The 57,671-nt window shown below is 34.2% G+C and carries 56 protein-coding genes and 5 pseudogenes (1 of these 61 running past the window's edge); 19 read left to right on the top strand and 42 right to left on the bottom strand.

The window, feature by feature from the left end; genetic code table 11:
* From KFD70_RS10140 to yeiL, 4 genes are all read right to left on the bottom strand, one after another.
* Positions 1-235: the 5' portion of a DUF4180 domain-containing protein gene (locus KFD70_RS10140; protein WP_336452401.1), read on the bottom strand. It extends 131 nt beyond the left edge of the window; 235 of the gene's 366 nt are visible here — the first part of the coding sequence; it begins with the start codon at positions 233-235; its stop codon lies beyond the left edge, outside the window.
* A 50-nt stretch (positions 236-285) separates the two neighbouring features.
* Complete coding sequence (locus tag KFD70_RS10135; RefSeq protein WP_000666954.1) at positions 286-534, bottom strand: hypothetical protein; 249 nt, start codon at positions 532-534, stop codon at positions 286-288.
* 297 nt (positions 535-831) lie between these two features.
* On the bottom strand, positions 832-1,884 hold the full coding sequence (locus tag KFD70_RS10130) for a flavin-containing monooxygenase (protein WP_336452402.1): 1,053 nt from the start codon (positions 1,882-1,884) through the stop codon (positions 832-834).
* A gap of 180 nt (positions 1,885-2,064) precedes the next feature.
* Positions 2,065-2,757 (bottom strand): transcriptional regulator YeiL, encoded by a 693-nt coding sequence (gene yeiL / locus KFD70_RS10125; RefSeq protein WP_336452403.1) that lies wholly within the window; start codon positions 2,755-2,757, stop codon positions 2,065-2,067.
* Between the two features lie 128 nt (positions 2,758-2,885).
* Here yeiL and KFD70_RS10120 point away from each other — a divergent pair, with 128 nt between their 5' ends.
* Positions 2,886-3,308, top strand: a complete 423-nt coding sequence (locus tag KFD70_RS10120; protein WP_336452404.1) for a DMT family transporter — start codon at positions 2,886-2,888, stop codon at positions 3,306-3,308.
* A 14-nt stretch (positions 3,309-3,322) separates the two neighbouring features.
* On the top strand, positions 3,323-3,787 hold the full coding sequence (locus tag KFD70_RS10115) for a DMT family transporter (RefSeq protein WP_336452405.1): 465 nt from the start codon (positions 3,323-3,325) through the stop codon (positions 3,785-3,787).
* A gap of 510 nt (positions 3,788-4,297) precedes the next feature.
* Here KFD70_RS10115 and KFD70_RS10110 read toward each other — a convergent pair.
* The 7 genes and pseudogenes from KFD70_RS10110 to pdxR form a co-directional block, all read right to left on the bottom strand.
* Positions 4,298-4,795 (bottom strand): DinB family protein, encoded by a 498-nt coding sequence (locus KFD70_RS10110; RefSeq protein WP_034642114.1) that lies wholly within the window; start codon positions 4,793-4,795, stop codon positions 4,298-4,300.
* A 451-nt stretch (positions 4,796-5,246) separates the two neighbouring features.
* Complete coding sequence (locus KFD70_RS10105; protein ID WP_336452406.1) at positions 5,247-5,663, bottom strand: VOC family protein; 417 nt, start codon at positions 5,661-5,663, stop codon at positions 5,247-5,249.
* Between the two features lie 114 nt (positions 5,664-5,777).
* Positions 5,778-6,189, bottom strand: a pseudogene (locus KFD70_RS10100) (site-specific integrase); the annotation flags it as partial.
* Between the two features lie 271 nt (positions 6,190-6,460).
* Positions 6,461-6,868, bottom strand: a complete 408-nt coding sequence (locus KFD70_RS10095; protein ID WP_431613171.1) for an NUDIX hydrolase — start codon at positions 6,866-6,868, stop codon at positions 6,461-6,463.
* 214 nt (positions 6,869-7,082) lie between these two features.
* On the bottom strand, positions 7,083-8,297 hold the full coding sequence (locus KFD70_RS10090; RefSeq protein ID WP_336452408.1) for an aspartate aminotransferase family protein: 1,215 nt from the start codon (positions 8,295-8,297) through the stop codon (positions 7,083-7,085).
* Between the two features lie 297 nt (positions 8,298-8,594).
* On the bottom strand, positions 8,595-9,527 hold the full coding sequence (locus tag KFD70_RS10085) for a D-alanine--D-alanine ligase (RefSeq protein WP_336452409.1): 933 nt from the start codon (positions 9,525-9,527) through the stop codon (positions 8,595-8,597).
* Positions 9,524-10,981, bottom strand: coding sequence for a MocR-like pyridoxine biosynthesis transcription factor PdxR (pdxR, locus tag KFD70_RS10080; RefSeq protein WP_336452410.1), 1,458 nt, complete (start codon positions 10,979-10,981; stop codon positions 9,524-9,526). The genes KFD70_RS10085 and pdxR overlap by 4 nt, the downstream gene beginning before the upstream one ends.
* Positions 10,982-11,438: 457 nt before the next feature.
* Between pdxR and KFD70_RS10075 the strand changes: the two genes are divergently transcribed.
* Positions 11,439-12,302 (top strand): alpha/beta fold hydrolase, encoded by an 864-nt coding sequence (locus tag KFD70_RS10075; protein WP_336452411.1) that lies wholly within the window; start codon positions 11,439-11,441, stop codon positions 12,300-12,302.
* A gap of 100 nt (positions 12,303-12,402) precedes the next feature.
* Here KFD70_RS10075 and KFD70_RS10070 read toward each other — a convergent pair.
* Positions 12,403-12,840 (bottom strand): annotated as a pseudogene (locus KFD70_RS10070) (MFS transporter); the annotation flags it as partial.
* Positions 12,841-13,170: 330 nt separating this feature from the next.
* Here KFD70_RS10070 and KFD70_RS10065 point away from each other — a divergent pair.
* The 4 genes from KFD70_RS10065 to rfbG all read left to right on the top strand — a co-directional run bounded on the left by KFD70_RS10065 (position 13,171) and on the right by rfbG (position 18,198).
* Positions 13,171-13,920 carry a sugar phosphate nucleotidyltransferase gene (locus KFD70_RS10065; protein WP_336452412.1) on the top strand — a complete coding sequence of 250 codons (750 nt, stop codon included), beginning with the start codon at positions 13,171-13,173 and terminating at the stop codon, positions 13,918-13,920.
* 16 nt (positions 13,921-13,936) lie between these two features.
* On the top strand, positions 13,937-16,003 hold the full coding sequence (locus tag KFD70_RS10060; protein WP_431613170.1) for a glycosyl transferase: 2,067 nt from the start codon (positions 13,937-13,939) through the stop codon (positions 16,001-16,003).
* 114 nt (positions 16,004-16,117) lie between these two features.
* The gene (locus KFD70_RS10055; protein ID WP_336452414.1) at positions 16,118-17,083 is read left to right on the top strand and encodes an NAD-dependent epimerase/dehydratase family protein; all 966 of its coding nucleotides are present in this window, start codon (positions 16,118-16,120) and stop codon (positions 17,081-17,083) included.
* Positions 17,084-17,109: 26 nt separating this feature from the next.
* Entirely contained in the window at positions 17,110-18,198 is a 1,089-nt protein-coding gene (gene rfbG, locus KFD70_RS10050; RefSeq protein ID WP_336452415.1) for a CDP-glucose 4,6-dehydratase, read from the top strand.
* A 615-nt stretch (positions 18,199-18,813) separates the two neighbouring features.
* Here the strand turns inward: rfbG and KFD70_RS10045 are convergent.
* From KFD70_RS10045 to KFD70_RS10025, 5 genes are all read right to left on the bottom strand, one after another.
* Entirely contained in the window at positions 18,814-19,890 is a 1,077-nt protein-coding gene (locus tag KFD70_RS10045) for a YkvI family membrane protein (RefSeq protein WP_336452416.1), read from the bottom strand.
* Positions 19,891-19,976: 86 nt separating this feature from the next.
* Positions 19,977-21,083, bottom strand: coding sequence for an o-succinylbenzoate synthase (gene menC / locus KFD70_RS10040; RefSeq protein WP_336452417.1), 1,107 nt, complete (start codon positions 21,081-21,083; stop codon positions 19,977-19,979).
* A gap of 47 nt (positions 21,084-21,130) precedes the next feature.
* The gene (locus tag KFD70_RS10035) at positions 21,131-21,937 is read right to left on the bottom strand and encodes a GNAT family N-acetyltransferase (protein WP_336452460.1); all 807 of its coding nucleotides are present in this window, start codon (positions 21,935-21,937) and stop codon (positions 21,131-21,133) included.
* 41 nt (positions 21,938-21,978) lie between these two features.
* Positions 21,979-23,118: a M20 peptidase aminoacylase family protein gene (locus tag KFD70_RS10030; protein ID WP_336452418.1), complete on the bottom strand. Its 1,140-nt coding sequence runs from the start codon at positions 23,116-23,118 to the stop codon at positions 21,979-21,981.
* Positions 23,119-23,135: 17 nt separating this feature from the next.
* Entirely contained in the window at positions 23,136-23,978 is an 843-nt protein-coding gene (locus KFD70_RS10025) for a MurR/RpiR family transcriptional regulator (protein WP_336452419.1), read from the bottom strand.
* Positions 23,979-24,466: 488 nt separating this feature from the next.
* Between KFD70_RS10025 and KFD70_RS10020 the strand changes: the two are divergent.
* Positions 24,467-24,859 (top strand): annotated as a pseudogene (locus KFD70_RS10020) (GrpB family protein); the annotation flags it as partial.
* A gap of 317 nt (positions 24,860-25,176) precedes the next feature.
* On the opposite strand, the gene KFD70_RS10015 reads toward KFD70_RS10020, so the two are convergent.
* From KFD70_RS10015 to KFD70_RS09995, 5 genes are all read right to left on the bottom strand, one after another.
* On the bottom strand, positions 25,177-25,899 hold the full coding sequence (locus tag KFD70_RS10015; protein ID WP_431613169.1) for an SDR family oxidoreductase: 723 nt from the start codon (positions 25,897-25,899) through the stop codon (positions 25,177-25,179).
* A 50-nt stretch (positions 25,900-25,949) separates the two neighbouring features.
* Positions 25,950-26,321 (bottom strand): hypothetical protein, encoded by a 372-nt coding sequence (locus KFD70_RS10010; RefSeq protein ID WP_336452422.1) that lies wholly within the window; start codon positions 26,319-26,321, stop codon positions 25,950-25,952.
* A gap of 104 nt (positions 26,322-26,425) precedes the next feature.
* Positions 26,426-27,178: a hypothetical protein gene (locus tag KFD70_RS10005; protein WP_431613168.1), complete on the bottom strand. Its 753-nt coding sequence runs from the start codon at positions 27,176-27,178 to the stop codon at positions 26,426-26,428.
* A gap of 11 nt (positions 27,179-27,189) precedes the next feature.
* Complete coding sequence (locus KFD70_RS10000; protein WP_336452424.1) at positions 27,190-28,287, bottom strand: DUF58 domain-containing protein; 1,098 nt, start codon at positions 28,285-28,287, stop codon at positions 27,190-27,192.
* Positions 28,284-29,213, bottom strand: coding sequence for an AAA family ATPase (locus KFD70_RS09995; protein ID WP_336452425.1), 930 nt, complete (start codon positions 29,211-29,213; stop codon positions 28,284-28,286). Before KFD70_RS09995 ends, KFD70_RS10000 begins: the two co-directional genes overlap by 4 nt.
* A 436-nt stretch (positions 29,214-29,649) precedes the next feature.
* On the opposite strand from KFD70_RS09995, the gene KFD70_RS09990 reads away from it, so the two are divergent.
* Entirely contained in the window at positions 29,650-30,216 is a 567-nt protein-coding gene (locus KFD70_RS09990; RefSeq protein ID WP_336452426.1) for a hypothetical protein, read from the top strand.
* Positions 30,217-30,468: 252 nt separating this feature from the next.
* Positions 30,469-31,530, top strand: coding sequence for an acyltransferase family protein (locus KFD70_RS09985; protein WP_431613167.1), 1,062 nt, complete (start codon positions 30,469-30,471; stop codon positions 31,528-31,530).
* A gap of 205 nt (positions 31,531-31,735) precedes the next feature.
* Here KFD70_RS09985 and KFD70_RS09980 read toward each other — a convergent pair whose 3' ends face one another.
* The gene (locus KFD70_RS09980) at positions 31,736-32,263 is read right to left on the bottom strand and encodes a hypothetical protein (RefSeq protein ID WP_431613166.1); all 528 of its coding nucleotides are present in this window, start codon (positions 32,261-32,263) and stop codon (positions 31,736-31,738) included.
* A gap of 260 nt (positions 32,264-32,523) precedes the next feature.
* Here KFD70_RS09980 and KFD70_RS09975 point away from each other — a divergent pair, with 260 nt between their 5' ends.
* From KFD70_RS09975 to KFD70_RS09965, 3 genes are all read left to right on the top strand, one after another.
* Complete coding sequence (locus KFD70_RS09975) at positions 32,524-32,697, top strand: hypothetical protein (protein ID WP_431613165.1); 174 nt, start codon at positions 32,524-32,526, stop codon at positions 32,695-32,697.
* A gap of 416 nt (positions 32,698-33,113) precedes the next feature.
* Positions 33,114-33,326: a hypothetical protein gene (locus KFD70_RS09970; protein WP_174102717.1), complete on the top strand. Its 213-nt coding sequence runs from the start codon at positions 33,114-33,116 to the stop codon at positions 33,324-33,326.
* A gap of 825 nt (positions 33,327-34,151) precedes the next feature.
* Complete coding sequence (locus KFD70_RS09965; protein WP_336452430.1) at positions 34,152-35,384, top strand: cytochrome P450 family protein; 1,233 nt, start codon at positions 34,152-34,154, stop codon at positions 35,382-35,384.
* A gap of 135 nt (positions 35,385-35,519) precedes the next feature.
* Here KFD70_RS09965 and cntE read toward each other — a convergent pair whose 3' ends face one another.
* From cntE to KFD70_RS09920, 9 genes are all read right to left on the bottom strand, one after another.
* On the bottom strand, positions 35,520-36,701 hold the full coding sequence (cntE, locus tag KFD70_RS09960; protein WP_431613164.1) for a staphylopine family metallophore export MFS transporter CntE: 1,182 nt from the start codon (positions 36,699-36,701) through the stop codon (positions 35,520-35,522).
* A gap of 131 nt (positions 36,702-36,832) precedes the next feature.
* On the bottom strand, positions 36,833-37,579 hold the full coding sequence (locus KFD70_RS09955) for an ABC transporter ATP-binding protein (RefSeq protein WP_336452432.1): 747 nt from the start codon (positions 37,577-37,579) through the stop codon (positions 36,833-36,835).
* The gene (cntD, locus tag KFD70_RS09950; protein ID WP_336452433.1) at positions 37,573-38,388 is read right to left on the bottom strand and encodes a staphylopine uptake ABC transporter ATP-binding protein CntD; all 816 of its coding nucleotides are present in this window, start codon (positions 38,386-38,388) and stop codon (positions 37,573-37,575) included. The genes KFD70_RS09955 and cntD overlap by 7 nt, the downstream gene beginning before the upstream one ends.
* Before the next feature lie 4 nt (positions 38,389-38,392).
* Positions 38,393-39,289 carry a staphylopine uptake ABC transporter permease subunit CntC gene (gene cntC / locus KFD70_RS09945; protein WP_431613163.1) on the bottom strand — a complete coding sequence of 299 codons (897 nt, stop codon included), beginning with the start codon at positions 39,287-39,289 and terminating at the stop codon, positions 38,393-38,395.
* Positions 39,290-40,222: a nickel/cobalt ABC transporter permease gene (opp1B, locus tag KFD70_RS09940; protein WP_336452435.1), complete on the bottom strand. Its 933-nt coding sequence runs from the start codon at positions 40,220-40,222 to the stop codon at positions 39,290-39,292.
* Positions 40,223-40,266: 44 nt separating this feature from the next.
* Positions 40,267-41,892: a staphylopine-dependent metal ABC transporter substrate-binding lipoprotein gene (cntA, locus tag KFD70_RS09935; protein ID WP_431613196.1), complete on the bottom strand. Its 1,626-nt coding sequence runs from the start codon at positions 41,890-41,892 to the stop codon at positions 40,267-40,269.
* Positions 41,893-42,043: 151 nt separating this feature from the next.
* Positions 42,044-43,360: an opine metallophore biosynthesis dehydrogenase gene (locus KFD70_RS09930; protein WP_431613162.1), complete on the bottom strand. Its 1,317-nt coding sequence runs from the start codon at positions 43,358-43,360 to the stop codon at positions 42,044-42,046.
* Positions 43,361-43,390: 30 nt separating this feature from the next.
* On the bottom strand, positions 43,391-44,185 hold the full coding sequence (locus KFD70_RS09925; RefSeq protein WP_336452437.1) for a methyltransferase domain-containing protein: 795 nt from the start codon (positions 44,183-44,185) through the stop codon (positions 43,391-43,393).
* Positions 44,186-44,213: 28 nt separating this feature from the next.
* Positions 44,214-45,047, bottom strand: a complete 834-nt coding sequence (locus tag KFD70_RS09920) for a histidine racemase CntK family protein (protein WP_336452438.1) — start codon at positions 45,045-45,047, stop codon at positions 44,214-44,216.
* Between the two features lie 390 nt (positions 45,048-45,437).
* On the opposite strand from KFD70_RS09920, the gene KFD70_RS09915 reads away from it, so the two are divergent.
* Complete coding sequence (locus KFD70_RS09915; protein WP_431613161.1) at positions 45,438-45,830, top strand: DUF2871 family protein; 393 nt, start codon at positions 45,438-45,440, stop codon at positions 45,828-45,830.
* A gap of 85 nt (positions 45,831-45,915) precedes the next feature.
* Here KFD70_RS09915 and arsC read toward each other — a convergent pair whose 3' ends face one another.
* The 8 genes from arsC to KFD70_RS09875 all read right to left on the bottom strand — a co-directional run bounded on the left by arsC (position 45,916) and on the right by KFD70_RS09875 (position 51,370).
* Positions 45,916-46,320, bottom strand: a complete 405-nt coding sequence (gene arsC, locus KFD70_RS09910) for an arsenate reductase (thioredoxin) (protein ID WP_431613160.1) — start codon at positions 46,318-46,320, stop codon at positions 45,916-45,918.
* 16 nt (positions 46,321-46,336) lie between these two features.
* Positions 46,337-47,374, bottom strand: a complete 1,038-nt coding sequence (gene arsB, locus KFD70_RS09905; RefSeq protein WP_431613159.1) for an ACR3 family arsenite efflux transporter — start codon at positions 47,372-47,374, stop codon at positions 46,337-46,339.
* 17 nt (positions 47,375-47,391) lie between these two features.
* A complete protein-coding gene (locus KFD70_RS09900) occupies positions 47,392-47,829 on the bottom strand; it encodes an ArsI/CadI family heavy metal resistance metalloenzyme (RefSeq protein ID WP_431613158.1) in 438 nt (145 codons plus the stop codon).
* 57 nt (positions 47,830-47,886) lie between these two features.
* The gene (gene arsR / locus KFD70_RS09895) at positions 47,887-48,192 is read right to left on the bottom strand and encodes an arsenical resistance operon transcriptional regulator ArsR (protein WP_420792354.1); all 306 of its coding nucleotides are present in this window, start codon (positions 48,190-48,192) and stop codon (positions 47,887-47,889) included.
* A 273-nt stretch (positions 48,193-48,465) separates the two neighbouring features.
* Positions 48,466-49,665: a multidrug effflux MFS transporter gene (locus KFD70_RS09890; RefSeq protein ID WP_336452444.1), complete on the bottom strand. Its 1,200-nt coding sequence runs from the start codon at positions 49,663-49,665 to the stop codon at positions 48,466-48,468.
* Positions 49,666-49,945: 280 nt separating this feature from the next.
* The gene (locus KFD70_RS09885; RefSeq protein ID WP_336452445.1) at positions 49,946-50,206 is read right to left on the bottom strand and encodes a YuzF family protein; all 261 of its coding nucleotides are present in this window, start codon (positions 50,204-50,206) and stop codon (positions 49,946-49,948) included.
* 135 nt (positions 50,207-50,341) lie between these two features.
* Complete coding sequence (gene bshB2 / locus KFD70_RS09880) at positions 50,342-51,004, bottom strand: bacillithiol biosynthesis deacetylase BshB2 (protein WP_336452446.1); 663 nt, start codon at positions 51,002-51,004, stop codon at positions 50,342-50,344.
* Positions 51,005-51,019: 15 nt separating this feature from the next.
* Entirely contained in the window at positions 51,020-51,370 is a 351-nt protein-coding gene (locus tag KFD70_RS09875; protein ID WP_336452447.1) for a YojF family protein, read from the bottom strand.
* A gap of 247 nt (positions 51,371-51,617) precedes the next feature.
* Between KFD70_RS09875 and KFD70_RS09870 the strand changes: the two genes are divergently transcribed.
* On the top strand, positions 51,618-52,943 hold the full coding sequence (locus KFD70_RS09870) for an ArsB/NhaD family transporter (protein ID WP_336452448.1): 1,326 nt from the start codon (positions 51,618-51,620) through the stop codon (positions 52,941-52,943).
* An 84-nt stretch (positions 52,944-53,027) separates the two neighbouring features.
* Here the strand turns inward: KFD70_RS09870 and KFD70_RS09865 are convergent, their stop codons facing one another.
* A complete protein-coding gene (locus tag KFD70_RS09865) occupies positions 53,028-53,255 on the bottom strand; it encodes a hypothetical protein (protein WP_336452449.1) in 228 nt (75 codons plus the stop codon).
* 296 nt (positions 53,256-53,551) lie between these two features.
* Here KFD70_RS09865 and KFD70_RS09860 point away from each other — a divergent pair.
* From KFD70_RS09860 to KFD70_RS09845, 4 genes and pseudogenes are all read left to right on the top strand, one after another.
* Positions 53,552-53,695: pseudogene (locus KFD70_RS09860) on the top strand (zinc ribbon domain-containing protein); the annotation flags it as partial.
* An 89-nt stretch (positions 53,696-53,784) separates the two neighbouring features.
* Complete coding sequence (locus KFD70_RS09855) at positions 53,785-54,357, top strand: YybS family protein (protein WP_431613195.1); 573 nt, start codon at positions 53,785-53,787, stop codon at positions 54,355-54,357.
* Positions 54,358-54,527: 170 nt separating this feature from the next.
* Entirely contained in the window at positions 54,528-55,943 is a 1,416-nt protein-coding gene (locus KFD70_RS09850; protein ID WP_336452450.1) for a PQQ-dependent sugar dehydrogenase, read from the top strand.
* Between the two features lie 161 nt (positions 55,944-56,104).
* Positions 56,105-56,218: pseudogene (locus tag KFD70_RS09845) on the top strand (IS6 family transposase); the annotation flags it as partial.
* A gap of 117 nt (positions 56,219-56,335) precedes the next feature.
* Here KFD70_RS09845 and KFD70_RS09840 read toward each other — a convergent pair.
* Positions 56,336-57,655: an aromatic amino acid transport family protein gene (locus tag KFD70_RS09840; protein ID WP_431613194.1), complete on the bottom strand. Its 1,320-nt coding sequence runs from the start codon at positions 57,653-57,655 to the stop codon at positions 56,336-56,338.
* Between the last annotated feature and the right edge of the window lie 16 nt (positions 57,656-57,671).

Below are 57,671 nucleotides of genomic sequence, written 5' to 3'. Positions count from 1 at the left end.
CCAATTTCACTCCATAGTTCATATATTTTTGCAATATTTCACCCGCTAGACGAGTTCTTAAGTTGAAAAATTCCTCTGTAATATTTATTTTGTGAATCAATATTTTTTGGCAATCATGCTCATAATTGATGGATGCCATTAAGTCTAATGCCCCTTGTACATCCTCTATTACGATATCAGTACTTTCTATAATAGCAACTTTAGAATTTTCTTTTTCATGAACACGTATTTTCATTCATATCCCCACCTAACATTTTCCATCAAATTACCATTCCGATTTTTTCTTTATATAATATTTTTAGCTACGATTTTCAAGTGCTCAGGCGCAATAATCTCTTTTATACTTTCTTGAAAGTCCTCATAAAGCATTTCCTCAAGGTGCTCAAGTGATACTTCAAGAGGTGTACACTCTAAACTGTCAATGTTTAATAAAGAATAATGTTCTTTTTTCTTTATTACTAAATATTGATTTTCTTCTGTTATAAGTAAGGAACCTAATCGAACTCCCAGTAAACGCCGATCATCAAATTTCACATTGTATCCCTCGCTTTATTCATAGATATACTACAGAAACCTTTTTACATAATTAACCAAATATATATTTGCTATAAATCTATCACATATCACTCCAAAAGAATACATCTTATTCTCTAAAGTACTCTTAACTCTCCATATATTTCGGTATAAAAAACTTTCTCAACATATAGAGATCAATTTTTTGTTTTTGGAATTGTCAGAATACGATATAATAAATGTAATCAAGTTTGACCTCTCCTAATTGATGTACATATATTTTGATCGGTACAATTTGTTACCGATCCTTTTTTTTGTTTATGAAAGTTCCTCCCCTTCCCTTTCAATTATTGAAAATACAAATTCTGCATCTCGTCCCACCCCGCAAAGAAGCGCGGACCCTCTTTGATGCTGCCAAGGTAATCCAATATAGTATAACCCTTGCACCCCACTTATCCCCCTAGTATGAATCGGTAGTCCTGCTTGATTCAATGCTCCTTTCACTTCAATCCACTCATAATTTGGTATGAACCCTGTGGACCATACTATATTCTGAATATGGCATGTACTACTATCTGAAAAAACTACTTTATCCTGTAATGTACTTATGACTTTTGGTTTTACTGTTATCCCCCCATTACGGATGAGCTCCTTGCATTCAAAACCAAATATAGGATCTTTCCGATTCTGAAACCACCTTCCCCGCCTTGTATCAGTTCCAGCATATAATAGGCCTATTTTTTCAATCCAAGCAAAAATACTTTTCCCCATTATTTGTAGCGGAAAAAATGTAAGAGGATGGCTCACTGCAATTGTAACGTCACGAGACTGTGCAATTTCTACTGCGATTTGTGTACCAGAATTCCCCCCTCCTACTACAAGAACTGATCCCTCTGGAATTTGCTTTGGTGATTGATATTGTGAAGAATGAATTTGAAAGATATCATTTGAAAGGTTTTGAGAAACGGAGGGAATGAAAGGTCTCTGAAAAGCACCTGATGCAATAATAACTCGTTTAGATTGTAAAATTTCTTTAGGGGTATATACTTCAAACCCTTTCCCCTGCTTTCTTATTTTTGAAACATTCATATTTAACCTCACTGGTATGGAAAACTGTTTCGTATACGCTTCTAAATAATTGGCAATTTCATCTTTAGTTGGAAATCCATCTTGCTTTCCAGCTAATTTCATACCCGGCAGTGCACTATATGCCCTTGGTGTAAACAATTGTAAAGAATCGTATCGCTTTCTCCACGAATCGCCAGTTCTCTCTTCTCCATCTAATAAAACAAAGTTATAGTTTCCTTTTTGCAAATAATACCCCATAGCTAAACCTGCTTGACCAGCTCCTACTATAATTACATCTAACATTTTTTTATTCCCTCATTTCATCTTACATAACATATGAATATTTGCTCATATGTTCATATGTTTAATTTCATCATATACTTTTTACAAATCAAGGGAAATAACACCATTTATAATTGAATTATACACAAAAAAGAGACACCTAATAATTAAGAAATTTCTTCATCATCAAGTGTCTCTTTTTTATTTATAAACATCCGCCCCAAGCTCTTTTAAAAAATCTAAATTTATCACTTCAAAATACCCCTTACTCTTTCTTATTACACTTTTATCACAAAGGGTATTTAATGTTCGCAATAAATGCCTATAACTTGTTCCTAGCAATTCCGACGTCTCCGTTAAATTCCCATTAAATATAATTTTTTGTTCATTATGAGAAAAGCTTTCTCCAGTTGCAAGAATGTAACTTGCTAGTCTATTCTCCAGAGGATATAGTAAATTAATTGTGCTATTTTTAGAAAGTCTATTTAACTTATGAGATAAGGAACCACAAATATACCGTAAAAAAGTTGCATCCTGAAGTAACCTTTCTCTCACCTTTTCTAAAGGGATTCCAATGCAATAAGAATCCACCATCACTTGTACATTTGAAGCTGTTTTTTGGGAGTGAATTAACTCTACATCCCCCAATACTTGCAAGCTATCATAAAAACATAACAATACAGACTTCCCGTTACTTAATGTATTATAAGCCTTTGCTTTTCCTTCAACAAAGAAATACAGATAGTGAATATCTTCATTCTCCTTGCAAATATGTTCATTCTTTTTAAAGAGTAATAATTCCATATATGATTTCATGTCATTGCTAAAAAACGATTCAATATTATTCTGCTTCACAAACTCATCTAACTTATATGAATTACATATTTTCTTCATACATCCCCCACCCTTATAACTCATTTTCATTATAAAGAAAATTTCTTCCTTTCACTATGACATATGTCATAGTAGCTCACGATTTAATCATGATACATTACATATAAATTTATAAGGGGGAAACATCATTGTATAACTTACTTTCCATTATTATAGGTGCTCTTATTGCCATTATGATTTCTTTAAATGGGATCTTATCTGAAATAACAGGTAACTATATGTCTAGTGTACTAATTCATATTGTCGGGTTATTTGCCATTGTCATTGTTTTACTCGCTAGTAAATCTAAGCTTCGTATGCAAAAAGGGATACCACTTTATCTTTATAGCGCAGGAGCCATTGGTGTATTTACTGTACTGTTTAGTAATATAAGCTTCACAGCGCTTGGCGTCTCTATCACAATTGCATTAAGTTCACTCGGGCAATCCGTTTCTTCTATTATTATCGATCATTTCGGCTTATTAGGTATGAAAGTCGTGAAATTTGAAAAGAAAAAAATATTTGGATTACTACTGATTTCTTCAGGAATCGTTGTAATGACTATTTTTTAACGGAGGATAGAATTATGTTATATATTTGCATCGCCATACTCGCTGGAATCTCTATTGTAGTTGCAAGAATTATTAATGCTAACTTAGCAGCAAAGATTGGAATTTTCCAAGGAACATTTTTTAATTATATTACGGGATTGTTTTTTTCTTTTTTATTTTTACTCTTTAGCAATGAATCTCTTTACGTATCAACTGTAACATTACAATCTATACCGTTTGTAGTGTATTTAGGAGGTTTAGTAGGTGTTATTGTAATTGTGTTATCAAACTATATTACTCCTAAAATCTCATCTTTCTATTTAACGTTATTGATTTTTGTAGGGCAATTATTTATGGGAGTTATAATTGATTTTTTCGACTCAGGTGATGTGTCTATCGGCAAAATAATCGAGGGCTTTTTAGTGTTACTTGGCCTAACTTATAATTTGCTACTGGATAGGACGTATGAACCTATGAAAAATAGTAGGATGCAGCTCTAACAACAGATAGAGTGATGCTTTAATCATTGGGGCATAATTACCTGTTAGTGCAAGATAAAAAACAGAGAGAGATGAGTTTATCAAGACCTAAATTAAAAAAAGATAAATAAATTAAAGGGGATTACATATTTTATATGACTAATATGTAATCTTCTTTCTTATTCAACAATCGCGCCCGATTGTTGAATATGCTTATTGAAGAAAAGCACCCCTTTACTTTAAGTACAGGACTTCACAATCTTTTTTTACGGCTCATTAAACTCAATTCCTATTGTGTTGTACATGCAAAAAGACGCCTTCTTATTTAAGAAAAGCGCCCGACTGTTAAACAATGAAATATGCGAAAAATCTCTCTGCAAATACGTTCTAATTTATTTGACTATCACACCCGTTTAGCCATCCATAAAGCAGGAAAATCACCCGCTTCACCATATAGAGAATGTAAAGGAGTCTCACACCTTCAATACTGCTTCTACGACTGGGCGAGGAATGTCGCTGAATTATGGTGCTTTAGGACCAATCAACGCCGCCCCAAGAGGATTGCAACTTTCGCAACAGAACAATTTGGCCGAGATGATATGTATCGTGCATCATGATATTGCTGAGTAAACGCTCAATAGAGTACCTGTTAGCTGCATACGGAGCTTTTAACTTTTCATCGTCAAGGTCCGCAATGACCGTTTTTAATTTATTCATGACTTCATTGAGGCGCTGCACTGTCTGGGCCCACCCAATTTCGTCTTCTGGATCCCCCGGATTTCCAAAGGTTTCTTCATTGTCTTCTGCCTTATGCGGATTCTCTGTTACCTTGATTCGATGGATTACATCTTCATTCCAAAATATCAAGTGGTTGACAATCTGCCAAATCGAATTGCTGATTCCCGAACTTGTCCATGCTGCCTCAGCTGCGCTGACTCCATGAAGCGCCTGATCCATAGATGCAAACCAATCATTCTCATGACAATGCATGTCGAGTTGTTCTAAAAACATTTTGGTTACAACTTGCATACAACCAATCTCCTCACTGTTTAGTGTAATCTTTCAAAGTTAAAAGACAAGAAAAAATCCGACTATAGTATAATTAATCGGTCCTAAAATAGAAAGAATAATCCCATCTATATCCCCACAGAAACATCGATAAAAAGTTGTTTATACTATACTAACCCTCGGTATTACTGCAACAACGAATGCCATTAATAATGTCACTTAAAATGTACAAAATACGGGTTCAAATGAGTAGCATTCAATGCCAAAGAAGAGGGGTTAACCTAATGAGTCTTCTTTATCCTTCTCTACTTACCTGCCCCGTTAGTTTAAGTAAAATACTTCACAAACTATTCACTATACCAATTACGTTTTATTCCGTAATCTGGCCCGATTTCGGAATAATGATTTAACTTAGTTGCCACCATATTAATTCCTGAAAATCCACCGTTTATTGAATGATCAAAATCTCTTATTACGATATTAGATATTTTTCTTTGAAGATGGGACTTAATTCACTCCAAACATCAAATTTATTACCATCTAAATCATAAAAAACAAAGTTCTTTCCAGTGTGTCCTCTGTTCTCGATTTCTCCAACTTTTATTTCTTTTTTAATAAAATCACTATGAATTGATTCAAGTGCATTTAAACCATTAACTTCAAATGTTAAAGAGAAGCGCTCTTCATCACAAAAATCATAAAAATTTAAGCTTTGATTTGCTTGGGATTTAACAAGAAAAAAACTTTGGTTTGCAAAGTTAAGAATAGCTTTGTCTTCTTCTTTATGGCTTAACTCTGCACCTAATTTGTTTACATACCATTTTGAAGAGAGTTCTATATTGGTAACAGGAATATAAATAGTTCCAACCCTCAATAATTTATCTTTCATTCTACTCTCTCCTTTCAGTAATTCAAATAGCATTAATAAATATATTCTCTTTTTATGTACCTATTGCCTTTAAAAATCCCACAATTTTCTTTATGATGTTTCTTTAGTTCCACAAACTTGCTTCATTAACTTTTCTATCATGTCATTTTGTACTTCTTCATTTTGGTAGAGGTAGTCATAAAAGTTCGCTATAACGGTAATTGTATGATTAATTGTTTTTTCCGTTCGCTTTGCTTTCTTTTGTTGAAGAGGAGTGACATTTGAACTCTGATTGGGGCTTCTTAACCACCCCACAAATTCAACTAAATCTTCGAATCTAATAAACTTGTAATCTTTGTTTATTTCTTCTAAGTAGGTATAAAAATGTTTTAAGGAATAACAATATGTTTTTTTGAGTATTAGGTCTTTTTCTTGTCTTATCTAAATACTTTATATATTTCATAACAGGCATTACAGGGAATCCTTCTTGATCCAGTAATATGTATATTTTGTTGTTATTCTCTATGAGAACCTCTTGTATCCTCATCGCACTTCACCCCTAAAAAATATTAACGCTCGGTCTAAAGACCTCACTACGCCTCCCGCTATGGGCTACGTCCCCCGTTTGAAGTGCACATTATTTTATGAATATTCTATACATACCGAACTATATTTTCAATGTCTGTATAACTAATCTAATATGTATAAGAAAAGAGGATATATGCTCATATATTGAACATAATATCCTCTTCTTAGTTTAGTCTATTTAACTATGCCTCTCTCTGTTTTTTATCAAACTATATCCTTACTACTATAGATTAAAACACCACAAAAAAAGGTTGCTCTTTTTCATCTAAACTTTTTACGATTCTCTCTTTAAAATTTGACCACGTCACCATCTGTAAAGCCTCTTCAACCGTAAAGAATCCGACTTCTAAACTCTCATTACTTGTTTCCAACTTACCACCTATCGGTTTTGCTAGCCAACAAGTCGCACAAACACCTGAACTTAGATTTTGATATATACCACAAAATCTTGTCACATGAATATCAATTCCTGTTTCTTCTTTCACTTCCCTAATAGCAGCGTCTTGAATGGATTCTCCTTCTTCAACCTGCCCTCCTGGTTGCTCCCAACCCCTACGCGGGCCACGAATTAACAGGATCTTTCCCTCGTCGTTTACAACAACTACCCCCGCTGAAACATAATGCTTTGGATTACTCATACGAACACCTTCCCTTCATTCATTCGTACTTTCCAGATTATTAAATAGTAAATTTACTGTTGGTTTAGAGTGTGTGAAAAAAGATGAACCAAAACACTCTATTCTTCTGTTCAATACCTTTCATCAAAATAAATACCCTTTAACTATAATAATAGCTAAAGGGATATAACAGTACGACTTTATTCAAACGCCACAATCGTAAATAGAAGAACCATTAGCCTATCAATGCAACTGATTTGGCGATACAAGAAATAAATTGCTGAATAAATTCATCGATTTCAGCTTTTGTAATAATATAAGGGGGAAGTAAACGAATAACATTCCCTTGTGTAACATCGACTAACATTCCTTTATCCAATAATTCTAATTGTAGTTTTTTTACATTTTCATTCGTATCATGAATACTAATTCCAAACATCATCCCACAATGACGTACTTCTTTTATGAGATAAGAGTTTTCCTTCTGAATTTCTTGAAGTTTAGTATTTAAATATAGTGACATTTCATAAGACTTTTCCATTAAACCATCGTCAATTAATGTTTTTAATACAGCTAAACCTAAAGCTGTACCAATCGGTGAATGTGCAAATGTCGTTCCATGATCGCCTGGTGAGAATATATCATAAAGTCGTGAACCTACTATTATCCCTCCTAACGGTGTACCGCCACCTGCTCCTTTACCAAATTGAATAATATCAGGTATAATATCAAAATGCTGATAAGCGAACAATTTTCCCGTTCTCCCTATCCCACTTTGCACCTCGTCAACAATAAATAACAAATTATACTGTCTGCAAAGCTCTTCCACACCCTTTAAATATTCACCCGACAAAGGATATACCCCGCCACTTCCTAATACTGGCTCTAGCATAATAGCAATTGGATTTTCCTTGCGTATCGTTCTTTCTAATTCCTCTAAATTTTCTCGTTCCACTTCATATATAGGAATAGACGTGCGTGGAAAATTTTGATATATACTTTCTTGTCTCGTAAAGTGAAGAGCACCTAATGTACGTCCGTGAAAGCTTTCTTTAAGTACAATCACACCATCACGTTCTTGATTTGTTATCTGTCTGTACTTGTGGATTAATTTTAAGGTTGCCTCAGTAGCCTCTGCACCAGAGGTTGTATAATAGACTTTCCCGTTCTTTAAAGAATGTTCCACTAATTTTTGTGCGTACTCAATAGCTGCTGGGTTTAAGAAATGAAAGGGAAGATGTAAACATCTCGTACTTTGTTCAAAGGTAGCTTTTATAAGATTAGGATGATTGTAGCCTAATATATTCACTCCTACACCAGAAAATAAATCCAAATATTCTTTACCATTCACATCATAAAGCTTACAACCTTCTCCCTTTTCTATAGCAACAGGCATGCGGTGATACGCCGATATTACATATTCTTTATCTAATTGAGACCAATCGGTCATGCATAATTCCCCCTAGGTGTAATCATAGTATCTTTACATTTTCTAACACAAAAATTCGGTACAACTTCTGAATTGACTACACCGTCATCCGATTTACATGTTAGAAAAAATATATGAGCATAGAATTTTTGTTTATTATCCTTTTCAATAATCTTATATATTTAGCGAATGATAGAAAAAACGAGATACTTTTTTGTTCATACAACTATCAGAAACTTTTTGTATTCACATGGACCTACATAAACTGAGTAACTAAAAACAATGATTTTATCGTAATTTTCAGTTTATAAATCGCGTTTAAACAGTATTAACGCGATTAAAACCTTCGCACCGTCTAACCCGTAAGGATGTTTCAATAATGGTATCCAATAGCTTGCTATAAGAGATTCCCGCCGCATGGGCACTTTTAGGCAGCAAGCTATTTTTTGTCATCCCCGGCAATGTATTCACTTCCATCACATACGGGATTCCGTCTTGTATCATCATATCTACTCTCGCATAAACACTACATTTTAGTGTTCGATAGCACGCCATTGCAGCTTCAGCGACACGTTCATATGTTGCAGGTGGAAGTTCTACAACCTCTTCAATCGTAGCGACATCATCGTATTTCGCATGATAATCAAAAAATTCAGCCGCATGTTGAATCGAAATAATCGGTAAAAGCTCTCCATCCAAAATAGAACATGTAATTTCTTCACCTTTTATATATTTTTCAATCACGATTTCAGCATCCCACTTGAATACCTCATCAAGGGAAGCAAGTAACGACTCCTTATCATATACAAGCTTTACTCCTACGCTAGAACCACCTGCGTTTGGTTTGACTACTAATGGGTATCCCATCTTGTCGATTTCATCAAGCTGAAGCTCTTCCCTATTTGAAAGATGAATCCAATCTGGTGTTTGAATCCCGTCATAACGAATTATCTTTTTCGAAAGATTTTTATCCATACAAATACCGCTTGCTAGCATGCCGCTTCCGGTATATAGAACACCTAGCGTTTCTAGTGTACCTTGAATCGTGCCGTCCTCCCCATATTCTCCATGAAGTGCTAACAATGCAATATCAAGATTACTTCCCTTTTCAACAAGCTCGTTTTTATTATTTAATGTAATAGGCACTATTTCATACTTACTCTTATCCAAATGCGCAATCATTTCTTCCCCCGTCATGAGAGACACTTGTTTTTCAGAGGACACGCCTCCCATAATAACGCCAACTTTCATTTTTCCAACTCCTCATATTCATTTTTCAACGTATCACCGATTATCTTAATTCCATTAAGAATATCTTCCTCTTTTAACCTGGAGAACCCTAACCGAAATGTATTGCTTCCCTTTCCATCTGTGTAAAAAACATCTCCAGGAGAAAAAACAACTCCTTTTTCATAACATTTTTTCAAAAGTGTACGTGCTTGTATTCCTTCTTCTAACTCTATAAAAAGATGAAGTCCTCCATCTCCAGTCATTCTTTTAAATGGAATGTACTGATTACAAGAACGAAGTGCTAGTTCATATTTTTTCTTATAAATGGCCTTAGCTTTTTTCAAATATTTTTCAAAATAACCATCTTGTAAATATTGATACAATACAGCCTGATCCAATGTGGATGTATGAATATTACGTGCCCTTTTCATACTTTCCAAGTAGTGGATTAATTTCTTATCCGCTAAAATCCAACCGACACGTAAGCCCGGAAAAAGAACTTTTGAAAAACTACTAATATAAATAACGTTGTTCCCGGATCCAGAAAAGGTCACTAACGGCGCTAAATGTGAACCTGAATAACGCAACTCCTCATTAAAGCCATCCTCTACAATTGGAATTTGATATTTTGAAAAAAGCTTCATCATTTCAGATCTTTTTTCGGAGGAGGTGACAATCCCAGTAGGATTATGGTAGGAGGGAATTAGATAGGCAAAATCAAAATCTGTTTCAGATAAACTTTTCTCAACTTTTTCAATATCAATCCCATCATCCTTCATCTCTATCCCATGGATTTCATATCCATGTAATCGAAACAGCTTTAATGCTGTATGATGGGTAGGATTTTCACAAATAATACGCCCTGATTTTTTAGCTAGGGAAGACAATAAAATATCAAGCCCCTCAGTGAAGCCGTTCGTAATGAGAATATCTTTATTGGAAATGTCTACTCCTTTCATTTCCATGTACTGAAGAAGATAATGAATTAAAGGTCTATACCCTTTGGCATATCCGTAGTTCAAAATGATATCTCCTTCATTGGATAACCTCGTCAAAAAAGCTCGTTTGAAATTTTCGACATCAAAAAGCTTTTCATCTGGGGCAATGCTATTAAACGAAATCATGCCTTTTTCCCAGCGAACACCGTGCTTCATTAAATCCAATTCATCAGCTTGAAAAGCTACTTCATTAAGCTTTTCTTCCCAATTTAGTTCGATAGACGGCGTTTTGGATGCATCGACTTTTCCTACAAAATTTCCTTTTCCCTTTATCGCATAAATTAGGCCTTCTTGCTCTAAATCTGCGTACGTGGTAAGGATGGTCGTTCTGCTAACCGATAATAATTTGCTTAATTCTCGGGTAGATGGGAGCTTCTGATGCTCCAATAGTTGGCCTTTCATAATCATTTTTTTCAAATGATCCTTTAATTGAATATAAACTGGGCGGTTGTCTCCAAACTCAAAATCATTAAACACTTCCTTGCCCTCCTTACCATCATTTTCACATAATTATATCTATCTCAAAAGGTCCACTACATATGTATTTTCTTTCACTAGTGGTATGGTTAAAAACACCATTTAGACAACTTTTTTTACAAACATCATGAGTTTATTTTACATCTAATTTATAATAGGAAACCCTATATCTCATTTTAAGAGCCGTTGAACATCCTAAGCAAGCCTTAGTTGAAGCGATTCGAGTAATGAAACAAATAGGGTTTCCCGAGAAACATTTTTGGGCGTACAAAGAAATATACGAGTTCATACAGAAATAAGGACAATTCTTAGAAAATACACTTACTACAATAAATATGTATTTATACTTACATAAAACCTGACACGAATACGATATAGAAGTCGTTTAAGATAGGTTTTTGAATGAGTAATCACGAACTATTAATAGTAAAAAGTTTATCTTAAGGAGGATTCATAAATGAAAAATGTAATGACAAGTGATGGTGTTACTTTACATATAAGTAAAAGTGGACAAGGAATACCTTGCATTTTCTTACATGGAGGACCTGGTTATTGGAGTTATCCTTTTGAACAAACAGGTGGTTCTCTTTTAGAAAACTTTATGGAAATGCATTATCTTGATCAGCGAGGTTGTGGTCGCTCTTCACTTGCTCCAGAGGGAGACTACTCATTAAAAAGGCTACTTTTAGATTTAGAGGAAATAAGACAAGAATTAAATATAGACAAATGGATTGTAATGGGGCACTCATTTGGCGGTATTTTAGCTAGTAACTACACGAAGCAATACCCTAACAGTGTCTTAAGTTTAATCTTGATAAACTGTACACTAAACAAGCGAGAATCAAACCTGCACCAAATGAACATAGGACGAAAATGGTTAGGGAAAGAAACTGTATTGGATACTTATGAGTCTATCGAGTCTTTCTATCAAGATTTCTTTGCGATTGTTGAAAAGTTACTAGAAATGAGAAAATATTACGATTTGCAGTTCATGGATAGAAAAAATCATAAAATCATTGAAGACTTAGATAAAGAACTGAAACATCGCCCTGATTTTCGTAACTATGTACACGCATCTCCTGAATTCTTTAAAGATTATACTCAAATCACGAGTGAAATTTCTGTACCCACTCTTGTAATGAACGGAAAATATGATGATGCTATCGGACCAGATCATTATAAGAAATTTAAGTTCCCTCATATGTCCATCGCTACCTTAGAAACTAAACACCATCCTTACTTAGAAAATCAAGAAGAATTTAAGAATGTAATTCGCGATTTCGTATTGAATATGCCTCTACTAAAAACAATGGAAAGTTAGTAAAAAGTGCTTTCATATACAGAAAGCACTTTGAGTCTACAACTATTTTTTAATAGTTTATTTTTCTATTTATATACAATAAATAATCATGTTAATGATTTTAATTATGTGATTCACCTTCGCCTTTTTGAATTGCTACTTTTTTAGGCATGAAACATGCAAAAATTAATGCCACAAAAGATAAGAATAACATAAATACATAGGCATCACTTGAACTAAAGATAGAAGACAGTTTCGCTAGTTGCATAGCTGAAATATTTCCATTTTCCATAGATAACTCCGAAGCATGAGAAGTTGCTTGAATTGTATACACCGTGATGACAACTGCGGTTCCGACAGCACCTGCTAATTGGCGAATGGTATTATTTACTGCTGAACCATGCGAACCCAATTCTCTTGGTAAAGCATTCAAACCTGCTGTATTTAAAGGCATCGAAATGAAACTTAATCCAATTCGTAACATAATGGTACGAACCATTATATACATATAAGTTGTCGATTCAGTCAAATCAATTACACCCCACATCGAAATAATGATAAATAATTCCTTCGACAACTGTTAATCCCCCAACTCCGGAGTCTAATACACCTATTGCGGAATTTTTATTAGCTAAATTCATATATTTTATCCTTTTTAATCTTTTCTCTTTTGTTGATACAGTTATTATAAAATCTTAAAAACCTTATAATATAATAACCTTATTGGGGATATTTTATCTGAACTCCCTATTAAATTCACAATAATTATAATGACTTGATTATTATTTTTTTTATTTTTTTATAAATGTCTGTACATTGGTGGATACAAGCTATAAATGGATTACATAATTTAAATTAGCAATGTAAACTGAAGGGCGGTAAAAATTTAATGAAAGTCATAATTTTGTGTGGTGGAAAGGGATTAAGGATGCAGGGAATTCTCAAAGATATTCCAAAGCCATTAGTTCAAGTTCAAGGAAAACCTCTTATTTGGCATATAATGGATTGGTATAGTAAGTTTGGACATCATGAATTCGTCCTACCATTGGGATATGGAGGTGAAAAAATTAAAGAATATTTCATGAACTATACATGGAAAGAACATGATTTTAATTTAGATTTAAAAAATAATCAGTACCAGTTGCTTGAAGAACCAAAACAGTGGAATATAAAATTTATAGATACAGGGATTGAAGCCATGACCGGAACCAGATTAAAAAAGCTTGAAAAGCATATACAGGATGAGATGTTTTTATTAACTTATGGTGACGGATTAGCAACAATAAATATTAACGAACTTATACAATTTCATAAAGACAAAGGAAAAGTCGCAACATTAACTGGTATTAAAAAAAGTAGTCAATATGGTCTTTTACAGATTGAAAACGGGATTGCTGTGGATTTCAAAGAAAAACCGCTATTGAATGCTGTAATAAATGGAGGTTTTTTTGTATTTAACAAAGAAATATTCAATTATTTGAATAATAACGATTGTATGCTTGAAGAAGAACCTCTACTAAATTTAATAAAAAACAAGGAACTTGCAGTTTATGAGCACAATGATTATTGGATTAGTATAGATACACCAAAAGATCTTAAAGATGCAAATGAAAGCTGGAACCCTAACAAAAATAGTTGAAAGGAGTGAATAAACATTGCGTTTTAACAAGAGAAATAAAAATTGGCCGCACCGCTATACTCCCTCTAAAGTAGAAAAAGATTTCCCATTATCTTCAGATGCTTCAGCTATTGATCGCTCCAAAAAATCTACAAGCGAACAAGTCTATCCTCAACCTCATAATAAACAGCCTCACTCCGAAAACCATTTTTGTGCCATAGTTGGAACAGAATACGCCTTGAAAATAATTGCTTTACAGCAATCCCTAATGAAAAATTCAAAAAGATTCACATTATGGATTTGTTGTATAGATGTGTTTGTGTATTCAATATTGAAAGAAATGAACTTGAATAATGTAAAGCTCTTACAGGTAGGTGATATAGAGGATACAACTTTGAAAGATATTAAAAAAAATAGGACAGTTAGTGAATACTGTTGGACTTTAAAGTCCGTACTTATTGAATATTTATTAGTAAATTATAATTTGCCATCTGTTCTTTATTGTGATAGTGATTTATATTTCTTCTCTGATCCTAACATGATATTTAAAGAATGGGATGACAATTCTATTTATCTTTGTCCACAGAGAGACCTTGACTGGGTAGAAGGAAAATATGGAAAATATCAAGCTGGATTAATTGGATTTAAAAACGATTTCTACGGATTAAAGAGCGTACGATGGTGGAAAGATAAATGCTTAGATTGGTGTAGTGCTAATCCTGATAACGGAAAATTTGGTGACCAAAAATATTTAGATTTTATCCCTATTTATTTCCCAAAAGTAAAAATCTCCAGAAATCTAGGTATAAATGCTGCACCTTGGAATTGTATTTATAATAACAATTATAAAATTGATGAAAACCAAAATGAGATATACATCGAAACAGATAAACTAATTGTATATCATTTTGCGTGCATTACCATTTTCAATGAACAAGATTTTGACCTTTGGTCTTTAGGTAAAATTTCAATACCAAATAATATATTGCATCTTATCTATACCCCTTATCTAGAAGAAATTCAGTTTATCCTCACAAAATTAGCAAAAAAATTAGGTGACAAAACACAGCGCCTGTTAAGTGTTAAAGACATAAGTGCAGCGCAAACTTTATATAAAGATTCACAATTAAGAAGAAACATGAATCAATCAAATCATTTTATGAATTATTCAATGATTATAAGTCAAAAACGTTTAATTCAAGGCCTAACTTGCTATTATTCCCTTGAAAGCCACGGTACCGATTTTATAATGTGGATCTGCTGTATGGACAATTTAACTTATCGAATTCTAACAAATCTAAAATTGAAGAATGCTATACTGATCCATGTGAAAGACATAGAAAATCAAGAACTCCTAAGTATAAAGAATGAAAGAAGTTTGCAGGAATACTGTTGGACATTAAAAGCTCCTCTATGCCTCCATATTCTTCAATATTATTCTGAAGTCGATCACATTATATATTGTGACGCAGATATGTTTTTCTTTACAAAGCCTACCATAATTCTTGATGACTGGTGGAAATATTCTGTATTTCTTTGTCCACAGAGAGGTACTGCTGAACTAGAAAATGTACATGGCATGTATCAGGCGGGTTTAATAGGATTTAAAAATGATCAAAACTGTAAAGATATTTTAACATGGTGGAAAGATAAGTGCCTAGAATATTGTAAAGATGTATATGATATTGAGATGAATAGATGGGGAGATCAAAAATATTTAAATCACATCCCTGATTTATTTTCGAATATCAAAATCATGACTCATAAGGGGATTAATGCTGCACCTTGGAATCTAATTTTAAATAATCATTCTTCTATAACAAAAACAGAAAGCAAGATTTTTATAGATCAAGATGAATTAATCGCTTTCCATTTTGGGAGTATGCAAATTATTAATAAAAACGAATTTGATTTATGGAAACAAGAACCTGTAGAAATTGATCAATCAATTTTAGAATATATCTATATCCCTTATATCGAAAAAATAAGAAATACATGTCGCATACTTAATACTGCTTTTTCTCTTACTCCTTTATTTGCTGGACAATTAGATAATTCCTCAGTAAAAAACTATTTCCAATACCCTACCTCACATTTCAGATAAAGTCCATTCTCTCTTTTATACAAATAGCATTATTTTCTAACCTTTACAAAACAACTAAGTAAAATTATTTATTCCCTTCACCTAAAAAATTTTTAAGGAGACGAATGAAATTCCATGAATAGAATTTATAATTTTGAAAATAAAACGTTTCTTATCACTGGCGGATACGGTTTTATTGGTTCTCATTTAGTACGAAGATTACTAAGATCACAAGCAAAAATCGTTATTTTGGCAAGACATTCATCTAACACGTGGCGCCTTAAAGACGTATTAAAAAATGTCAAACTGTATGAAGTAGATATACGCAATAAGATACAAGTTCAAAATATTATAAAACAAATTCGTCCAGATTATATTTTTCATCTCGCTGCATATGGGGTAAATTCAGCTCATACAGATTACATGAATGCCATTGAAACGAATGTTTTAGGTACAATTAATATTATTCAAGCAGCAAAGTCTATAGATTGCAAAAAGATTATTAATATTGGAAGCAGTTCTGAGTATGGAGATAAAGCAGAATCTATTCATGAAGATATGGCATTAACACCGGTAGATATTTATGGAAGTAGCAAAGCAGCAGCCACTATACTTGCCCATCAAATTGCTGCTGAAAATAATACTAACCTTATCACCTTAAGACCTTTTGGAATATTTGGAGAAGGTGAAGAACCACATAAAATTTTTTGTTATATTATTTTACAAGTATTGCGGAATAGAACTGTAGATTTAACCCTATGTAATCAATTAAGAGATTACTGCTATGTAGATAATATTATAGATGCTTGTATGCTAACAATTGAAAATAATTCTATACAAAATGAGATTTTTAATATTGGAAGTGGAGAAATTTACCCTTTAAAACATTATGTAGAATTACTCTTTAAACACTTACAAACCGATAAAAGACCCAATTATGGTGCATTATCCTATAGAACGAATGAAAGAAGAATTTCTAAACCTAATATTAATAAAATTAAAAGTATGCTCTCCTGGGAACCACGCATAAGTATTGAAGAAGGTATTATTAAAACTGTAAATTGGTATAAACATAATGCACATCTATATCCGAATGTATGAAAATCTATTTCTAAGGTGTGAATCAATTGTTAAATAATAGCTTTAATAATGTATTTGATGGAAAAAAGATTTTAATCACAGGACACACCGGCTTTAAAGGCTCTTGGCTATCCATATGGTTAAAAGAGTTAGGTGCAACTGTAATTGGATATTCTTTAGATCCTAAAAATAAAAAAGATAATTTTATGTTAACAAATCTCCAAAACGACATAATTGATATTCGTGGGGATATAAGAGACTTTAATAAGTTAAATAAGCTTTTCAAAGAATATAAGCCTGAGATTGTATTTCATTTAGCCGCACAACCACTTGTTAAATATTCCTATGAGAACCCTAAAGATACGTATGATATAAATGTTATGGGAACAATGAATGTATTAGAAGCAATTCGTTTACATGAATCAACTAAAGTGGGAATTATAGTTACAAGTGACAAATGTTACGAGAACAATGAATGGGTTTGGGGATATCGCGAAAATGACCCAATGGGTGGACATGACCTTTATAGCTCTAGCAAAGGATGCTGTGAACTTTTAATTTCTTCCTACCGTAACTCTTTTTTTCCAGAAAAAAAATATGAGCATCATAAAAAAATAATCGCAAGTGTTCGAGCAGGCAATGTAATTGGCGGAGGAGATTGGTCAATAGACAGAATTATTCCTGATTGTATACGAGCATTGGAATCAAATCGAGAAATCTTTATTAGAAATACTAATGCAATAAGACCTTGGCAACATGTACTAGAACCCTTAAGTGGATATTTACTTTTAACAGAAAAAATTTTAACAGATGGTATCCTTTTTTCTGGTGCATGGAATTTTGGTCCAAAACTAAATAATATTGTCTCAGTAAAAGAGCTTGTTACCGGTATAATAAAGTCCTGGGGATGTGGGAATTGGATATCTTCAAATGTAAATCCAGAAGAATTTCATGAGGCAACACTCCTAAACCTGGATATAAGTAAAGCAAAATTCAAGCTCAACTGGGAACCAAAATGGTCTCTTCAACAGACTTTAGACCATACGGTAGACTGGTATAAAAATTACAAGGCGTACTCCAGTACAGAAATGAGAAATTTATGTATTGATCAAATTAAACAATATGTGCAGTCTTAAGAAAAGAAAATAACAATTTTGGTAGACCAAGTTGTTATTTCAAGGTGAATATCAGTTTTCTCTTATACGTATTAACTTGAAACATTTTATTCCTGCCAACAGTATTTCCTTTTAAGAAGTTAGCAAAAAACGTTTTAATATTAGGGAAATTCAATATGAAATTTTCATTCCATTTTCTCCTTTAACTGATACACACATATATTAATAATCTAAATAATCATTTTAGCTCTCTCCAAAAAAGCACTATTCGAAAGTGCTTTTTTTGGTTGATCCAGTCTTCGAGCGTAATGTTATATGACTGTCTTATTCTCACAAAATGTCTTTTGCATAATTAGATATGTCATTATCAAACACTTTTCTGCGGTATTTAAAATGATCATGCAGAAGAAAGACTGAATATTTATTACTATCTAATTCCATTGTGTTCTCAACTTTCTATGTGTATAGATTTATTTTGACAAAATCATCAGATAACTATAAGCACTTTAACTTACGCCACCAAAAATTCATCTCCCACTTATCGTTGAGCTACGCCCTTCACACGATTGAAGTGAGAGGATTCTTTTCGGTAACCTAGTTAAAAGATCCCGCTCCTCTTATATGAAAACATGTCCATTAAGCGTCTATTTTAGTAATAGGATTCTTCACCTGCTGTTTCCCTCTAAACCATGCAAAGATGATTGAGGCTATGAGAATAAATCCAAGATAGCCCGTTAGAGGGTATACAGTTCCTACTAGTTTAGTAAACCCGATGAAGCTCGCACTAAACGCTGCAATTCCAAATAGAACAACAAACATTTTGAATTTAGGTAATTCTGGTTTTATAATCCTTGCTGTGAAAGCATATAACATTCCTACGGCAGTATTGTAGATCATACCTAATAATACAATAGACATAAATATGCCGAATATTGGGGAAATCTCATTCGCCAAAAAGAGTATAGGCATATCTACGTCTGTTATTTTGTTTAGTTTTGTAAGCATACCAAGATTAATAAGTAAAATAAGAATGCCTAACCCTATACCACCGAGTATCCCTCCTAGCCCCGCCGTTTTCTCATCTTTTATTGTTCCTCCCATCACGATAAGCATAGCAGCACCTGCGGCAATGTTATATGAAACATATAATAACGCTCCTAATCCCCAATTCGATGCAGCTGCGTTTTGCTTATCTGCAATTTGTTGTAATTCATAGAAACTTACATCCATTGTAAAAAAAGAATGAATAGCAATGATGATGACAAGTATAAGTAAGAACGGTGTAACAAGTCCAATTATCGAAATAACTCTTTGAATGTTAAAACAAACTGTTACAATAGTTAATACAGTCATAATGATATTTCCGGCAATACCAGGAATACCAAACTGTTGTTCAAAAATCGAACCAGCTCCAGCCATCATCACAGCTGTAACACCAAATAAGAAAAATATAATGATTACATCAACAACAATACCCAGGTAAGAACCGCAAATATAGTAAATCACATTTTTGTGAGAAGTTGTCTGCAAACGGCTTCCCAGTTGAGTTAGATTCATTCCTAAAAATGCAAAAAGAATAGTTGCGACGCATGCGCCTATAACACTCATCCATCCAAAGCTTGTGAAAAATTGTAAAACTTCCTGTCCTGAAGCAAATCCCGCTCCGACAATTAAACCAATAAATGCTCCAGCAATCCGAATACTTCTCTTCATACTTACCTCCTTGTAAATCTGAATTTTCCGATAAATTTAAGCGAATTAAGAAAAGGAGGAGCCTATCTCCCTCCTCTTTGGCCCTATTAAAAATAGTTTTTTTCGTAATCTGTAAATCGTTGAATCATTTCTCGATTTGGTTCATAGCCAATTCCTGGTTTATCAGGGACGCTAATCATTCCGTTTTCAACAACTACTTCAGGTTCAATAATATCTCGCTCCCAATAGCGAGAAGACCCCGCAGTATCACCAGGCATAACAAAGTTTGATAATGTTGTTAAAGCAATATTATGTGCTCTCCCTATACCCGATTCAAGCATGCCACCGCACCAAACTGGAATGCCTTGTTCCTGGCATAGATCATGTATTTGTTTTGACTCTGTTAGCCCCCCAACACGTCCAATTTTTATATTGATAATCTTACAGCTTCCCAGTTCAATTGCTTTTCTGGCATCTTCATACGAGTGAATACTCTCATCCAGGCAAATTGGAGTTGAAAGCTCCTTTTGTAACCGTGCGTGATCGATAATGTCATCTGGGGCTAAAGGTTGCTCAATCATCATTAAATCAAATTCATCAAGCGCCTTTAATCGCTCTATATCTTTTAGTCGATAGGCAGAATTGGCATCAGCCATCAGCGGAACATGAGGAAAATGTTTACGGACTTCCCTGATGACTTCGACATCCCAACCCGGTTTTATTTTTATTTTCATTCTTTTATATCCATCATTGACGTACTCATCAACCAATTGAAGTAAATCGTCAACCTTATCTTGGATGCCAATACTAATCCCGACCTCTATTTCTTTCTTTTCCCCACCAAGAGCGGCCGCGAGTGGAATTCCTTTTTGCTTTGCATATAAGTCCCACACAGCACCCTCAATCGCGGACTTTGCCATATTGTTCTTACGGATATATGATAGACGCTCAAATACTTCCTGCGGATGTTCAATTTCTTTATTAAGTATACTAGGGATAATAAAATCCTCTAATATATGCCAATTTGTCTTTAATGTTTCCTCATTATACCAAGGGGAATGAAATGCAACTGATTCTCCCCATCCACTAATACCGCTTTCATCTTTAGCTTCAAGTAAGAGAAATTCCTTGTCTTGAAATGTTCCAAAACTTGTCGTAAACGGCGCTTTCAATTGCATTTTTATATGTCGTAAAATAATCTCTTTTACTATCATTTTTCGTTTCCCCCTCTATATTTATATAAGTATAAATGCATCTTCTGTTATTGAATTTTTCTTATTATTCCATTTCCCTCCAAATTTTGCTGCTTAACTAAAACATAATAGTGAACAAGCTCACCAGCATTTTTTATTAACGAAACAGCAACGTACTGCTGCGAAAATAGAGTTTGGAAGATTTCTCTCGTTTTAAAACGCCAATCAATTGCAAGATCATAATCTGTATTTTTCATCTGTTGAAAGTTGGATGGTACCGGTACTAATAAAGGTGTATCCATAGCAGCAATATTATGTAAATCTTTTTCAAGATTTATGAGTTTTGGTAAATGATCCTTCGATTGTACCCATTGAATAACATGTTGTGCTTGATTCATGTAATCCTCTTGTTGCTTAGAAACATGCGAACTATCAATCCACCATTCAACTTTAAAACGATCAGAAGGGAGTCCCCGATTCAAGTTATCTTCCATTTCCCCATAGCAATTTTCCATATATGTAGAGCAAATAGCACGTAGCTTCGATAAGTTTAAATAAGCGTTTCGCGTTTCAAGTGGATCATACGTCCATGTGATTAAGTTATATCCCTTTTCATAAGCAAGTTTCTTTTGAGCTTGTTTCAGTCCAGCTCCAACTCCTTTTCCTTGATGACTTGGATGAATACCAAGCATGTGGGAACATAAATAGCTTTGTCCTTCAAAAAAGCCAGGAAAACTGTAGCTAAATCCAATCATTTCTCCATTTAAAAAGGCTCCTAGTAAAAGACCCCCATTTTGAGAAGCTGTAATCGTTTGATGAAGTGGAATTGGCTCCATATCCCATACATCTTTTTCAAGATTTTGCACGAACTTCATATCGGTATAATTGTTTAGTTCACGTATTTCAATTGTTGAATTCACGTTAACTCCCCCGTTTTATATGCTTCTATTGTATTCAATACTGTCTTTGCAAGAATTTCGATACCAGCATATATAGCCTTTCGATTAAAGTTCATTTGTGGATGATGAAGCCCAGGCTGCAAATCGCACCCTAATCCCAACATTGTTGCTTTAACGTCTGGATTTTCTAACGTATAAAAATGAAAATCTTCTCCCCCTGAAGTAATAATGGGTTCTTGAAGCTGACGTTCACCTAAAGACTCCACAATCGCTTTTCTCATAAAATGCTGCGCCTCTTTACTCACCTCAGCTGCAGCTACACTCGCTTTTGTTTCTAACATGATTTCAACCCCGTAAATCTTCTCCATACCTTTAACAATGTTCTCGATTTTTTCAGTAAGTTCATGCATGACTCTATTTGTTTGCGCTCGTAAATCAATACTAAATAAGGCTTTACCCGGAATAATATTTCCTGACTCACTCCCGGCATGGAACTTTGTCATTTTGGCTGTGTAAGGTACCATCGGATCTAAATGAATACTTTTCATTTCATTAATTATAGATGCCCCAATTTCAATGGAATTTTGCCCCAGATGTGGTCGTGCCCCATGTGCATCCTCACCATGGATTTCACCTGTCAAAAATTTGGCTGCCCCATGATAAATCGCAGGTGCAGCTTGACCATCTTGTAATTCTTGAATTGGTCTAAGATGAACACCGTATAAAAAATGTACATCGTCTAACACGTGCTTTTCGATCATCTTTAAAGCTCCGGTTCCCTTTTCTTCAGCAGGTTGAAAGATGAATTTAAGTTTAGTAGTAGAAACATTTAAGCTTTGAAGCAGAAGCATTGTTCCAAGAACCATTGTCATATGTGCATCATGTCCGCAAGAATGGTTCGCTTGGAATTGACCATCAACTTCTTGCCAAAGCGCATCCATATCTGTTCGTAAAGCAATACAAAATTCTCCTGTTCCTACCTCACTGACGAGACCTGGACAATCGTCAAAAGTTTGCACCATAAAGCCCCGTTCCTGTAAAAAATGTTGAATATATTCCGTTGTTTTATACTCCTGCCAGCTAATTTCTGGATGATTATGTAAATGTTCGTAGACTGAGTCAATCTTCGGTTTAAGTTGTTTTATATATTCCTTCAATCTTTTCTTCCCCCGCTTTATACAAAAAAGTAATCTCCATTCAGCCTTTCGTACTGTTCCTTGCGCTTTTCAAATCGATCTTTATCCTTGATAGAAACACCAGCAACAATAGCATTCAAAAACGAAAACAGTACTGGAGTAGCATCAATCGTTGATTTCTCAGATGAATACATTTGGAAAATAGCATCTGCATATTCCCTAATTGGAGCAAGAGGAGAGTCCGTAATTCCAATCACAAAAGCTCCTTGTTCCTTAGCCATTTCGGCCACTTTAATTGTTTCCTTCAAATAACGATGAAACGAAATAGCGATTAGGGTTGATCGATGATCTATCTCACTTAAAGTACATAACAAATCGTTTGTTTCAGGATGAAGAATCTGGACGTTTCCCCTCACGAGACCGAGAGTCATTGTGAGCCAATTAGCTGCAGAAAATGAAGACTTTAACCCTAAAACATAGATTTTATCCGTCTTTACTAATTGATCGACAACCCGTTCAAATTCATTTTCATCAATATTATTGATGGTTTCTTGTATATGTTGACAATCTCGTTCCATTACTTTCGCATAAAAATGAGGTTGTTCGGCTAATTCAAGTTTGTTGGAAAAATATTGTCCAAGACTGCTCTTCATAAAAAGAAGTTGCTCACGAACCATTTTTTGAAGTTCGGAAAATCCTGATAATTTTATAGAGTAACAAAATCGAATCACAGTTGTTTCACTTACTCCAACCTGCTCTCCAATCTCACTTGCTGATTTAACAGCAAAATCGCTAGGCTTTTCTAATAAATATTTAGCAACTTTTTGTTGCCCTTTAGAGAGTTGATTGTATTCCTCTTGAATAATTTCTTTTAGATCCAAACATTTCATCCTTCCGAATTGAATTTAAAACTTCTACCAATCGCAATTATGAAGTTTAAACTTCATAATTGCGATTGATAGAAGAGTAACACATACCAAAACATAAATCAATAAAATTCTAAAAATTCAAACATAATAAATTTTAATACATTTTTTCTTATTTTGCTGATCGTAACACTTCGAAAACGCCCTTTAGGAAATTGAATGAACCGATACGATAGCTTAATTCTAGATTTAGAGTGAAGTAAGATACCCATCACGATAAACAAATAATGTTGACAATACACTATCCTTTGTAATACTTTTCATTACATATGCAAATTGACTCTATCAAAATACATTTCAAAGAAAGGGGCTATCAAATGATTATAAAAGTTGTAGATTATGATCAGAATTGGAACAACGAATATCGACAAGAAGAGCAATTGATAAGAAATATCCTTCAAAAAGAATTGGTGAATAGTTTTCATATTTGAAGTAAATCAGTTCCAAATTTAAAGGCAAAACCTATTATTGATATTTTACTTGTAGTCAATGATGTGAATAAATTGGATTCATTTTCTAACCAATTTCAAAATATTGGTTATGAAATTATGGTGGAATTCGGGATTCCTGAAAGAAGGTATTTCCGTAAAGGTGGAGATCATCGTACTCACCAAATTCACGCTTTTCAATATAACAACATAGAAGAAATTGAAAGACACTTAGCATTTAGAGATTACCACCGCGAACATCCAGCAATCTGCGAGCAGTATGGAGAATTAAAAAGCAAACTTGCGGGGCAGTATCCAAATGATATTGACGGATATTGCGATGGGAAGGACGAGTTTGTCAAATGTGTTGAAAAAGAAGCGATAAAATGTTATTGGACTGTACGTTAATATTCATTTTCAAATTACATTTATAACTATATTATGGTTTTGCAACTTTCTTCTTCAGCTCTCCTTATTTTTCTTAATTAAAAATACTCCATTAGTACAATAAGAAAAATAAAATATAATAATATTATTGTTACTTTAATATAAATTTGATTAAAAACATCCCATGAATCCCCATTTTACTCACATAAAAAGAATCCATTTTGAAAATATTAATCAAAATAGATTCTTTTCATGTGAACGATTATATAGAGGTTATAAGAATTTGATTCTTTTATTTTTTAATCATCATTGATGAATATAATCTTAGATTTTAAGATTCATGCATTTAAATCTGTTATGGCAGGAATAATAATTTCCTTTACACATGAAACAGGTGATAAATTTATCACGCATTGGACAATGGCTACAATATCTTGTACGGGAATACGTGTACCTTCATACAACATAATTGCCTTTTCTGCACCTTCTTCATAAGGGACTTCAGCAGCAAGCTCTCCTGGATTTATACACGTTACAGAGATCTTGTCTTTTCTCACATGCTCGCGTAAAGCATTTGTAATACCACGTAAGCCAAATTTAGATGTGACAAATGAAACTTGTGCATTATTCGTATGACCTAACCCTGCTGTTGAGCCAATTAAAATAATTTTTCCGTTTTTCGCCTGTCTTATATTAGGTAAAAGCGCCTGAATATAAGTAATAGTAGAGGTTAAATAAATATTGATTAAGTTCGAAATATCTTCAATTTCATCCTTATCGAACGTATAATCATCTTCAAAACCATGCTTTTCCCATACGCCGACATTATAGATTAATACATCAATAGGAACATCTTTTAACGTTTCTTTTAAAGAAGAAATTTGTTGTTGACTAGATAAATCAATTGCGAGCCATTTACGATTTACACCATCATTTATATCTAAACTACTTGGCCTAGTGCGTGACACCACCCATACTGTATCTCCCTTGGTGGGTAAACCTTTTACAAATGCATCACCTAGCCCTTGGTTTGCTCCAAATATAATAAAGTTCTTACTCATCCCATCACTCCTTCTTAACAACTAAAGTAATCCTATATAGGGGCACTCAACTACTTGTATGCCATTTCAAAAGTCTCTTTCTTTCCATCCCATTCAATTGTAACAAGAAACGCTTCTTCCTTATCATGCACTGCACAACCTGAACATGATGATTTTAATTGAATCGTTCCTCTATCAATGAATCCTGTTCCTTCTTGATTGCCACTATTACTTCCAACTTTCCATTTTACTTCATTAACTTTTTCTTTATTTTTTCCTTTGTAAGTAATCGTACCTTCTCCAGACTCATTCGTATCTGTTTGTGAAATGATATATTTTCCTTTCCAATGCTTACTTTCTCCAACATATGAATAGGTGCGATCACAACCACTTAACAGAAAAAAACATATCATTATACTGAGCACACTAATGAATTTCTTCATAACTTCCCCCTTTTCAAGATTTCATTAAGATATTGCATCTCCATAAATCAATAAAAAAGGTGTGGTTATATTATTTGCTCTCTCCTACTTATTTCGCATTGGTATTATAAGGACTTTTTTACATTTTCATTGATCCATCCCCGCATCATCAGCAATTCCTCATTTGAAGCAGTTCCTTCCCCATATCTCACTTTCTCATAAATTGGAATAATATCATTACTTTTGCGAATACGAGAAAACCATTGTTGAACCGTCTCTTGTAATCTTCTCTTTTCAAACTTCGGTAATGTCATTTCCCATTTGATTAGCATTGCTCTTACTTCTTCTGCTGGAAATATGAAACTATCTTGATTTTCTTGTTCTGCATTTCCCTCAGCTTTTCGTATTTCTTTTTGTTTCAAATGTATATGATGAATCGGCTGCTTCTTATTCCGTTTACGGCGAAAGATAAAAAGTACAATTAAAACCACTAAAAAAAGGATGCCAATCTGTATAAATACATTTCCATTGTTAAATCCTAAAAACTCTTCGCCACCAATTGGCACCTTTTTATCTCGAGGGATTCCTTTGAAATCCCCTTTCTGATAATATCCATCTTTATTAAAATCTGGTGAATCTTCAATTTCATATAATACTCCTGAATCCTCCCCTGGTTCCATCGGCGTTCCTTCTCCTATGAATTTCCATTTTCTTTGTGTTAGCGGTTCACCACCCTCTCCTATCTTTGATTGAGAAGAATCTATTACCTGTTCCTTTGCAAAAAAAGCGCCTTTCGTTATTCCAATCGCTAATATAAAGCAAAGACCAATAGCTAGGAAACAAAATATAACACGTGATCCCCATTTCAATTTACTCACCGTTCCTCCCTTTACTTCACGATTTGCACCCACCCTTTTTGCTTCTCAGGTGGATATCCAATAATTAATGGAATACAGCCCGCTTCTTGTCTTCGGAATCCTGTTTGATAAAAGAAATGCGCATTAAGCGGTGTATCTTTTTCTGTTAACGAAGACAATAGATCCATTGCTTTATAAAGTTGTTTTCGGTGCTTTCCGCCATTTAAGTGAATCACACCTTGTTCCCGTATTCCATTTATCCATAGTTCAAACGAGCAGTCTTGTGAAATTAACTCCCGACATACCCCAGCAGCGACTTGAATTAAATATTCCATATCCGTACGAAGCGTATATCCTGTTTTCCCCAATAGATTTACATACAGCGCATACCGATCGCCTTGTGTATATTCATACTTTTTCGCACTAATCACTCCAGTTTTTGCGGTTGCACCCCAATGAATCGAACGAAAAGATTCTCCTTCATATGCTTTCACACCTACTATTTTCGTTTCATCATATAACGGAGAAACAGCCGCTCTGCGAAACCCATGCTTCCAAGTTGTCATTTCTGGTATTGTTACTTTCGACATTTGCGGAAGAATATGAAATACAGGAAGTTTCTTTTGTTCGATAGGTAAGTAATATGTTAAAAGACCGAACGGATCTGATATTTTCACTTCCGCTGCTTGCCACCCTTGTCTTCCTCTTTCATTTGCATTCCCCTCTAACGTAATTGTTATCATATCTCTCCCTTCTATCTGGAAAGGGATTTGATAGGAGTGATTCGAACGCTTCATCTTCTGATCCGATTCCCACTCCACTTGTTCGTCAGAGCGAAACTGCAGAGCTGCTTTAAAAATTGGGAAACGGGCCTCATTTATAATTTGTACGACACATTCTCCTCTTTCGTTCATAAATAGTCTCTGTTGATTTTGAGAGATATCCCATCTCACTCTCATGATTGCTTTCATATATAAATACAAAAATCCGACTAATAACAAATAAAACAAAAAGATAGCCACAATGAAAAATTGATTGGTAAATACGACGAGAATAAGACAAATAGCACCAATTCCCCCTATAAAAAGAGACTCTAACAACGGATGTTTCTTTTTTATAGTCTCATTCATACGCTTTCCACTGGAACTGCAAGTTTTTCTAAAATCCCTTGCAGTACATCTACTTTAGTTGTTTTCATATCCCCTTCAATTGTTAACGTTAAGCGGTGTGCACAAACCGGAGCTGCTAAAGCTTTCAAATCATCAGGAGTTACATATTCCCGCCCCTTTAATAAAGCCCTTGCTTGAACAGCTCTCATAAAAGCTAAAGATCCACGCGGACTCACCCCAATTTCTACTAAATCATGATTTCGCGTCGCTTCTACAATATCAAGCAAATATTCTTCCACCTCATCATGTATGTGAATCTTTTTAGATTGCTCTTGCAACTCCAATATGTCAGAAAGAGTTACAACGCCTTGTAAGTCATTAAATGGATTGTTTTCTTTAAAGCGTTTCAACATTTCCTTTTCATATTTACGATTTGGATATCCTTGGCGAATCGTTAATAGAAAACGATCTAACTGCGCATCTGGAAGCGTAAATGTCCCTGCCGACTCTAACGGATTCTGCGTCGCCAATACAATAAATGGGCTTGGTAATACATGTGTTATCCCTGCAATTGTTACTGTTCGTTCTTCCATTACTTCCAATAACGCTGATTGTGTCCGTGGAACGGCCCTGTTAATTTCATCTACTAAAACAAGATTTGCAAAAATAGGTCCTTTCCTTGTTTTAAAATCACTCTCTTTCATATCAAAATATTCTAAGCCTACTACATCACCAGGTAACGTATCAGAGGTAAACTGGATACGTTGAAAGGCTCCATCAATACTTTTCGCAAGTGTCTTCGCCAGTGTTGTTTTTCCTGTTCCTGGTACGTCTTCTAATAAAACATGTCCGTTTGCGACTAGCGCAATCATTGCCAAATCAATTACTTCTTCCTTTCCTACAATGACTTTCGAAACATTTTCTTTAATTTTCTCTAATATAGACATATTTTGTATCCACCTCTATTATTTTACTTTTCTGATATTTTAACATGATAACCTTTTTCTATAAACTGGAAAATCTTTTTCTTCAGCCATACTTCACATATTCTTTTTTTCATGTAAAAAACTACTTGTACAAAAGAAATAAACCGTGAAATCTAGCGAATAAATGATAGGTTTCATCTATATAATCAAAGACTAAAATTTTGTAATGTTTATACCTTTCATCTCAATGGTATAAAGTGAAACTTCTATTAGTGGGGGTTTCTTCATCCCCCACTAATTGTTAGCCCTCACCAATCAGGCTTTTACGGGCAGTCATCTCCCACCTATCTTCCTCGTTTCACTTTGAATATTAAGATGGGGGACTTATGGCCCATAGATCAGGATATTTAGCTGAACGTCGGGAAAGATACACCTAAAAATGATTAGGGTGGTGTCGATGAATAGAATTTTTTACCTTTTCTTGTTATTTATTTTTTTCCAAATAGTTACTGTAAATAACGTATTTGCAAATTCAAATGATAAACCCCAACCTTTTGAACAAATCTATTCTGAAATTGGATATACAACTGTCGAAGAAGCTGTACGTGAAGTTGAAAAACATTTCAAACAAGACTTAAAACTGCCACTTAGAGTTCCTCCTATCGAATTCACACACTATTTTGGAAGATTTAGTGATTTAGAAGGTGAAATGAACGACTCATTTGAAATGGAATTTATTAGTGATAAATCTCCTGAAAACCATTACAAAATTGATGTGCGACCTGTTAAGCATAAAATCCCAATAAAAGATAAGTATGTTTTGGGTGTTTATAAGCTGAAAAATGACATTCAAGCCACATATATGAATATTTCTAGTTTTAATGTATTAGTTTTTGATAGAGATAATTGGCAATATATGCTTAGTTTTGATAAAAGGGGTTCTGACAAGGTGACACCCAAAGTATTAGTTAAAATAGCTAATTCAATTGATTACTCTTCCGAACAGAAAAACAAATATGATTGAAGGTATCGGGAACTTTGTATGAAGTTCCCTAATTTAGTTTAAAAATCTACATTAAAATTTAACAGATCCATTTCTTTAAATGTACAACACGATACATATACATTTTTCTCTTTCTATTACATTACAAAATTATTATTTCATTACCAGTGTTTCTATTTCCTTACTAACGTTTTAAAGCCTAATAACATATTGGAAAAGTCACTTTCATTCCTTTTAAAATAGGTGTTGGTATTACAGCCAGGAGGTGAAAGCATGATAAATAAACAACGTGAATTGTGGCTTGATTCAGCAAAAGGATTTGCAATGATTCTTGTTGTTGCAGGGCATGCTTACAATCATAACAGCCTTATAACCTACATCTATTGGTTTCATATGCCTGCCTTTTTTTTGTTTAGCGGTTATGTATCTAAACCGGTAGAACGATGGTCACAAATCGGACCTTATCTAAAAAGAAGAGCACATAGCCTTCTCATTCCTTATATAACGTACTTAGGTCTCTTCACAATCATTCGCTATGTAGAAGAATTAATACAAGGGAATGTTTCTTTAAATTGGTATATAGAAGATATTGGAAATGTACTGTTTGGTGGAAGGTTTATTACAAGCTATTACGGAGTATTTTGGTTTGTAACTTGTCTGTTCTTTACACAAGTATTATTCCTTGTTATCTTTCTTATTTTTAAAAGAACAAAAACCCGCTTGTTGTTTATTATACTCTTATATATAGTGTCTCATATTGAAGGAAGTTATATCGGTACATTGGGCGGCTTAGAGCCTTCCCTACATGTATGGATCCCTTGGAATATAGATGTGTCTATGCTTGCCCTTGTATATTATAGTATAGGGTATTATATAAAACCGTATATACAACAAATCCCTTCTGTACTTACAGGGGTCTGTATCTTATTGATAATTGGATTTATTACAATTCAGGAACTGAATATGATGGATTATCATTTAAGTATGAAGTATGTATCATATGAACACTATGGTTTGGATGTAGTGATTCCGTTAATAATGACCATAGCATATTGCGGGATATTCCAGCTCATGAAATCCGGAACAATCCTATCGCTTTTTTCTCTTATTAACAAAAAAGGCATGGCTATCATGTATATGCACATAGGGGTTAATAAAATCCTCCTTCAATTTACAGATTACGGAAATATAATTTATACAATTGTAGGAGTAACAATCCCCCTATTCATTACTATATTTATTGTAGAGAAAAAAGATAAAGTTAGGAATCTCTTCTTATTCATAATACAAAGGCGTAGTGAATTAAGACGCTCTAGAAGGATGAGAACAGGATAAAGTGAAACTTCCATCAGTGGGGTTTTTCTTCATCCCCCACTGATAGTTAGCCCTCACCAATCGTGCTTTTACGAACAGTTGATTCCCCACTTACTTTCTTTACTCCTGCTGAATTTTGAGATGGGAGTCTTACTGCCCGTTAATGCGGGATAAATAGTGTATACAACTCTCTATACAAAAAAAGATGTCTAAATTAGACATCTTTTCATTTAGATACTAGATTAGCAAGTTTCCAATGGATATCTCCAAATGGATCAAGCTTGCTATCCATATATAGATACATACTATTGAAATCTTTTGGTAGATTTTCCATCTTAAATGAAACGTCAAAAGTTAAAGAGTAGCCAGCTGGAACACTTTTGAATTTCTCTTCGTACATAGGCATAACTTGACCTTCATATTTTTCTCCCGACTTTTCATCTTTAACAAAATACTGTATTTCTGAAAGATCAATTGCTTTTTCATCAGCCCGAGCATTATTAATCGTAACACGAGCTACAATGCGCTCTATTCCATCTACTTGCTCATATTTTGCATTTTCAACTGTTGCTCTGTAGTACCCACCTTTTGCAATTTCTCCATATAGTAGTGCATCCTTCTCCATTTTGTTCTCTTCAGACACTTCTTTTGATTGAGTAGTTACTTCTTGCTTTGTTGTCGTTTGTTCACTACAAGCTACCGTTAAACTTGTAAGTAAAAATGCTGTACATGTTACTTTTAGTAAAGATTTCATAGAACTCCCTTTCCCTATCCAAAAAATTAAAACACAGGAATAATTTTACTCCAAAAGATAGATAGAAAGGAAGATTTTTTAGGGAATTTGTTTTTATTCCTAGAACGCTGATTATGTCAATGAAAAGTTCCTTAAGTATTTCTAATGTACTCTTTGTAAATGATTAGCCAAGCGTTCAGAAACAAGAATGGTATAAACCTTCACAACAGAGAAATAATACCAGTATAAAGTAACTATCTATTTAAGGAGGAACAATGCATATGTCTACTCATAAGCCAAATCGTTCAAAAAAAGAATTAACAACCCAAAAAAACCAACACACAAATGAGTTGAACGCCACGGAAGATGTAAGCATGCAGGATGGCGATAACATCTCAATTTACTGGGGCGATGAATGGAATGTAGAAGAGGGAGAAAAGAAACAAGAAAAATAAGGATAAACCTTAGAGATATTATATAAAGTGAAACTTTAATCAGTGGGTTTTTCCCCATCCTCCACTGATTCTCATTCCAATTATCTCGTAAAAAATATGTTCTGTTTAATAAGTAACGATACAGTTTTCAATAAACCTCAATATTCCATCAGTAATGTAGATACAATAATCTTTCTCCTCCCCCTGGAAGATGAGCAGTTAGCTATTTCTAGCTGCTCTTTTTAATTCATGTAATTTCTTTTCAAGTTCCTCCATTCGTTCATCTCTAATTTAAACATTATCTCTTAAAAACTCATTTTCTTCTTTTTAAGAAAATTCTTTCTAAATATTTAGCAACACTAACATCTGGAGGTATTTGTAAAATAAAAACGAATTCCTATATTTGCAAGATATAAAAATTTTAGGAGGATGTTAAAATGGAAAAAACAATGATGGTAGGAACAACAAACATGATGATGTCTATGGAAAAAATGATGTGCGAAATGAAATGTATGAAAATGATGATGAACAATATGATGCAAATGGATGTAGAAATGGATAAAGCTATGGTGAATAAAATGCAAGAATGTGATGAAATGATGAATTCTACTATGTCTATGATGAAAGCAATGAAAGAGAAATGTTGTTAATAAACAAAATTGTTTAAATACGTATATAAGGAAAGCTAGGTTTTTATCAGTCTTTCTTTAATTCATTTTTGATACGATTATATTTTAACACCTTTTTTTCAAAATGTTTGCCACTAAAAGGATATAACAAAATGTTTGAATCAAGAAACTTTTTGAGATTTTCAATGTCGTAATATATTTACATTAGCACTAACAATTGTATACATGTATCTTCTTACATTAGATTAGTTTTGCTTATCAACAAAAAAGGAAAAGAATTATTATAATTCTTTTCCTTTTCTAGTAGGGAAACTTCATATTCATTAGTTTTCCAATGAAAAATGTTGTAGAATTTATATCCCCTATTATAACAATATAAAGCATACATTAATATGAAATATTGCATATTAAAATGTATTTATGCCTAATACTTAGATTTTTTCTGGCTTGATAAATTGAAGGAGCTGTCCAATTTTTGTTTACTCGCTTGATAGTGATGTGAAGCAATCCATTTAAGATTGAATAAAAAAGAAGGAATTCCTACCTTTTCTCTTGAAAAGAAATATCGTCATATAATTGCTTCTAAGCAATAAGGCGCCCAAGCAGTTAATTGAAAAAATCCACTTCAAGAAGGTGTTGACCGTAAAAGAATTGTAAGCTGATCTAGATTAAATTGGCGCATTTCAAAAGAAACTTGTAGAGAAAAGGACACGATTGATGACGAGTATGCTCAAAATTTTTTCAATTAGATGAATCGTTTTCGTAGCATAATCCATCATTAATTTTTCTAGTAAAGAGGATATATAAGCCTTTTCACTCACCAATTAAACTGAAAGGAGTAAACAAATGAAAAAAATTACTCTTAGTGATTTAAACTCACCTGAAACTATGCGTGATCCTATTATGTTCTATAAGCCTCTCTTCGAAAAACAAGAACCCCTCTTTCGTCTGGATGACTTTTACGGTATGGGGGGAGCTTGGATCGCATTGCGCTATGACGATGTTTTTTCCATCCTGAAAGATCCTCGTTTTCTCAAAGATTTGCGAAAATTCGAACCACCCAAAGATAAACAGAAATTTATTGAAGAGAATACATCTGTGAGCAAGCTGTTTGAATGGATGATGAATATGCCAAATATGCTGACAGTCGATCCACCTGATCATACTCGCTTACGCCGGTTGGTCTCTAAAGCCTTTACCCCGCGTATGGTTGAGAACCTTCGTCCCCGTATTCAGGAGATTGCCGACGAATTGTTGGATGCGGTAAAGGAAAAAGGAAAGATGGATATTATTGCGGATTTTGCCTATCCTCTGCCCATTATTGTTATTTCAGAAATGCTTGGAATTCCCACTGCTGATCGAAATCGATTTCGTGCCTGGACACATGAACTCATGAACGCTGCTATGGATCCTCGTCAGGGTGCTACAGTTACTGCAACGCTCGAAAAGTTTATTCATTACATTGAAACATTACTAGCACAAAAGCGCGTAAATCCTAACGATGATCTGATGAGCGCTCTAGTCCAAGTACAAGAAAAGGAAGACAAGCTAAGTAAGAACGAGCTTCTTTCGACGATTTGGCTTCTCATTATAGCTGGGCATGAGACAACCGTCAATCTAATTGGTAATGGCATACTCGCGTTACTGCAACATCCCGAACAAATGGACCTGCTACGAGCCAACCCTTCGATGCTTCCCTCCGCTGTCGATGAGCTGTTGCGATATGCTGGTCCAATTATGGTAGGTAACCGTTTTGCCGGTGAAGACATCACGATGCATGACAAAACGATTCACAAAGGTGAAATGGTGCTGTTCTCTCTGGCAGCTGCCAACATTGATCCGAAGAAATTCTCTAATCCTGAAGCATTAGATATTACACGCGAAGAAAATGATCATCTAGCTTTCGGCAATGGTATCCATCACTGTTTAGGTGCTCCGCTGGCACGCCTAGAAGGACAAATTGCATTTGGCACATTGCTGCAACGTCTACCTAATCTGCGTCTAGCAACTAAACCCGAGCAACTCGTTTATAATTATAGCAAATTCCGTTCTCTTGCAACTCTACCAGTAGTTTTCTAGCTCTTGCTGCCCGTGATTACCAAAATCATTAAAAAAATTGGCTTTGCCTAACAAAAACTCATCCCCCACTTTCATTGATGTTTTCACACCTTCATGTTTAGACGTGGGGGATGAATTTCGAGATAGTATTAAATTTTACCCAGCAAATATTCTTCTTCGATCATAAGCAAAAATAGTCATCATTACACCTAAGATAGCACAAACCATATACATAAATGAGTATGAGGTAAAGTCAGCTATCGGCCCCATAATGACACTGCCTAGCGAAACACCTAAATCAGCCATGGCAATAAATAAACCAATTAACACATTACGATTCTTTTGTGGCAAGACAAAAGTCAAATACGTTGTTAATGCTGGATAAAGAAGAGCCTGAGGTATTCCCATTAAAATTGCACCTATGTAGAAAAAAACTGCTCCGCCTATTATAGAAAAACTTACACACTGTGCAGCTACTGCTAAAAGAATCATAGTCCCCATAACAAAAGACGAGTGCCATTTACCGTCTGAAGGAATTTTTTTTCTTAAAGCAAAACGAACGAAGACAACAGTCCCCGCCTGAAGCATTAAATAAACTCCAGCATTTCCACTTTTCAACTGTATAGCGTATAGTGGTATAAATGTTGTAATAGCTCCAAATACGATCGAAGCAACTAACATTAATATACTGCATTTGAACAAAAGTGGATTTTTTACTAACTGCCTGAAAGATTCAAGTATACTTTCTTCTTGCTCAGTACTATCTGAAACAGGTTGCTTCTTTCTTTTTTCTATTTTAACACTATAGCCAAACATCCCTGTAAAGATGGCAATTGTTATCAGCACCACTGTAAAATAATCCATACCTCCTGCCTTCCAAATGTTATATGCTACTACAGGCCCAATAATACCTGGCATATTAGCAAATAAAGAGTAAAGTGAAATTCCCTGAGAGCGATCCTTCTCTGACAGTGCATCAATTATCCCCAGCTGTAATGCCATTGAGAAGAAAGCTGTCGAAACTCCTTGTAAAATACGTGCAACGAAAAAGCCCCCTAACCCAGAAATAGTATATAATATTAAAGCAAAACCATTGAGAATGAGAATAATACGTAATACGTTTATCGGACCGTACTTTTGAATAATATGACCTGCCCACGGGCGAAAGAACATAGTTGTAAATAGATACCCTCCCATAATTAAACCAATTGTTGTATTGTTCGCCCCTAATATTCCCCCTTGCAAAGGAATAATAACGTTTAATATGGCATTAGCACTAAAATAAAGAAAAACTAATATATATAAACGTAGAAAAGGCCAAGACATAGCTCCATTCACAATTTCTCCTCCTAATTCTATACCTCTTTGCAACGAACTCTTTTTCTGAAATCGTTTCATTATTTACCTAAAAAGACCTACTCTTTTCATACCTACACTATAATAATGATGCATACTCAACATGGATCATATCAAAACGTTACTACCATCCCCAGTAATTTCCTTGCATATTCTGACCGAACATCCTTTAATTGCTCAATCTGGGCTATTTCTTCAATCTGACCATCTTTAAAGATTATAATTCTATCACAGATATAGGCAGCAGCTTGAATATCATGTGTTATAAAAATATAACTCATATCATAAATCTTTCTTAATTCCTTTAATAATTCAAGTACTTGTTTTTGAACAGATACATCTAAAGAGCTGATTGCTTCATCTAATAAAATGCATTTGGGCTCCGTTGAGATAGCTCTTGCGATACATACTCTTTGAATTTCCCCTCCCGATAACTCATGAGGGTATTTCTTTCTATAGGACGGATTTAATCCAACTTGACTTAGTAAATTATTAATCTTGTTGTTAAATTCTTTTCTATCCTTTTTCTGAGCTTTTAAGGGCTCCATAATCGCTTCTTCAACAGTAAAAAATGGATTGATTGAGGAAGCATAGTCTTGAAAGACAGCGCTAATGTTACCTAACCTCACTTTTCTGTCCTCTACACGATTTCCCTCAAATAAAACTGTTCCACGGTCAGACTTTTCAATTCCTAATATCAAGCGTCCTAATGTTGACTTTCCACTGCCACTTTCTCCGATAATGCCGAGACATTCGCCATTCCTACATTCAAAACTAACTTTCTTCACGATTTTCTGCTTTTTTCTAGAAAATAATCCGCCTTTATTATAAGATTTCTCAACACGATCAACTATCAACAATTAGAACTCCTCCCCACTATTCTCTTAAAATGATTGCTTAGTGCTAATCTAGTGGATACTAAATATCTTGTATATTCATGTTGTGCTTCTGAAAAGATGGTTTGGGTATTGCCCCTTTCAATAACTCTCCCATCCTTCATTACCAAAATGTTATCGGCAATTTTTTTTACAATACCTAAGTCGTGGGAAACAAAAATCATCGAACACCCCATTCTTTCCCTTAATTTAACAAATTGCTCAACGACCTCAAATTGTGAAATTGTATCTAGTGCTGTGGTCGGCTCATCAGCAATTATAATGTCAGGCTTCAATACTAATGCCAATGCAATCATAATTCGTTGTAACATTCCACCCGATAGCTGGTATGGATATTTATGCATTATCTCTATCGGATTTTTCAACATGACACTTTCCATAGCATGTTTCATTTCACCCACTATTTTGCTATTATTCCAACCAAAATGTTGGGCAAGCGTTTCCCTTAAATGAACACCAATCACACAGGAAGGATCAAATGCACTCATGCCATTTTGTAGAATCATACAAAGTTTTTTTCCTCTTTTCTTTCTCATCTCTTTCTCAGAAAGACTATTCAAGTTTTCTCCTTTAAATAGAATATCTCCCGATTGATGAATACAAGGTTTATTCAATCTAATAATTGACCTACACGTTACAGACTTCCCACTGCCACTTTCTCCCACGATTGCTAGACAGCTTCCATGCTCTAAATGAAATGAGCTATTATAAATAATCACTTTATTAGTGTTGCTATTCCAGATTCTTAAGTTTTTGACTTCTAATATATTCATAAATTTATTTTGCCACCTCTTTTTCTTTTAACTTATCTTTAGGGGTGATCCAATTTTCTCGAGCATTATTTTTAGAAGTTCTTAATTTAGGATCTAAAGCAATCTGAAATGCATCAGATAAAAAATTAAACGCCGATACCACAATAATAGTAGCTAGTCCAGGTGCTAACATTAACTCTGGTTTTGAAAACATAACTTTTCTCGCCTCATTTAACATCATTCCCCATTCGGCATCTGGGGCTTGAACTCCTAAACCTAGAAATGAAAATCCAGATATTTGTAAAATCATTGAACCAATAGAGCTACTTGAGATCACCGCTATATCAGGCAATGCAACAGGAACAATATGCTTACATATAATTTGCATATTACTAATACCAGATGCTTTAGAAAATTTCACATAGTTTAACTCAGAATACTGCATAACAGATGTTCTGATTACTCGAGCAAACCATGCCCATTTGATGAAAATAAATGCAATTAATATATTCTTAAAACCCACGCCTAGAATACCCACAACTGCTAATGCCATAACGTACCCTGGAAAAGAAAGCATAATATCACAAATCCTCATGATAAAAGCATCTACTCTTCCTCTAAAATAACCGGCTATGAGCCCTAAAATAGTTCCAATTGAAACAATTATCAATAGCGTAACTAAAACCCATAGAATACTAGGACGAATTCCATAAATCAGTCTAGATAAGACACATCTCCCTAAGTGATCATTACCTAATAGGTATTCCCACGATGGGGCTTCATACCGAAGTCTCATATTTACTTCCTCGGGATCATGTGGCGCAAGTAAAGGAGCAAATATACCGGCAACAATTATCACAACAATGACTACCAAAGATATAATGGCTAACCTATCTTTCCCTAAAGCTTTTAATATTTTCATTTAGAGATCATTCCTTAATTTAGGATTCATTACAGCATTTATAATGTCGGAAATCATATTAAACAACACAAATGCTACCGCTAGTATAAGGACATACGCTTGGATAACCGGTAAATCTCTACTTAGAATAGATTTAACACTCAGACTTCCTAACCCCGGCCATGCAAACACATTTTCTATTACTACTGTGCTTCCCAATATTATAGGTATAGACATACTAAATATTGAAACGGCAACTTGCAGTGAATTTCTTAAAACATGTATAGTAATTTTCCCCTCTGTTAAGCCACATGCTCTTCCATACAGTACATAGTCTTCATTTAAGTTACTTAACATCGAACTTCTAACAGTTCGAAAGTAAACACCTGCATAACTTATCGTGATGACAATAACCGGTAGAATATAACTTTTATACGAATTCATCCCGCTTGTTGGTAATAGATCGAATTTAACAGAAAAATACCAAATCATAACGGAAGCAAGCCAGTATGATGGCATTGCTGTTAGAAGAAATAAAATCCCTCTTACTGATTTATCAATTATCCTTCCTTCTTTCATTGCACAGATAACACCTAATAATATCGATAAAATAATAATGGAAACAGATGACACTATGGTTAGTTTTAATGTATTTAGAAAAGCTGGTCCTATTAATGACCAAACTGGTTTCCCTGTAACATATGAATTCCCAAAATCTAATTGCAAGCAGGCAATGGTCCAATGTAAATATTGTTCTATAAATGGTTTATCCAGCCCTAACTTCTCTTTCGTTTGTGCAATTAATTCACCTGTTATTTCTGGAGTATCTTGTGCACGTAATACCACTTCTGCCGGATCTAAAGGAGAAAGATTGATTAAAACAAACGTTGCCAATGAAATAACGAAAAGTAAAGGAATAGATATTAATAACCTTTTAATAATATAGCTTCCCATAGAAAATCTCCTTTTAATAAAAGGGGGAACCCCCCTCTATATCTTTATTTAAAGTTCATTCTCTCAAATGGTAACTCATATTGTGTTTGCTTAAATGAAATGTCTTTTAAGTTTTTGGGAGCAACTACAGTGACACGACCATATGAAATTGGAATAAAGACTGCTTCATCATGAACAGTTTTTAAAATATCAGCATACAATTGTTTTCGTTCTGCCTCATTCGTAGATACCATAACCTCAGCAATTTTATTGTAAAGCTCATCTGCCTTTGCAATACCACTAGTAGTCTGCAAATAAGAAGCATTGGAAGTAAAACCAGCTATTGTGCTTTGTGGATCATACGCTAGTCCCCATGTTTGATTGAATAGTAAGTCATAGTCTCCTGTTGACCTTCTATTAGCGATTGAAGTTGATTCTTCACCAATAATTTTTAATTGAATACCTATACTTTTTAACGAACTTTGAATAAATTCAGCCTCTGCTTTTTGGGAAGGAGAATTACTATCATAATAAAGATTCATTGCTAGTTTATTGCCGTCTTTAGTTCTAACAACAGCATCACCTTCCAATACCCAGCCTGCTTTTTTTAAAATTTCTTTTGCTTTTTCTAAATCATAGCCTCGTTTCTTCAATGGAACATCTGCATAATTAACATTAGAAGAGAACAGTGTATTAGCTACTGTTTCGGTATTATTTAAAATATCCTTGGTAATTGTTTCTCTATCAATAGCGTACCAAATAGCCTCGCGAACAGCTTTTTCACTTACTGGATTATGAGATTTACTACTATTAGCCACGATCATTTTCGTATTCATTGCTTCACTTCTAGTAATTTTATAGTTGCCTGAATCAATCAATTGCTTCATTGCCTCAACATCAATACTGTCTGCACCTCTATCATCTGTGAAAGCAAAATTAACTTCTCCTTTTTGTAATGCTAAAAATGTTGTTTCCCCTGCTGGTAGAACTTTAGAAGTTATCTTCTTAATTTTAGGTAAGCCACCCCAATAGTTTTCATTTGCTTTAAAGGTTGCGGATTCATTGATTTTATGTTCATCGAGAATATATGGACCTGTACCGTTATATCCATTTACACCATCTTTTGTTTTCCCATTTACAAAATTTTCAGGTGATATAAATACATAAGGTCTAGTCATAGACAATTCAACTAGAGTTGGATAATATGCCTCTGATAGCACCAATTCAACTGTATATTCATCCACCACATTACAAGCTACTATTTTTGTTGATAGTTTAATCCATGAATGCTTTTCTGCATTATTTTGTATAGCATCAATATTTTTTTTCACTGCTTCTGCATTAAATGGTTCCCCATCATGAAATTTCACGTCTTTCCTTAGATGAAAAGTATATATTTTTCCATCTTTTGATATCTCCCATGATTTAGCAAGTAAAGGCTTAATCCCTTCTTTTGTATTTTCAACTAATGATTCATATACCATTCCTTGAGCGGACATTGAACCTGTATACAAATGCGGATTCATATCATTAATATCTTTAGATACTGCATAAGTTAATTCTTTTTTGTTACTTATTGAATGATCACCTTCCTTTTTCTTGCTATCTGAGCTTTTCAAAATTATAATGCAGGCAGCTAGAAGGCATAAGACCGAAAAAACTAGAATCGCTACCTTAAATCTTTTAATCAACAAAGTATTCCTCTCCCTTTCGTCTTCTTAATTTAGATGTAATTTATTTTTGCTATTTAACTATGATTGACGTTCCAAACATATTAATCAAAATATGAAAATAGTAATCATTACGATTTAAATAGTGTAGTGATTTACTTTAAGTGAAAGCTTATTCCACCATCTTATCTTCAATATTTTTTCCTATTTCACTACAAATCATATTCAAATCTTCATCGAAACTTTGAATACAATATGCATTAGATAATAATTCTCCTTTATAGAATTGAGCAACTTTTTCAATTTTACTCTCGTATGTCTTAATAAATTTATCTATTGTTGGACAATTTAAACCTAAATATTTTGCAATTCCTTGTATTATTTTAATACGATAATAGTCTTCCTTAGGCATTCTCGGGATATCCCAATACCCTTCTCTATTGACAAACATTTTTCTAATTGGAACAGCTGAAAAATCAAAATATTTTCCATCCTTATCTGGTTCTGAAAAAGGATCAATTAATAATGAGGAATAACGAATATACAATAAATATTCTTGATGGATATCTTCTAAATGATTAAAGTTTTCTATATCTTGTCGAGATAGACTTTCCAATCTTACTGGATAATTATCATCTGTCATGAATTTCAACAAATTAAGTTTTTTAATCTTCATTTTCTCTACAATATTCATAATTTCCTTCCATTGGGCCAGCATATCACGTATTAAATATTGTGTAATTGGACCTTCAGGGTAAATTTTATACACAAATTTTTGGGTATCTAAACCTCCGAATATTGCACTTAACGAAAAATCATTCATAAATAATGGTGGGTGAACATACAAAGAAATATTTCTTGTTTCTGCCTCAATTGGAGATTTCATGATTTCTAGAATAATTCCTAATTGTTCATATGCCTTACAGAGCATGTCGACATTTTTAGATGGATAATCCGTCGATCCTATAGCAATTCTTTTCTTAATCGCTGTTGTCAAAACATGATTAGAAGGGCTATCGTCCATCCATCGTGTATCCCCATAATATGTAGAAAAGCTAATAATTTCTGCTCGCGAATTAATACGATTCATATAATTACTTATTAAGCTATTTGAACCAAAAGTCGGAGAAATTAGAACAATACACCTTACTTGTTTCAAAATCTCTTTATTAATTTGCTTTATTACTTCAATATATGCATCCGTTGTTACAGAGAAAATAATGGTATCCCAATTACCTTTAATAGTTTCATACCCTTTAAAAACTTGATCAACGAAGCATTCACCTTCCATATTTCGATGTTGTTCATTTTGAATACTTACACGAATTAGATGATTACTTTGTTTAAGAGCCGAAAAAAAGTTCTCTGAACGAACTGATTCTCTTCCAGCAATCCCTACGTCACTTTTCAATTTCTTTTTTAAATTTACAGCAAGTTGAATAGATGTAGGACCAGTTCCTAATACTAAGACACGCTTAAAAGCACTCATAAAATCTTTCCTTTCTCATAAGTAAGCAATTTAAACCTTTTGATACAACTCAATATCAAACACATTATCTGGACGCAATATATCATCAACTTTATTCCATTTTTGTTTATCAACTTCCCTCGAAGGGTAATTAAATAGAGACTTTAACTGATTACCATATCTCATAGCTACCACTACATTATCATTTGTTAATGTATGTAATTGTTCTAGTATGTCATATTTATCTTTAACGGTTGAACTAAAAATGATATGAGTCGCATCTCTTGTAAAATCAAGATTTTCTACTGGTACTCTTTCTAATCTAATATTTAATCCTGCACCTATTCTTTCTACAACGTTTAATCCAAGTTTGATAGCCTCATCATCAATATCTATGCCAATAACCTCTGCTCCCGTTCGCTTAGCAATTAATATTGGTGTCATTGGAAATGAGCCAGCCCCTACTAGTAATACTTTTGAATCAGAAGTAATTTGAAAACTACCAAATTCCTTTTCAATACATGATTCTATATTCTTAAAGTAATCTGTTATTTCAGCAACTCCACTAAGAAGCTTTAATGCACGATATTTTTCCATAATAGCTACACAAAGCGCTGATTTTTCTCTTAAAGACACCGCAAGTTGGTTCAAATCACAGTATCCTTGTTGCTGTAATTTCTCCCACATTTCTTTGTTCCTCGTGTTTATAATGAAGTGTGAGTATTCATCTATTAAGGTCTCTAACTCCAAACAATCATTGATAGTGTGATCATATCTTCCTATCAAGGCATTAAATTTCTCTAGGTACTTACTCAAATATTTTAGAAAATCCCCTAAGTCATTCATTTATCTTCGCTCCAATACAATGTAATAGTTAAACATTTATAAACGCTTTTCCTTGCGCTACTATCTCAACACCCCCTTCAATTTTAAGACTTGAAAGCTCTTCTTTATGAAAGTTGGCAACAACAGTAATAGTTCCACCAGGTTGTCTTACATGTGCAACAACCTCCTTTTGATTTTTCCAAGCCAAATAAGCTCCTAAAGAGGCAGTACCTGAGCCGCATCCCCGTTCCCATACCATACTATCAAGATATGGAACATAGATAAGTGGAGCCAATTCATTAGAATTTGATTCATATAATAGGATGCCTATCAATTTAGTGTTTAAGGTTAATGCCAGTGATTTTGCTAATGTTTGAGCTTTTTTTCTCATTGCTTTATTAATAGCCTCCACTTCTATCACAATATGAATAGACTCTTGATAATTCACTATAACGATGTCCAAATCATTTCCTTCATGCTTTATAGTTTTCTGCTCTATCTTTTTAGGGATAGGCATTGTAACTTGGCAATAATATTCCTCTAACTCTCTTCTCACTTGACACACTATGAGTTCCTCTGTTCCTGAAACTTCTAATAATATTTCTGATAAATCATTGTGTTTCAGTCCTTTTTTAGATGCAATAAAAGCTGCTAATGCCATACAGGCGTTACCACAGAACTCACCTCCAGCCATTTGTAGATGTGCGTCGGCTTCATACTTTGTAGATTCTTCTATAAATCCTACTTGTTCTGCATACACGCTGTCATACGACATAATTTTTTTTGCAATCGTCTTATACTCTATAACTGGATGATTAGTCTTAACGAGAATCGTCATATTTTGAGTTGGATTAAATTTTATAAACTCTATTTCCTGTGTCATCTCACTTATCCTTTACGTCATATTTTTATTGAACTTTCTTTGCTCAGTCAAATGAAAATAGTAATCATTACGTTTTACATCACGGGAATAGATTATATCATAATTTTGATGGTGTCAATATTTATTCTTAAATTAATTGGATGCTTCTGAGGCCGATGAAGAGCCGTTTTCTTTAAATCTAATTCTTACACTCTCTCTTTGTTCACAAAAAGTTCGATTATTTCACATAATAGGATACCCTATAATTATGATAAAATAATTTTGAATCTGCTATAACATAACTCCTGGGCAACTAGGAGTTTTTGCTATATTACGATTATAGTGTGAAAATACAATAGGAATCTACGAATCAAAAACTAACATTACGAATTCTACTTCAGGAGGTATACAATGAAAAAATTATATTATGCATCGTTCGTATATTTAGTCATCGGTTTATTATCAGGTGTATTTGCTAGGGAATATGCAAAATCAAAGGATATTCTAGGATCTACACTGCTGAACCTTTTACATACACATACGCTCGTACTTGGGTTTTTATTCTTTTTAATTGCCTTAGCATTAGCAAAAGCATTTTCATTCCATAAAGTGAAGGGTTTTAATATGTGGTTCATCGTCCATAATATTGGATTAATTTTAACCCTTTCTTCACTGGCAACTCGAGGGCTTCTTCAACTAAATGGTGCTAATTTTAAAGAATTAACCTATATAATCGGATTCTCTCATTCTCTCATCGGCCTTACCCTAGTTTGGTTTATGATCCTATTAAAAAAATCGTTCTAAATGTAATGTGTAACAAAACATCACCAAAAATAGAAACGAGGCTGTCTATAAAATTTTTGTAAAGACAGCCTCGTTTCTATATGGATCATTCCCCTATTTCAGCAAACTTCTTAATGCGTTCACCAATCTCATCACGAACACGTTGGAATACTGACCACTCTTGTCCTGCTGGGTCATCAAATCCCCAGTGAACACGTTTTACATGTGATGATGTAGTTGGACATACATCATTCGCATGACCGCAAAGTGTAACAACAAGATCCGCTTTATTTAAAATGTCGCGATCAATGACATCAGATGTTTGATTCGTAATATCGATTTCTACTTCTTTCATCGCTTGAATCGCATTTGGATTTACGCCATGTGCTTCGATTCCTGCAGAATATACATTCCATTTGTCACCTAAATATTTCTTTCCAAATCCTTCAGCAATTTGACTACGGCAAGAGTTACCTGTGCATAAGAAGTAAATTATTTTTTTGCTTTCCATGTAAATTCCACCTTTATTACAATTGTTTTTGAAAGTATTTTTTCTGAAACATAAGTGCTATATTTACAAGCGCAATCATGACTGGCACTTCAACTAGAGGACCAATAACCGCCGCAAATGCTGCTCCAGATTGAATCCCAAATACCCCTACAGCTACAGCGATTGCTAATTCAAAGTTATTACTTCCAGCTGTAAACGCTAATGTTGTTGTTACCCCATAACTTGTACCAATCTTCTTACCCATAAAGAAAGAAACAAAGAACATCAATACAAAATAAATGAGCAATGGAATCGCGATACGTACAACATCGAATGATACGCTAACAATGACTTCACCTTTTAATGAGAACATCACAATGATTGTAAATAATAATGCGACTAATGTAATTGGACTAATCTTTGGTATGAATATTTTTTCATACCACTCTCTACCTTTTACTTTTACAAAAATCAAGCGGGTTAGCATGCCAGCGATAAAAGGAATTCCTAAGTAAATAAAGACTGACTTTGCAACCTCTCCCATTGTAATATCAATAACAGCACCTTCAATCCCTAGCCATTCTGGAATGACTGTTACAAATACATAAGCATACACTGAGAAAAATAACATTTGGAATACAGAGTTAAATGCTACTAACCCTGCCGCATATTCTGTATCACCTTTTGCTAAGTCATTCCAAACGATAACCATTGCAATACAACGCGCTAAACCGATCATGATGAGTCCTACCATATATTCTGGCTTATCCTGTAAAAATATAATAGCTAAAGCAAACATGAGGACTGGTCCAATAATCCAGTTTTGTACGAGTGATAAGATGAGTACCTTCACATCTTTAAAAACACGTCCCATCTCTTCATAACGAACTTTTGCAAGCGGTGGATACATCATTAAAATTAATCCAATTGCAAGCGGAATAGAGGTTGTTCCTACCTGTAACCGATTCATCCCATCCACAAAACCAGGTGATAGATACCCTATTACAATTCCCACTATCATCGCAAGAAAAATCCAAAGGGTTAAAAATCGATCTAAAAACGATAATCGTTTCATTTTTTCTCCTTTTTGTTTTAACAACATGAAGTTGAATTTATATTCTTTTCATCAGAACTTACACAGGACATTTCTACTTTATGAATTTCACTATCAGCCTTCGTATAGAAAAACTCCCATTCATTCCTGTCAGAATCCGTTACCCAAAACTTATCTTGCACAGCATAGCAACAAGTTGTATCCATTTCCTCACGAGCAAAGAACCCTTCTTTTTCTAAACGCTCTTTATGCATGACTATTTCTTCTTGATTCTCTACTTGGAAACCAAAATGATTGACCTGGCTTCCTTTTACTTCATCTCTTACATTTAAAGTGAAATTTAGTCCTGGACTTTCTAATAGAAACTTCGCATAATCTTCTTTTACTTTCACTGGTATTACCCCAAATACCTTACTGTAAAACTCAATTGATTTTTCCAGATTCGTCACATTAATCCCCACATGTACATATTGCATATTCCATTCCTCCTATACAATTAATCAAAAATATTTGATTTATATAACACAAAAAACTCAGTAGCAACTACCTCTGCCAGTTTTTCGGAACACACAACAAAGTTCTTCCGACAACAAATTATTCACTTCTTCATCATTTAAATCGTAATAGCTCCATGTTCCTTTTGTTTCTTTTACAATTAAATTCGCATCAAGTAATATTTTTAAATGATACGAAAGTTTTGATTGTGAAATCCCAAATACTTCTGTTAAATCGCATACACAAGTCTGTCCACGTTGACATAACTCATACATGATCTCTAATCTTTTTTTGTCTGCAAGAGCTTTAAACTTTTTTTCAAACTGACTGAAGTTTTCTTTCACACACGCCACTCCTTTCATCAACTTTTTTTGATATTTATATTATATGCACTGTTTCATTATAAATTCAACAAATAAATCAAAAAAAATTGATTTATTTGTTTGTTACATGAATACTAAATACTAGCCTTAAAGGGAAAGGATGTTCAAAACTACTCCTTTCCCTTTCTTTAATCTTTTCCTAACAATGTGAATTCATAATTTCACCCAAAGCAAAAAAAGAGTCTCATTTCGTCTATGGGACTCCTTTCACCTTATATATTTGTAGTTTTATATTTAAGCAGATTTTTTAATCTTATTATTATAAATAAACATCCGACTTAGAACTGTCATGACAACTGCAAGTAGAAGAAAATATACAGGCATAACAAGTAAAGAACCTGTATGCAACTGACTCATTCCCCATATCGTAATTGTAACAATTACATAATACCCTAAACTAAATATAGCACCTGCTGTTCCAATAACTTCCTGGAAATCTACTAACGCTAAGCTTAAACAGTTCGGCAAAGCAATCCCTATTCCTAATAGCAATACAAATATAGCTATAAGAAAGAGAATCATGTTTATCATATTTGCACTAGTGCCAGTACAAGCAACGATTGATAAAATAGTCGCTCCTCCCGTCATTACGATGCAACCTATATAAATAATCTTTTCTGGTTTATAAACTAAAAGTAACCGCTTTGAAATTTGCGCTCCAATAACGGAAGCGAAAGCTACCACTATACCTAAAAAACCAAATACGCCAGGTGATAACTTAAAATATTCAATGAAGATGAACGGTGCTTCAGCGTAATAGCTAAATAATATACCGTTTGTTCCTCCAATCAGCACACCAAATGTTACGACTTTTGGATCTTGAATCATTCGTTTTATGACAGAAAAAATGTTTATACTATTTACTGTTACATTCTTACGAGTTTCTGGCAAGTTCATACAAGTACAAACCAATAGCCCAATACTTATCAAAACTAAAGTAAGAAAAACACTTCTAAATCCAAATATTTGATCCATCCATCCACCGATTAATGGGCCAATAGCTGGCGTGAATGCAATAACTGCTGAAATTTGCGCAAACATAACATGTCGTTTATGCCCATCTACACTTTCACGCAAAATAGTTTGTGTAACAACTGATCCTGTACTCGCTCCAAACGCTTGTACAAAACGGCTAAATAGCAATACTTCAATTGAATGTGCCAAGTAACATAATAAGCTACCAAATCCATAAACTACAATTCCCCAAATCATTGCTGGACGACGCCCAATTATATCAGACAACCACCCCCAGCAAAATACACCTAAAGCAAATCCTGCAAAGTAAATGCTAAGCGTTAGCTGCGTAGCATTATTACTGACATGCAACGCTTTCGAAATATCTGGTAAAGATGGTGTGTAAATTGTTTCACTAATTTGTGGGAATGCCACAAGAATAATCATTAACCATAACGATGGTACTGAGACTTTTTTCATTTTCTAATACCCTCCTATAACTTAGAAAATCTCAGATATTTAGAGTTTTTCTTCGCTACGGAACTGGAGGGGCCATTATCGAAATACGATCATAAAACAACAAACGAAACACCTCGATTGCTTCATGTTAATACCTATAGGAGGGTATGAATTAACATTAATTTTTCATTGCTTCTATTTACAAAGGTTAACATATATTATGAGCTTTTGTATATAAAAAACCTACTAATCAAATAGTAGGCTCTTCGTTTCATTCTCATAACCCGTCTACAAAGCATCTCTATTTTTCAGGTGTAAACCACACAATCTGCTGAATTCTCACAAATACCGGTATTTCATTTTCTTCTAATACAACATGATCTGGCTTCACACTTCGCAAAGTTCCATTTACACTTCCCCGAATTGTTTCCACTACAATTCTTTTTCCAACGATAGATTGCAATGTTTGTACAACATATGGATCAACAAGCGCAACCACTTCACCACTTATCTCATAACCATCTCGAAAATAACCGAACACGTCTTCATATGAATAGTACATATGGCTCCCCTCTTTTCAAGATTTACTGTAGTGTATGTGGCCTGCATGCAGAAAGTGCCTATCTAACAGAAAAAACGACGCCATAATATGACATCGTTTTCGTATGTAAGGAAGACTAGAAGAGACTCTTCTAACCTACTCCCATTTATAAGTCCAAAATTGTTCAATTTGTAACCATTTTAATGTTGCAGCATCTTTGTTTTGCAGTTTTACTTCCGTTTCTTCTAACATCGCTTCTGTTTGTGAACGATGCGCACGTAAAGCTGCTAATTTTTGTTCAAATGCTTCACTAATGTTGTTAACAACATCTGGTTCACCTAATACTTCTTCACGATTTTTTGTAATCGCAACTGCATGAATAACCGGGCGCGTTTCTTTTGGCATACGTGATACTGCACGGACTGTAGCACGACCGAATGCATCATGGTCTGGATGAACACCGTGCTCTGGATAGAATGTAATAATTCGTGATGGCTGCACATCGCGAATGACCGTTTCAATTTTATCTGCTACAAAGTCTATATCTTCAAATTCTAATGTTTTATCATGAAAACCAAGCATTCTTAAATCCTCAATGCCCATCGCTTCACATGCATCTTTTAATTCCTTTTCACGGATATTTGGAATTGTTTCACGGTTTGCAAACACATTCTTTCCCATGTTACGTCCCATTTGTCCAAGCGTTCCGCACGCATATGTTACAGGTACTCCTTGCTTTCTTAATAAACTAATTGTTCCTCCTGCTGCAAACGATTCATCGTCTGGATGCGGAAATACAACAAGTACGTGTCTTTCCATACTTTTCCCTCCTTCTTATTTAAATGGCGTTAAGCTTAACTCAAGTGCTACGGCTAAGCGACCTTTATTGTCATGTCCTGCTAGTAATAGACGATCTTGCTCGTCTACTTCCCAATGCGTAATACCTTCAGCATATACCCAGCCATGCTCCATTTTAAGACCTACTCGGTATGGATTTGTTCCTGTTATTTTCCCGCGTTCGAAACGAATCATTGCATTTCGAATAAATGCTCCAACTGTCATCATTTTTTCATTAAAATGTGAAGCGTATGCTCCATTTGTCGTTTCTAAATGAATATATACATCTTTATTTACAAAACGTTCGATTTCATGTTGAATAACAGCACTATCTTTTACTATTTCCATCGGATTTCACCTCTTTAAACCATTTTACGCAAAAATAATGTAAATTGCTATCTCTATATTAGAGTACAAAGCTCACTTTGCATAATAATTTGCATTTCGTTTTTTATTTTTATATAGCATGTGAAATTTATTAATCCTTTTCACTTTTGCAAATTATTTTCTTTCTCGTTTTGAATTTGCTACAATAGTGGTTATGCAGAGGGATATATTTCGACAATTGAATACATATTTTAAAGAAGGTGACATGTTGGAACATTCAGCACACGAAGTAGCAAACCTGCAATATTATTTTGCGATCGCCGTATTTTTAGTGATATATGGATTTATTATTTCTGAGAAATTGAACCGTGCTGTAATTGCACTGTTCGGTGCTGCCATTATGATTATTTTTGGAATTGTAGACTTACATACTGCTTTCACATCACATATTCAGTGGGAAACCATTACGCTCTTAATCGGGATGATGATTCTCGTACATATTACGAGTCAATCTGGTGTATTTGAATATGTAGCGATTAAAGCAGCAAAAGCAGCCGGCGGAAAACCGATTCGAATTTTATTATTTTTATCCCTATTAACCGCAGTCGGTTCTGCATTTTTAGATAACGTAACAACCGTTTTATTAATCGTTCCTGTTACACTATCTATTACACGAATTTTAAAGGTACAACCTGTTCCTTATTTGATTTCGGAAGTATTATTTTCAAATATTGGTGGGACCGCAACGTTAATTGGTGATCCCCCAAACATCATGATTGGATCTGCTAATAAACACTTAGATTTTAATGCCTTTTTGCTCAATTTGGCACCAATTGTACTTATTATTTCCATTGTTACATTAGGCATTATTTATTTGATGTATCGTAAAAAATTAAAAACAACACCTGAACAAATTACAAAACTTATGGCTTTAAACGAAAAGGACTATATTCGTGACCGAAGCTTACTCCTAAAATCTCTTTCCATTTTAGGTTTGACAATTCTCGGGTTTGTTCTTCATTCGATTATTCATGTAGATGCCGCAGTTATCGCGATGACTGGCGCAACACTTCTCATGTTGATTGGTATGAAACAACACGAATTAGAAGATGTATTTGCTCATGTAGAATGGGTAACGATTTTCTTCTTTGCCGGTCTTTTTGTTCTGGTTGGCGGATTAATTGATATTGGCCTTATTTCATCCCTTGCGAAAGAAGTAATCGATATTACAAATGGCGATATTGGCTTTGCTGCAATACTTATCCTTTGGGTATCAGGCGTGGCATCAGCTACTATTGATAATATTCCATTTGTCGCAACGATGATTCCGCTTATTCAAGATTTAGCATCAGGACTTGGACTTTCTGTTGACTCTCCTCAAATTGAAGTACTATGGTGGGCATTATCACTTGGCGCTTGTTTAGGAGGAAACGGGACGCTTATTGGGGCATCAGCAAACGTAGTTGTTGCTGGGATTGCTAACCGCGAAGGACATGGATTTTCTTACCTTGATTTCTTAAAAATTGGTTTTCCGTTAACAATCATTGCATTATTATTATCACATGCTTATATATATTTACGTTATTTAATTTGACCACTCCCACGGCTAAAGCGCGTGGGCTTTCCCGCTCACAAATTCTGTAAAAAAGTTTGCAGCAATATGCTGGAAACTTTTTTGTCACCAAAATATCCCGATAATTGCCAGTGCTCCTAAAATCATACCGCCAATTTGTCCAACGATTGCCGGTGATAGTTGAACACCTTTTTTCACTTCTACAACCGGCCTTTCGTGTCTAAGCTGTTGAACTTCACTTTGTAGTTGATGCACACTACCATGCAATTCTTTTACAAGTTCTTTTAACTCCGCTAATTCTTCATTTACTGGCTTTGTTTTTTCTAAATTCATATAACATGACTCCTTATTTTAATCCATATGTTGTAAAATTTCGCCAGTCATTATTCTTTTTTCTGCAAATTATATGCATATTACCGAATATATTTATAGCATAGTTTTTACTCTTAATGAATCTATATAGGGTAGCACCACACGCCCATCAAGCTAAGGTTTTAATATCCCCCCTAAATGAAAATTTTCTTTCTCTATAGTTAGATACTTTAAGAAGTCTGTATCATCAAAATAGACTCTTATATTTTCCGGCAGAAGACTCCTTTCTCAAAAGTGTGAAGGTATGTGGGAGATATATGCTAAAGAACCCCAAGTTAACCAAAGCAATAAGCGAAGTATCTTGCTCACAATTCAGAACAATGCTTGCATACAAAGCGAACTGGTATGGCAAAGAAGTAGTTGTGGTATCTAAAACATTTGCTTCTAGTCAGTTATGTTCCAATTGATTACTAACAGGCAATACCGCATAAAGCGCAAGAGAATGAATAATATAGAAATTGACGGATTGGATATTTTTGGGGGTGTTTTCATCAATCGGTTTGTTCGTTATTGGTATCAATCGATGATAGATACAGATGCAAATTATGTTCATGTAAGAAAGATGGCCCTTGCAACCAAGTTAGTTATTACAGCTTTATTGAGTACAATTGCCACTATGTTTCAATCAGCGGGAGGCTTTATGCCTGGTATAGGCTTTCTGATTAGTTTTCTAGCGACATTACCAATTTTTTTAGCTACTTGCTTTTCTATCCGCCAGGGAATCCTTTCTTTTACCCTTACAATTTTCCTTTTATTTATTATTCAGCCGAGTGAACTAATTATCTTTCCCTTTACAACAGGTTTATTAGGTATAGCGATGGGTGTGGCCTTTTTACAATTGAAGAGAAGAATTGTGGTTGTTTCCTTTTCATCAATATGTCTACTTACGGGTATTATGATGATTCTATATGTATTCCGTTTTCCAGTGCTAGGCCCTACTGTTGATACAACTATGGATTTAAAGATTATTGCAATAATATTTATATTGAGTTTTCTTTACTGCTGGATCTTCGCGGAGTTTTGTAGACTACTCATGAATCGATTGTGTCAGACATTTCCTTAACAGTTGAGTAATATAAACAGTTTGAAGTTTCCATATATCCATCCTAATATCCACAACGTACCCATATAAAAAGGAAATTCACCCAATTCCCCATCCTTGATTTGATACTAATAGCACAGTTCTAATCATATTCTTATAAAAGAAAACAATTAGAAGGAGTGTAAAGTTAGTTGATAAAAGTTAAGGTTAGTTTACGACCCATTGTAAGTAAGATAAATTTACCCACTGTTTTGAAAACAGCTATACTTCCGGGTGACTCAATTGAAAGATTATTTATTGCAACCCAAGTAGGAGAGATCTTTTACATAGGAAACGGGGCTATAAGGACTTTTTTAGATATTCGCTCGCGAATCATAAAACTAGGTGATTCTGGTAATGGCTATGATGAACGGGGGTTGCTAGGGCTAGCATTTCATCCAGAATTTTATTATAACGGTCTGTTTTATCTTCATTATTCAGTAGCTGGGACACAAGGTCCAGGAGCTCTTTCTGAATCTTTTAAGCCTAACCCGTGTGATCTCAAAACTTTAAACCTAAAGTGGATAAATAGAGAAACTCAATATGATCATATTGATACAGTTGAAGAATGGATGTTACAGTCGAATGGCCAACCTCAAAAACGACGGACATTACTTAACTTAAGAAGACCATTTTCTAATCATAATGGTTTCAATAGCTTAAACTTTTCTCCTGAAACTGGAAAACTTGTTTTAACAACAGGGGATGGTGGTTCAGGCTATGATCCATTTAATTTAAGTCAGGACGACATGGAGATGGCTGGTAAAATAATTGAAATTGATGTAGTTAAGAATACATTTATCTATAACCCACCTGTAGTCACACGTTTTAATGAACTTTCCGTACCTATTCAGGAAATGCTTACAGTAATTGCTAAAGGAGTTCGCAATATACCAGGCATTTCATTTCAAAAGTTTTATAATCAGTATATTAAATATATTGGAAATGTCGGACAGGATTTGGTAGAGTCGATTTTTTCATTCGTTCATTATAAACCAATACCGGTTACTCAGCTTATTCAAGCTTCATTAATGAACGCTAAACCTGACCAAGAAGGATTTATAAACTTTGGCTGGCGAGGGTGGGAAGGTGCTTTTCCTACCTCAGTTATAAGGGGCTGCTCTGCAGATCCGACTTTGGATGAGAAAACACTTGCTTATTATTATGAAGCAGTACAAACTTCAGTGAGACGTCTTCAGCCTTTAACTAGTTATTTTCATAAAGATCCCCGACCCGATAAGTTTGGGGGAACTGCACTTACAGGAGTTCAGTCATATATGGGGAATAGAATCCCAAATTTAACAGGAAGCGTTGTATTTACCGATCTTGCTCGGCATGAAGAATCTCGGCCTCCGGTTAGAGGGGTTTTAGCTTATACGAGGGTAAGGACAGATTATAAATTAAATGATTTTAGTGTTATTGAAACCGATTATAATTTTGGGTCTCAATCAGCTTATTATGTTAATCTGGGAACGAACCTGGATCAAACTAAACTATATTTAGGGGTTTATGGCTCTATGAAAGTGACTGATTTTAACCAAGGTACTGTTTTTGAAATTGTTCCGTAATTAATAATTTTGAACTACCCCCACCTTCACTTCGTTTAGAAGAGGGGGTCTTCTCGTTTAAAATGATAGGCTGTTTTCAAGTCGATGAAGGGGCGCGAAATCATTTTTTCGTTATGAGGGAACTTAAGAATCTTAGCTTAATACCGATGGGGCGGCACCCCAATATGCTTGGATTAAAATTATTGCAAACAGCTAAAAAAGTGATTGTTGGAATAGAAGTTATGCATATGATTAAAAAAGGACAAACTCTCCAAGGGGAGAAGTCTGTCCAATAACAGATATATCTTATCCATAATCTCTTTGGTTTAACAAGATAAAATTCAATTCTTCTAGAAATCTTTCGTTCTTTTTTCATATCCCACTATTTGTGCACCAGAACCAATAATAGTGAATTAGAATAATGACTTAATACTTGCTAGGACAGTAAGTACACCTATAATAATGACAAATACATTGCTCATTTTCCCTCTGTATTTAGCTAGTACTGGTACTTTACGGATCGCATACATTGGTAATAGACATAAGATAGCGGCAACTAACGGACCGCTAAGGGCATCAATGATTCCAAGAATACTTGGATTTGCATAAGCAACATACCAGCATGTTAATACGACAAAAGCAAGGATCATTGTCTTAACTGTTTTTTCTTCTATATCTTTTCCGCGTGTTTTACTGAACTTGATAATCATGTCACGCATTACCTCATATGCTCCTATATAATGGCCAAGGAACGACTTTGTTATGGCCACAAAAGCAATGATAGGAGCCGCAATAGTGATTAGAGGCGAATTAAGCTCATTAGCAAGATATGATAGGATTGACAAGTTCTGTTCTTTTGCCATTATAAGATCATTTGGAGTCAAACTCAATGCACTGCTCCAAACAAAGAACATAACAACAGCGAATGTCATGATATAACAAACTTTTTGTATTTGAGCACATTTGGCATCAGTAGCTTCTATTCCATAGGTAGCTCTCTGTTTTATAACAAATGACGAAATAAGAGGAGAATGATTAAACGAGAATACTATGATTGGTAGTATCATCCACATCGTTCCAAAATATCCTGTTCCTGTTGAAGCAGTAGAAACACTTGAAAAACTAAGCATTGACGTATTCCACTGTGGAATCAAAGATATTGCGATAAAAAGTAGAGAAGCTATGAAAGGATATACTAGCATGCTCATTATCTTTACAGTGATATCTTGACCAAAATTTAGTATAGCTATAAGACCGAGTACTAATACAAGCGATAAAATGGCCCTTGGAGGCTCCTTCATGTGCAATTGATTCACGATAAAACTACTTGCAGTATTTGTAAGTGCAACCGAATACATCAGCACAATAGTATAAATTGAGCCGAAATATACTATGTTAAAAATTATACTTGCCTTATTTCCGAAATACTCTCTAATTGTACCTGTAATCCCCTCATCAGCAGAATTGGAAGCGTATATCATTTTAGCAAGCGCCCTATGTGAGTAATACATAACAGGATATGCAAGTATGGTAATTAACAGTAATGATAATAAACCACCTGAACCTGCATTAATAGGTAAAAAGAGTACTCCTGCTCCAATTGCTGTTCCAAAAAGGCTCAATGCCCAGGTAGTATCCTGTTTATGCCACTTTTTAGGATCTGGATATTTCTCATTTTTTACTGCAGTATTTTCAGTTTGAAATTCTATTTTTTTTGCAGTATTCCCATTCATATAATAATTCCTCCTT

Origin of the sequence: Bacillus pfraonensis (assembly GCF_050768835.1) — a bacterium.
In the GTDB taxonomy this organism is placed as follows: Bacteria; Bacillota; Bacilli; order Bacillales; family Bacillaceae_G; genus Bacillus_A; species Bacillus_A pfraonensis.
This window is presented reverse-complemented; position numbering and strand designations above follow the sequence as displayed.

What these genes read in the sequence shown, in the direction of transcription:
- KFD70_RS10130 (WP_336452402.1), bottom strand. Translation starts at nt 1,884, where the DNA reads ATGTTAGATGTAATTATAGTAGGAGCTGGTCAAGCAGGTTTAGCTATG.
- yeiL (WP_336452403.1), bottom strand. Translation starts at nt 2,757, where the DNA reads ATGAAGAAAATATGTAATTCATATAAGTTAGATGAGTTTGTGAAGCAG.
- KFD70_RS10115 (WP_336452405.1), top strand. Translation starts at nt 3,323, where the DNA reads ATGTTATATATTTGCATCGCCATACTCGCTGGAATCTCTATTGTAGTT.
- KFD70_RS10110 (WP_034642114.1), bottom strand. Translation starts at nt 4,795, where the DNA reads ATGCAAGTTGTAACCAAAATGTTTTTAGAACAACTCGACATGCATTGT.
- KFD70_RS10105 (WP_336452406.1), bottom strand. Translation starts at nt 5,663, where the DNA reads ATGAAAGATAAATTATTGAGGGTTGGAACTATTTATATTCCTGTTACC.
- KFD70_RS10095 (WP_431613171.1), bottom strand. Translation starts at nt 6,868, where the DNA reads ATGAGTAATCCAAAGCATTATGTTTCAGCGGGGGTAGTTGTTGTAAAC.
- KFD70_RS10090 (WP_336452408.1), bottom strand. Translation starts at nt 8,297, where the DNA reads ATGACCGATTGGTCTCAATTAGATAAAGAATATGTAATATCGGCGTAT.
- KFD70_RS10085 (WP_336452409.1), bottom strand. Translation starts at nt 9,527, where the DNA reads ATGAAAGTTGGCGTTATTATGGGAGGCGTGTCCTCTGAAAAACAAGTG.
- KFD70_RS10075 (WP_336452411.1), top strand. Translation starts at nt 11,439, where the DNA reads ATGAAAAATGTAATGACAAGTGATGGTGTTACTTTACATATAAGTAAA.
- KFD70_RS10065 (WP_336452412.1), top strand. Translation starts at nt 13,171, where the DNA reads ATGAAAGTCATAATTTTGTGTGGTGGAAAGGGATTAAGGATGCAGGGA.
- KFD70_RS10055 (WP_336452414.1), top strand. Translation starts at nt 16,118, where the DNA reads ATGAATAGAATTTATAATTTTGAAAATAAAACGTTTCTTATCACTGGC.
- KFD70_RS10045 (WP_336452416.1), bottom strand. Translation starts at nt 19,890, where the DNA reads ATGAAGAGAAGTATTCGGATTGCTGGAGCATTTATTGGTTTAATTGTC.
- menC (WP_336452417.1), bottom strand. Translation starts at nt 21,083, where the DNA reads ATGATAGTAAAAGAGATTATTTTACGACATATAAAAATGCAATTGAAA.
- KFD70_RS10035 (WP_336452460.1), bottom strand. Translation starts at nt 21,937, where the DNA reads ATGAAGTTCGTGCAAAATCTTGAAAAAGATGTATGGGATATGGAGCCA.
- KFD70_RS10015 (WP_431613169.1), bottom strand. Translation starts at nt 25,899, where the DNA reads ATGAGTAAGAACTTTATTATATTTGGAGCAAACCAAGGGCTAGGTGAT.
- KFD70_RS10010 (WP_336452422.1), bottom strand. Translation starts at nt 26,321, where the DNA reads ATGAAGAAATTCATTAGTGTGCTCAGTATAATGATATGTTTTTTTCTG.
- KFD70_RS10000 (WP_336452424.1), bottom strand. Translation starts at nt 28,287, where the DNA reads ATGAATGAGACTATAAAAAAGAAACATCCGTTGTTAGAGTCTCTTTTT.
- KFD70_RS09995 (WP_336452425.1), bottom strand. Translation starts at nt 29,213, where the DNA reads ATGTCTATATTAGAGAAAATTAAAGAAAATGTTTCGAAAGTCATTGTA.
- KFD70_RS09990 (WP_336452426.1), top strand. Translation starts at nt 29,650, where the DNA reads ATGAATAGAATTTTTTACCTTTTCTTGTTATTTATTTTTTTCCAAATA.
- KFD70_RS09985 (WP_431613167.1), top strand. Translation starts at nt 30,469, where the DNA reads ATGATAAATAAACAACGTGAATTGTGGCTTGATTCAGCAAAAGGATTT.
- KFD70_RS09980 (WP_431613166.1), bottom strand. Translation starts at nt 32,263, where the DNA reads ATGAAATCTTTACTAAAAGTAACATGTACAGCATTTTTACTTACAAGT.
- KFD70_RS09975 (WP_431613165.1), top strand. Translation starts at nt 32,524, where the DNA reads ATGTCTACTCATAAGCCAAATCGTTCAAAAAAAGAATTAACAACCCAA.
- KFD70_RS09970 (WP_174102717.1), top strand. Translation starts at nt 33,114, where the DNA reads ATGGAAAAAACAATGATGGTAGGAACAACAAACATGATGATGTCTATG.
- KFD70_RS09965 (WP_336452430.1), top strand. Translation starts at nt 34,152, where the DNA reads ATGAAAAAAATTACTCTTAGTGATTTAAACTCACCTGAAACTATGCGT.
- cntD (WP_336452433.1), bottom strand. Translation starts at nt 38,388, where the DNA reads ATGAATATATTAGAAGTCAAAAACTTAAGAATCTGGAATAGCAACACT.
- cntC (WP_431613163.1), bottom strand. Translation starts at nt 39,289, where the DNA reads ATGAAAATATTAAAAGCTTTAGGGAAAGATAGGTTAGCCATTATATCT.
- opp1B (WP_336452435.1), bottom strand. Translation starts at nt 40,222, where the DNA reads ATGGGAAGCTATATTATTAAAAGGTTATTAATATCTATTCCTTTACTT.
- KFD70_RS09930 (WP_431613162.1), bottom strand. Translation starts at nt 43,360, where the DNA reads ATGAGTGCTTTTAAGCGTGTCTTAGTATTAGGAACTGGTCCTACATCT.
- KFD70_RS09925 (WP_336452437.1), bottom strand. Translation starts at nt 44,185, where the DNA reads ATGAATGACTTAGGGGATTTTCTAAAATATTTGAGTAAGTACCTAGAG.
- KFD70_RS09920 (WP_336452438.1), bottom strand. Translation starts at nt 45,047, where the DNA reads ATGACACAGGAAATAGAGTTTATAAAATTTAATCCAACTCAAAATATG.
- KFD70_RS09915 (WP_431613161.1), top strand. Translation starts at nt 45,438, where the DNA reads ATGAAAAAATTATATTATGCATCGTTCGTATATTTAGTCATCGGTTTA.
- arsC (WP_431613160.1), bottom strand. Translation starts at nt 46,320, where the DNA reads ATGGAAAGCAAAAAAATAATTTACTTCTTATGCACAGGTAACTCTTGC.
- arsB (WP_431613159.1), bottom strand. Translation starts at nt 47,374, where the DNA reads ATGAAACGATTATCGTTTTTAGATCGATTTTTAACCCTTTGGATTTTT.
- KFD70_RS09900 (WP_431613158.1), bottom strand. Translation starts at nt 47,829, where the DNA reads ATGCAATATGTACATGTGGGGATTAATGTGACGAATCTGGAAAAATCA.
- KFD70_RS09890 (WP_336452444.1), bottom strand. Translation starts at nt 49,665, where the DNA reads ATGAAAAAAGTCTCAGTACCATCGTTATGGTTAATGATTATTCTTGTG.
- KFD70_RS09885 (WP_336452445.1), bottom strand. Translation starts at nt 50,206, where the DNA reads ATGTACTATTCATATGAAGACGTGTTCGGTTATTTTCGAGATGGTTAT.
- bshB2 (WP_336452446.1), bottom strand. Translation starts at nt 51,004, where the DNA reads ATGGAAAGACACGTACTTGTTGTATTTCCGCATCCAGACGATGAATCG.
- KFD70_RS09875 (WP_336452447.1), bottom strand. Translation starts at nt 51,370, where the DNA reads ATGGAAATAGTAAAAGATAGTGCTGTTATTCAACATGAAATCGAACGT.
- KFD70_RS09865 (WP_336452449.1), bottom strand. Translation starts at nt 53,255, where the DNA reads ATGAATTTAGAAAAAACAAAGCCAGTAAATGAAGAATTAGCGGAGTTA.
- KFD70_RS09840 (WP_431613194.1), bottom strand. Translation starts at nt 57,655, where the DNA reads ATGAATGGGAATACTGCAAAAAAAATAGAATTTCAAACTGAAAATACT.